A 56,243-nucleotide genomic window follows, 5' to 3' on the forward strand; every position below is an offset into this window, starting at 1 on the left:
TCGATCTGGTGGCGCGCCGGCGCAATCTGGTCGTCTTCGTCGAGGTCAAGGCGCGCGCCAGCCTCGATGACGCCGCCTATGCGGTGACGCCGCGCCAGCAGCAGCGCATCATCAATGCCGCGCAGGCCTGGCTGATGGCGCATCCCGAACATGCGGAATTTGATCTCAGATTCGATGCCGTGCTGATTGCGCCGAAGAGCCTGCCGCGCCATCTGTTAGCGGCATTCGACGCAAGCCCTTAGTACTTCAGATCTCAAAACGACCTCCAGACCTCGCGGGACACGCCTCATGAAACTGAAAATCGCCGTCCAGATGGACCCGATCGCGCGCATCAACATCCGCGGCGATTCCACCTTTGCGCTGCTGCTCGAGGCGCAGAAGCGCGGCCACGGCATTTCCTATTACACGCCCGACAAGCTGTCGCTGGTCGGCGAGGATCTGGTGGCGCCGGTGCAGCTGCTGACCGTGCGCGACGAGCCCGGAAATCACTTCACCTTGGGCGAGCCGAAGCGCGAGGCGCTCAACGGCTATGACGTCGTGCTGCTACGGCAGGACCCGCCGTTCGACCTCGCCTACATCACCTCGACCCATTTCCTCGAGCGCATCCATCCGAAGACGCTGGTGGTGAACAATCCGGCCAGCGTGCGCAACGCGCCGGAAAAGCTGTTCGTGATGAACTTCCCGCATCTGATGCCGCCGACGCTCATCTCACGCGACCTCGACGAGATCAACGCGTTCCGCGATCAGCACGGCGCCGTCGTCATGAAGCCGCTGCACGGCCATGGCGGCGCCGCGGTGTTCCGCGTGATGCCGCAGGACATGAATTTCGGCTCGCTGTTCGACATGTTCTCGGTCACCTTCAAGGAGCCGTGGGTGATCCAGCGCTTCCTCCCCGAGGTCAAGCACGGCGACAAGCGCATCATCCTGGTCGACGGTGAATTCGCCGGCGCGGTCAACCGCGTGCCGGCCGCGGACGATTTGCGCTCCAACATGGTGCGCGGCGGCGCCGCCGCGGCGACCGAGCTGTCGGAGCGCGAGCGTGAAATCTGCGCCACGGTCGGCCCTGCGCTGCGCGAGCGCGGCCTGTTGTTCGTCGGCATCGACGTGATCGACGGCAACCTCACCGAGATCAACGTGACGTCGCCGACCGGCATCCGCGCGATCCAGCGACTCAACGGCCCCGATGTCGCGGCGAAGGTCTGGGATGTGATCGAGGCGAAGCGCGCCGCGAAATAGCCTCTGGTTGCGGCGCATATAGCGGTTGCATCCTAGATAGATTTCAATCTGCTGCGTTCTTCTTATTCTTCTTGCCAGCTTGCGCGGGCGAGCGCAGCATTCCGTTGCCTGCGTCAGGCCAAGCGGCGGGCTGCCGGAGGCAACACGAAAAATCTCATAAAGAAAGTGGAGGAAGACGTATGACGCTCAATGTCTCACGACGATCCCTGCTCGCACTCGGTGCCGGTCTCGGCGCCAGCACCGTGCTCGGCGGCACCGCCGTGGCCCGCGCTCCAAAGCTCGGCACGCAGACGCCCTACTGGCACCGCTTCATGCTCGGCACCGCCGAGGTCACCGTGGTGTCCGATGGCCCGCTGCCGCTCGGCGATCCCTCCGGGACCTTCACCGGCGTGCCGAAGGAGGAGGTCAAGAAGATGCTGGCCGACAACTTCCTCAACCCGGACAATGTCGTGCTCGAGCAGAACTCGCCGATCGTCAACACCGGCGACAAGCTGATCCTGTTCGACACCGGCATGGGCACCTCGCAGGCGTTCGGCCCGACCACCGGCCGGCAGCAGAAGAGCATGCAGGAAGCCGGCATCAAGCCGGAGGACATCGACGCGGTGGTGCTGTCGCACGCCCATATCGACCACATCGGCGGCATCGTCGATAACAACAACAAGCCGCTGTTCCCCAACGCGCAGTACTACATCGCGCAAAGCGACTTCGAGTTCTGGACCGACGAAGGCAAGATGGGCAGCCCGCTGAAGGACTTCATCGTGCACGCCCGCAAGAACCTGCTGCCGGTGCGCGACCGGCTGGTGTTCTTCAAGGACGGCCAGGAATTCCTGCCCGGCGTGCAGGCGATCGCGGCGCCCGGCCACACCGTCGGCCACACCATCTTCATGGTGAGCTCGGGTGGAAAATCCTTCGCTTTCCTCGGCGACCTCTCGCATCACGCGGTGCTGCTGCTCGAGCGTCCCCGAATGGAATTCTCCTACGACACCGATCCGAAGCAGGCGGCGGCGTCGCGGGTGAAGCTGCTGGAGATGCTGGCGGCCAACAAGACGGCGGTGATGTCCTATCACTTCGCCTGGCCCGGCTACGGCCACGTCGCCAAGGCCGGCGAGGGCTTCCACTATTATCCCGAGCCGATGCAGATGACGCTGTAAGGCGGATCCCTTTCGAGAGCGGCGCAGGTCGCTCTCGAATGTTCCTGTAATGTTCTTGCGCAGAGCGCCCCGTTCCGCTACCTTGGGTGGCGGAAGACAGGGGTAGCATGGTTCAGCGGGTTTCCACCGTCGCTTTCGAGGGGATCGAGGCCCGCGCGGTTGACGTGCAAGTGCAGGTCGCGCCGGGCCTGCCGGCCTTTGCCATCGTCGGCCTGCCGGACAAGGCGGTGTCCGAGGCGCGCGAGCGGGTGCGCTCGGCGCTGATCGCTTCCGGACTGGCGCTGCCGGCGCGCCGCATCACGGTCAATCTCGCGCCTGCCGACCTGCCCAAGGAGGGCAGCCATTACGACCTGCCGATCGCGCTCGGCCTGATGGCGGCGATCGGGGCGATCCCGCCGGATGCCCTCAATGGTTTCACCGTGCTCGGCGAGCTCGGGCTCGACGGCTCGATCGCGCCGGTGGCCGGCGTCCTGCCCGCCGCGATCGGCGCCAATTCGCGCGAGGAGGGACTGATCTGCCCGGCGGCCTGCGGCTCCGAGGCGGCGTGGGCCAGCCCGGACATCCAGATCATCGCCGCGAACTCGCTGATCCAGATCGCCAACCACTTCAAGGGGACGCAGGTGCTCTCGCGGCCGCAGCCGAAGGTGCACGAGGGCGAGCGCGCGGACGCGCTGCTCGATCTGCGCGACATCAAGGGCCAGGAGAGCGCCAAACGCGCGCTCGAGATCGCGGCCGCCGGCGGCCATCACCTCTTGATGATCGGCTCGCCCGGCGCCGGCAAATCGATGCTGGCGGCGCGGCTGCCCTCGATCCTGCCGCCGCTGTCGCCGTCGGAACTGCTGGAAGTCTCGATGATCGCTTCCGTCGCCGGCGAGATCCGCGACGGCGCGCTGACGGCGCGGCGCCCGTTCCGCAGCCCGCATCATTCCGCCAGCATGGCGGCGCTGACCGGCGGCGGCATGCGGGCCAAGCCCGGCGAGATCTCGCTCGCGCATCAGGGCGTGCTGTTCCTCGACGAGCTGCCCGAGTTCGATCCGCGTGTGCTGGATTCGCTGCGCCAGCCGCTGGAGAACGGCGAAGTCTCGGTGTCGCGCGCCAACCATCGCGTCACCTATCCGGCGCGCTTCATGCTGGTCGCGGCGATGAACCCGTGTCGCTGCGGCCATGCCTACGAGCCCGGCTATTCCTGCAAGCGCGGCCGGCTCGACCGCTGCACGTCGGACTACCAGATGCGGATCTCCGGTCCACTGATGGATCGCATTGACCTGCGGATCGAAGTGCCGGCCGTGACCGCGGCGGATCTGATCCTGCCGCCGCCGGCGGAGGGATCGGCCGAGGTCGCTGCCCGCGTCGCCGCGGCGCGCGACATCCAGCTTGCGCGCTATGCGGCCGCCGGCATGCCGCATGTCCGCACCAATGCCGAAGCGCCGAGCGCGCTGCTCGAAACCATCGCGCAGCCTGACGCACAAGGGCAGAAGCTGCTGCGCGAGGCCGCCGACAACATGCGCCTCACCGCGCGCGGCTATCACCGCGTGCTGCGGGTGGCGCGCACGCTGGCCGATCTCGACGGCGCCGAGACGATCGGCCGACTGCATCTCGCGGAAGCGCTGTCCTATCGTGCATTGGCCGACGATCTGCGCCGCGCTGCCTGATACAACGTGTTTTGGCGGTGCGAGCCCGCGCTCGCTGCGGAATTATTTCCGCGTCAACGCGACGGTAACCACTCTCATTTACGCTCCGCAAACCATAAGCCACGCGATCCGCGCAGGCTTGGGTGAGCGAGTGGTGTCATGTTGCGTTTCAAGATTCTGGCCTCGGTGGTCCCGCTCGCCGTGGCAGCCGTGTTTGCCCGCGTCGAATTCCTGCCCGGCGCCCGGCCCTGCATCGAGGTCGGCGGCGCCGCGCTGCAGATCGCGTCGATCCCCTGGTTCGCGCAGCTGCATGTCAGCTTCACCGACGATCCGCGCCTCGCCACGGTCCGGGTCCAGATCGCCGACAGCGTCGAAGCCGCCGACTTCACCGTGATCGACGACGTCGACGATGCCGAGGCCGGCGCCTGCGAGAGCAACACCGTGCCGCAGCTGATCGCGATCTCCAGCGACCGGTCGGCCAGTGACCCCGTGATCTACCTCTCGCATGACGGCCCGTCCGACTATCGCGTCTTCGTGCAGTCCAAGACCTTCTCGATCCGCGATGCCGCGGCCCTGATCGTCAGCGCCCGCGGTGGCCATCGCCGCGTCGAGGCCGCGTCGCTCTAGATCGAGCATGATCTTGTTCGGAAAACCACTTCGCACTTTTCCGGATCATCATGCTCCGCGATTAACCTTTCGCTAACCCTGTTCGCAAGGCAGCGCAAAAACGCCGCCTGCCTCAAGCACTTTGCAAGGTGGCCGACGCATCGTCAGCATCGGATCAGGCTATCTCGGGGTCACGATTGATGGGGCGTTTCTTCCGGATCAAGTTGCGCCTGCGCCGGTTCATGCGGCGCCATTCCTGGATCGCGACGATCATCCGTTCCTTCATGATCCTGTCCGCCACCTTCGGCGGCGCGTTCGGCTTCATCACGGCCGCGCTCTCGGACAAGAGCGGCTACAACCCCAACACATTCGCGATCGGGGTCAGCTTCCTGTTCGCGCTCGCCTGCCTCTGGATCGTGACGCTCGGCATCCGGATGCGGCTGCTGCGTCGCAAGCTGCGCACCATCGCCACCCACAATGAAGCGATGGCCGACCGCAACTGGGAACTGCAGGAAGCCCAGCAGCGCGCCAGCAGCCTGTTCGAGGCACAGGGCGATCTGATCGTGCTGCGCGACGAGAGCGGCCGCATCACCTACGCCAACGACGCCTATTGCGAGCTGGCGCAAACGCCACGCAGCGAGCTGGTCGGCAGCGCCGTCACGCTGCGGGTGCTCGAACAGGGCGCCGTTGCGCTCGAAGCCAACGGCACCCGCGTCTACGACCAGAAGATCGACGGGCCGCTCGGCCCGCGCTGGATCGCCTGGCGCGAGGGCCTGGTGCGCAACGACGCCGTCGAGGCGGCCGAGGTGCAATGCGTCGGCCGCGACGTCACCGATCGCACCGAGAGCGAGCGGGCGCTGACCGACGCACGCGATCAGGCCGACGCCGCCAACCGTGCCAAATCACGCTTCCTCGCGATGGCCAGCCACGAGATCCGCACGCCGCTGAACGGCATCATCGGCATGAGCGGGCTGTTGATGGACACCCAGCTGACGCCGGAGCAGACCACCTATGTCAAGGCGGTCAAGACCTCGGGCGATGCGCTGCTGGCGCTGATCGAGGAGCTGCTCGACTATTCCAAGATCGAAGCCGGCAAGATCGACCTCGAGCATCGCGCCTTCGCGCTGTCGGGCCTGGTCGAGGACATCACCGAACTGCTGGCGCCGCGCGCCCAGGCCAAGGGCATCGAGATCGCCGCCTATATCGACGAACAGCTGCCGATGCAGGTGATCGGCGACGCCGCGCGGCTGCGCCAGGTGCTGCTCAATCTCGCCGGCAACGCCATCAAGTTCACCACGACCGGTGGCGTCGCCCTGATCGTCGAGCCCGGCATCTGGCCCAACGAGATCAGCTTCCTGGTCCGCGACACCGGCATCGGCATCGCGCCGGAAGCGCAGCAGCGGATCTTCCGCGAGTTCGAGCAGGCCGACGAGCGGATCGCCCGCAACTATGGCGGCACCGGCCTCGGCCTTTCGATCAGCGACCGCATCGTCAAGCGAATGGGCGGCCGCATCGCGCTGGCGAGCACGCCGGGCGCCGGCTCAACCTTCGAAGTGTCGATCCCGCTGGCTGCGGCCGACACCGGCGAGGCCAACGGCTTCGCGGCACCCGATTTGTCCGAGCAATCGATCATGCTGGCCGCGCCGCACAGCATCGAGGTCTCGCTGATCGCGCGGCGGCTGCAGCGCTGGGGCGCGCAGACCAGCATCGTGTCCGATGCCGAGGTCGCCGCGGCACTGCTGCCGGAGCGCGGCTGGCACGCGGTGCTGATCGACCACGCGCTCGGCACCGCTGCGATGGAGACGCTTGCCGACGCCGCCCGCACCCATGCGGTTCATCGCATCGTGATGTTCACGCCGGCGACGCGGCAGGAGTTGCTGGCCTCCGTGAACTCCGGCTTCACCGGCTACCTGGTCAAGCCGCTGCGCGCGATCTCGCTTGCCGCGCGGCTGATCGCCTCACCCGAAGTCGCCGCGCCGAGCCTTGCCATCGACGCGATCGGCGAGCCCGCGCCCGCCGCGGCGTCGGCCGTCGCGGCGCCGGACAAGGGGCTCTCGATTCTGGTCGCCGAAGACAACGAGATCAACGCGCTGTTGATGCGCTCGCTGCTCAGTCGGCTCGGCCACAACGCGGTGGTCACCACCGACGGCGAGCAGGCGATGGAATCCTGGCTGTCGGCGCGATCGGCCGGCACGCCCTACGATCTCGTGCTGATGGACATCCAGATGCCGCGCCTCAACGGCATCGAGACCACCAAGCGCATCCGCGGCCACGAAGCCGGCCAGCCCGGCCGCCGCACCCCGATCCTGGCGCTGACCGCCAACACGCTGGTCGAGGACCGCTACGCCTGCTTCGAAGCCGGCATGGACGGCTTCCTGATCAAGCCGCTCGACCGCGAAAAGCTGGAAGAGGCGCTGACGGGCCTTGCCGCGGCAAGGCATATCGCGGCGTAGCGCGGCAGTTTCGCTATCGTCCCGGCGAAGGCCGGACCTCTCACCGAAGCTGCGCCGCACCCACAACTGTCATCGCCCGGCTCGACCGGGCGATCCAGTACGCCGCGGCTCATCGGCTCAAGCACTGCCGCCTCTGGAATACTGGATCACCCGGTCAAGCCGGGTGATGACACCGCGTTGTGTGGCGGGCGATGTGCCACACACGCGGGGACGACACCTGTTATGGGGTCCGTCGAGCGGTCCGGCTACAGCCGCCGCAGCGCCACCGACTGGACGACGTGGTCGGGGCCCTTCTTCAGGATCAGCGTCGCGCGCGGCCGGGTCGGCAGGATGTTGTCTTCGAGATTGGCGAGGTTGGTGCGCTCCCAGATCGCGATCGCGGTTGCGGTGGCTTCCTCGTCGGACAGCGGCGCGTAGCGGTGGAAGTAGGATCTCGGATCGGTGAACGCGGTGTCGCGCAATGTCAGGAAGCGCTTGATGTACCACTGCCGCAGCACGGCCTCATCGGCGTCGATATAGACCGAGAAGTCGAAGAAGTCGGAGACGAACGGCACCGCCTTGCCGTCGCGCGGCAACCGGCCGGCCTGCAGCACGTTGACGCCCTCGACGATCAGGATGTCGGGCTGGTCGATCTCGACCCATTTGTTGGGCACGATGTCGTAGGTCAGATGCGAGTAGACCGGCGCGCGCACGTGACGCCGTCCCGCCTTGATGTCGCTGAGGAACGACAGCAGCGTCGGCAGGTCGTAGCTTTCCGGAAAGCCCTTCTTCTGCATGATGCCCTGCCGCTCGAGCACGGCATTCGGAAACAGGAATCCGTCCGTCGTGATCAGGTCGACCTTGGGACGCGGCGACCAGCGCGCCAGCATCGCCTGCAGCACGCGTGCCGTGGTCGACTTGCCGACTGCGACCGAACCCGCGACGCCGACGATGTAGGGCATCTTGCGGTCGCGGATGTTGAGAAACTGGCGCTGCGAATAATACAGCCGCTGCGTCGCATCGACATAGATCGAGAGCAGGCGCGACAACGGGAGATAGATGTCCTCGACCTCCTGCAAATCGAGGCGGTCGTGCATCGAGCGCAGGCGGTCGAACTCGCCCGGCTCCAGCGTCATCGGCGTGTCGTCGCGCAGATGCGCCCATTGCTGGCGCGTGTAGATGCGGTACGGATTGTATTGCTGATCTGGTGCCCGGATATCCATGCGACGCCCCTTGATCAATCGCGCTTGCGCGACGCCTTCTCTTCCAGTCCGGACATCACGGTGCGCTTCTCCAGCGCCGCCTCGACATCCTCCAGCTTCACACCACGTGACTTCAGAAGAACCAGCAGGTGAAAAACGAGATCGGCGCTCTCTGCGATGAGGTGCTCGCGATCATTCTCGACCGCGGCGATCACCGTCTCGACCGCTTCCTCGCCCAGCTTCTTGGCGCAATGCTCCGCGCCCTTGTCGAGCAGCTTGCGGGTGTAGGACGTCTCACCGCCCGATGCGGCGCGAGCATCGATGGTGGCGGCCAGATCGTGGACCGTGAAACGCGACATCAACTCAACTCATACACGAACGCCGGCACCCGTCCCGGTGCCGCCCCAAGGGGGGAATTTAGCATTTCTGTCACAAGGAGTCCCATATCTCTGATTGCGCATGATTTCTCCCGAAGACCGGTCCCGCCCCGCGCCAACGCGGTCGTCCCGGTCGGATCATGCGCTACGGATCGATACGCATCGGCAGCCCGGCGCGCACCATGTGATCCTTGGCCTGGCGGATGGTGAATTCCCCGAAGTGGAAGATCGAGGCGGCCAGCACGCCGGTGGCATGACCCTCGCGGACGCCATCGACCAGATGGTCGAGATTGCCGACGCCGCCGGAGGCGATGACCGGTACGGGAACACTGTCCGCGATCGCCCGGGTCAGCGGCAGGTCGAAGCCCTGCCTGGTGCCGTCGCGGTCCATCGAGGTCAGCAGGATCTCGCCGGCGCCGAGCGCGACGACCTCCTGGGCGTATTCGATGGCGTCGATCCCGGTGGCATTACGTCCGCCATGGGTGAAGATCTCCCAGCGGTCCGAGCCGCCCGGACGCTTGACCCGCTTGGCGTCGATCGCCACAACGATGCATTGCTCGCCGAATTTCTCGGCCGCTTCCTTCACGAACTCGCGACGGCTGACGGCGGCGGAGTTGATCGAGACCTTGTCGGCGCCGGAGCGCAGCAGCGTCTTGATGTCGTCGACGGTGCGGACACCGCCGCCGACGGTCAGCGGCATGAAGCAGGCCTCCGCGGTCCGCCGCACCACGTCAAGGATGATGCCGCGGTTCTCATGGGTGGCGGTGATGTCGAGGAAAGTGAGCTCGTCGGCGCCGGCCGCGTCATAGGCGATCGCGGCCTCGACCGGATCGCCGGCATCGCGCAGGTCGACGAAGTTGACACCCTTGACCACGCGCCCGTCCTTGACGTCGAGACAGGGAATCACGCGAACCTTGAACATGTCCCCTCCCTAGGCCGCCGTACGGATCAGCTTGAGCGCCGCGGCCGGATCGAGCCGTCCGTCATAGAGCGCGCGGCCGACGATGGCGCCGGCAAGCTTCCTGGCACGCGGCTCCAGCAGCGCCTTGACGTCGTCGATCGAGGCGAAGCCGCCGGAGGCGATCACCGGGATCGAGATGCGGTCGGCGAGCGCGATGGTGGCATCGAGGTTGAGGCCCTTGAGCAGGCCGTCGCGGGCGATGTCGGTGAAGATGATCGCGGCAACGCCGGCATCCTCGAAGCGCTGGGCGATCTCGAGCGCGGTGACGTGCGAGGTCTCGGCCCAGCCCTCGACCGCGACATTGCCGTCGCGCGCATCTAATCCGACCGCGACGCGGCCGGGGAATTTCTTAGCCGCACCCTTCACGAGGTCAGGATCGCGCACCGCCGCGGTGCCGATGATCACGCGGGTGATGCCCTTGTCGAGCCAGGCCTCGATGGTCTTGAGATCGCGGATGCCGCCGCCGAGCTGCACCGGCATCTTGACGGCCTGCAGCATCGCCTCGACCGCCTGCGCGTTCATCGGCTTGCCGGCGAACGCGCCGTCGAGATCGACGACATGGAGATATTCGAAACCCTGCGCGGCGAAGGCGCGGGCCTGCGCCGCCGGATCGAGATTGAACACGGTGGCGCGCGCCATGTCGCCCTGCTCCAGGCGCACGCACTGGCCGTTCTTCAGATCAACCGCTGGAAAGAGAATCACGGCTTCCACTTCAAGAAATTCGAGATCAAAGCGAGGCCGAAGCGCTGGCTCTTCTCGGGGTGAAACTGGGTGCCAACAGCGGTGTCCTTGCCGACGATCGCGGTCACCGGCCCGCCATAGTCGGCGCGCGCCAGCACGTCCGCCTCGTTGGCGGCATTGAGGTGATAGGAGTGCACGAAATAGGCGTGACGGCCCTTCGGCCCGAGCGGCAGCCGCTCCAGCACCGGATGCTCGCGGATCGGATCCAGCGTGTTCCAGCCCATGTGCGGGACCTTCAGGTTCTCGTCACGCGGCACGATCTTCTCGACATCGCCGGCGATCCAGTCGAAGCCCTCGGTCGTGACATGTTCCTTGCCGCGCGTCGCCATCAGCTGCATGCCGACGCAGATGCCGAAGAACGGCCGCGCCTTGACGCGCACCGCCTCGGTGAGCGCCTCCAGCATGCCGTCCACCGCGTCGACGCCGCGGCGGCAATCGGCGAAGGCGCCGACACCGGGGAGCACGATGCGATCGGCGCGGTACACCGCGTCGGGATCGCGCGTCACCTTGATGGCTTGCGGATCCTCCATGCTGCGCGCAGCGCGCTCGAAAGCCTTGGCCGCCGAATGCAGATTGCCGGAGCCGTAATCGATGATTGCAACACTCATCGCGATCCTCCTGGCTCTGGAAACAATCCGATAATGCCGCCTTGCGGCAGCGGCGGGGCCTTTGAGAACGGCTGGCCCTGAACGTTCCGGGTCGGCGGCGGCGCGCCGCGATCGACCGATCCCTGATTATTGACGACGCCGCGATGCCGCGCCGTCCAGCGATCGAAGAAGCGGCGCTCGGCGGCCTCCTCGTCGTCGGCCACGACGATATCGAGCTGGCGCCATTTGCGCCGCGAAAGCGTCCAGCGCTGCAGGCTCGCCGCCTCGAAGCCGAGCAGCAGCATCAGCACCAGGTCGACCAGCAGGATCGCGCCGCGGGCGACGCCGAGCTTGGCGAGGGCGAAATCAATTACAAAGGTGAGGACGAGCCAGCCGATCAGCGCCAGCCAGAGCCGGTTCCAGGCGAGCCAGATCACGCCCGCGAGCGCGGCCCAGAAATGGAAGCCGTCGCGCACGAAGGTGAACTTGTCGGTCGCCGCAAGATCGGCACCGTTCCCCGTCGGGGCATGCACTGTGTAGATCGGCATCGAACTCTCCGCCGCGGATAGGTAAGGTCAACCGCCGAGCTGACCCTTGGTCGAGGGCACCTCGCCCTGGGCGCGCGGATCGATCGCGACAGCCGTCCGGAGCGCCCTTGCCAGACCCTTGAAACAGGATTCGGCGATATGATGGCTATTCTCGCCATATAGGGTCTCGACGTGGAGAGTCACGCCGGCGTTCATCGCAAAGGCGTTGAACCACTCGCGCACCAGCTCGGTGTCGAACTCGCCGATCTTGTCGCGCGGGAAGTCGGCCTTGAACACCAGCACCGGGCGGCCGGAAATGTCGATCACGATGCGGGTCAGCGTCTCGTCCATCGGCATGTGGATCGAGGCATAGCGGGTGATGCCGGCCATGTTGCCGAGCGCCTGCTTGACGGCCTGGCCGAGCGCAATGCCGACGTCCTCGGTGGTGTGGTGGTAATCGACATGGAGGTCGCCGTCGGCCTTCACCGCGATGTCGATGCGGGAATGCCGGGCCAGGAGATCGAGCATATGATCGAAGAAGCCGATCCCGGTCGAAACCGTGGATACGCCTGCCCCGTCGAGGTTGACCGTCACCTCGATGTCGGTCTCCTTGGTCTTGCGCTTGATGGTTGCGGTGCGCATGAAAATTGAGCTTTCTCGTGCCGAAACGCCGGTCTTTTAACAGGCGGATGTCACCTTCGCTACTGCGGGATGACGCCGAAAAGCCCGAACTTGTCGCCATGGTGACCAAAATGGCCCGATTGTAACCCCCTGCCGGACCGCCTAAATCTGCCCGGAAGAGAGGTAACCTATGCAAGCATCCCCAAATGAGCTGCCGGTCTGGCATGGCACCACGATCTGCACCGTCCGCAAGGGCGGCAAGGTGGTGATCGGCGGCGACGGGCAGGTCTCGATCGGCCAGACCGTGATCAAGGCCAATGCCAAGAAGGTCCGCCGGATCGGCAAGGGCGACGTGATCGGCGGCTTTGCCGGCGCCACCGCCGACGCCTTCACCCTGTTCGAGCGGCTGGAGAGCAAGCTGGAGCAATATCCGGGGCAATTGACCCGGGCGGCCGTCGAGCTCGCCAAGGACTGGCGCACCGACCGCTATCTGCGCCGGCTGGAGGCGATGATGATCGTCGCCGACAAGGACGTCTCCCTGGTGCTGACCGGCACCGGCGACGTGCTGGAGCCCGAATCCGGGGTGATGGCGATCGGCTCCGGCGGCAATTATGCGTTGGCCGCGGCGCGAGCGCTGGTCGACACCGACAAGGATGCCGAGACCATCGTGCGCCGGGCGCTCGATATCGCCGCCGATATCTGCGTCTACACCAACCGGAACGTGACGATCGAATCGATCGGCGGCTGAGCATGGCCGGCCCCTACCGCTTCCGCACGATGACGACAGCCGACCTGCCGGAGATCAAGCGCTGGTTGGCGCTGCCGCATGTCCGGGAATGGTGGGGCGATCCGGACGAGCAGTATGCCCTCGTCAGCGGCGATCTCGACGAGCCGGCGATGGACCAGTTCATCATCGAATTCGCCGGCAGGGATGTGGGCTACATCCAGTGCTACAGCCTGACGGCGTGGAATTCCGGCTTCGGCGAGCAGCCTGCGGGAACCCGCGGCATCGATCTCTTCATCGGCGAACCCGGCATGATCGAAGGCGGCCACGGCTCGGCCCTGATCCGGGCCTTTGCCGATGCACGGCTGGCCGAGGGCGCACCGCGTGTCGTCACCGATCCCGATCCGGCCAATCCGCGCGCGATCCGGGCTTACGAGAAGGCCGGCTTCGAACGCGCGCGCCTGGTCGAAACGCCTGACGGGACGGCACTGCTGATGGTGCGCGACGCATGACGCTGCTGCATGGCGAGGGCAAGGGCATTTCGGCGTGGCACTGGTTCGCGATCGCGGCCGCGCTGCTCGCGCTGCAGGCCTCGCTGCTCTACATGATGGGCCGCCTGCCGATCTGCGCCTGCGGCTATGTCAAGCTCTGGCATGGCAGCGTGCAGAGCTCGGAGAATTCGCAGCACATCGCCGACTGGTACACGTTCTCGCATGTGCTGCACGGCATGCTGTTCTACGGCCTGACGTTCCTCGCCCTGCCGCGGCTCGCCTGGCCCGGACGGCTGATCGCGGCGATGCTGATCGAGGGCGCCTGGGAGTTGGTCGAGAACTCCAATTTCATCATCGAGCGCTACCGCGCCGGCACCATCTCGCTGGATTATTACGGCGACACCATCGTCAACTCGTTGTCGGACACGCTGGCGATGGTGCTGGGCTTCCTGCTGGCGCGCAAGTTGCCGGTCGCGGCAACGGTCGCGCTCGGCGTCCTGTTCGAAATTATGCTGTTGCTCCACATCCGCGACAATCTGACCCTGAACATCATCATGCTGATCCACCCGTTCGAGGCGATCAAACAATGGCAGGCCGGGCCGCCTATTCTCTAGGCGCCAGGATGCCGCTTGCCGAGACCCGATTATCAACCTAGCTAGAGCCGATGACCGACTTCTCCCCCCGTGAAATTGTTTCCGAACTCGACCGCTTCATCGTCGGCCAGTCCGACGCCAAGCGCGCCGTGTCGATCGCGCTGCGCAACCGCTGGCGGCGGCTGCAGCTCTCAGGTTCCCTGCGCGAGGAAGTGCTGCCGAAGAACATCCTGATGATCGGCCCGACCGGCGTCGGCAAGACCGAGATCGCGCGGCGGCTCGCCAAGCTTGCCGGCGCGCCGTTCCTCAAGGTCGAGGCGACGAAGTTCACCGAGGTCGGCTATGTCGGCCGCGACGTCGAGCAGATCATCCGCGATCTCGTCGAGGTCGCGATCGCGCAGACCCGCGAGCGCAAGCGCAAGGACGTCCAGGCGCGCGCCCAGCTCGCCGCCGAGGAGCGCGTGCTCGACGCGCTGGTCGGCCCCGGATCGAGCCCGGCAACGCGCGAGTCGTTTCGCAAGAAGCTGCGCGCCGGCGAGCTCAACGACAAGGAAATCGAGATCGAGACGCAGTCGGGCGGCGGCGGCATGCCGATGTTCGAAATCCCCGGCATGCCCGGCGCCCAGATGGGCGCGATCTCGCTCGGCGACATCTTCGGCAAGATGGGCGGCCGCAGCAAGACGCGCCGCCTGACGGTGGAAGGCTCGCACGAGATCCTCGTCAACGAGGAATCCGACAAGCTGCTCGACACCGATCAGCTGGTGCAGGAGGCGATCAGCGCGGTCGAGAACAACGGCATCGTGTTTCTGGATGAAATCGACAAGATCTGCGTGCGCGAGAACCGTGCCGGCGGCGACGTCTCGCGCGAGGGCGTGCAGCGCGATCTGCTGCCGCTGATCGAGGGCACGACGGTGTCGACCAAGCACGGCGCCGTCAAAACCGACCACGTCCTGTTCATCGCCTCGGGCGCCTTCCACATCGCAAAGCCGTCGGACCTGTTGCCCGAGCTGCAGGGCCGTCTGCCGATCCGCGTCGAGCTGCAGGCGCTGACCCGCGACGACATGCGCAGGATCCTGACCGAGCCGGAAGCCTCACTGATCAAGCAGTATGTCGCGCTGATGCAGACCGAGGGCGTCACCCTCGACATCACCGATGGCGCCATCGACGCGCTGGCCGACATCGCAGTCGCCGTCAATTCGACGGTCGAGAACATCGGCGCCCGGCGGCTGCAGACCGTGATGGAGCGGGTGCTGGACGACATCTCCTTCACCGCCCCCGACCGCCACGGCGAGACCATCCAGGTCGATGCCGACTATGTGACGAAGCATGTCGGCGATCTCGCCAAGAACGCCGATCTCAGCCGGTTTATTTTGTAGCCACAGCAGCTAAAATCGTCGTCCCTGCGAAAGCAGGGACCCATAACCACCGGCGGCAATCGTTGAAGAGAATGGCAGCCCCAGCCTTCGCCAAACGCAGGCCTGTGGTTATGGGTCCCGGCTCGCGTGGAGTTTATCATCGGGCGGCGCTTCGCGCCGACCCGATGGCTTGGCCGGGACGACGATGAAGTTGAATTTGGGACAGTGGCAAAACCCCTGGCGCTCGATGCTGGCCATCAATGCCGCCGTGCTGGTCGGGGTGTTCCTGCACAAGATCGCGCTGCCGCCCTACGTCCCCTACATCCATCTCCTTGTCGACTATCACTACGGCTTCACCAAGCGCGCGCTGATCGGCGCGATCGTGTCGCTGTTCACCGACAAGGTGCCGGTTTGGCTGGTGTTCGCGCTCGCCGGCACGATCTGGCTGGTGACGCTCGGCCTGTTCATCAAGCTGTTCCGCCGCACCTTCGGCTTCGGCGAGGCGCAGCTCCCGCTGTTCGTGTTCATCGCGGGCTCGCCGTTCTTCCTGAAGAACTTCATGCACACGCTCGGCCATTTCGACATCTATGGCTGCGCGCTGACCATCGTGCTGCTGCTGATCCCGGCGCGCTCGATCGCCTATGTGCTGTTGGCTGCGCTGTTCTCGATCGTGCTGATCCTGATCCACCATATCTTCGTTTTGATGTACGTGCCGGCGATCGCCGCCATCGTGGTGCTGCGCTTCTATCTGGTGCAGGGTGTGACGCGGCAGAACGCTGCGATCGGGATCGCCTCGCTCGCTGCCGTCGGCTTCCTGTTCCTAACCGCGCAGTTCGCCGGCACCATCCCGGTGCCCTATGACGAATTCATCCGTCATCTGCAAAGCAGGATGGTCGATCCGTCGCGTACCGACCTGCTGCAGTTCGGCTACATCTGGTACCAGCCGCTGTCGAAGGAGATTGCCGACACCTGGGGCCGCATGCCCTCGAACATCCTCGGCATCCCGGTGTTCGCGCTGCTGATCTGGCTGCACACGCCGCTCTGGCAGTATTTCGCGCGGCTGATCGGCGCGCTGGCGAGCGAGTTGCATCGCCGTATCGTGATCGCTTCGCTCATCATGATCAGCGCCGGTTATCTCATCATGTTCGCGATCGTGTTCGACTATTCGCGCTGGATCTCGAACTGGGCGGTCTGCATGTTCCTGATGCTGCACGCCGTGAAGATGCTGCCGGCGTCGAAGGACGTGTCTCTGATCGCGCCGGACGATCGCAAGACGAACATCTTCGGATGGATCATCACGGTGATCCCGCGCGTCGGCATAGTCCGGCCGTTCTAGCGCGCCCGCCGCACCCGCACATAGAGCGCGCCCTCGCCGCCGTGGCCGATATGGGCTTCCTCGAAGCCGACCACCAGCGCGCGGAATTCCGGCAGGCTGAGCCATTCCGGCACCTGCCGCCGCAACACGCCGCGCTCGGCATCCTGGCCGCCGACCTTGCCCTTGCCGGTGATCACGAGCACGAAGGTGAGCCCGTCGTGATGCGCGCGCTGCAGGAAGCCGAACAGCACGCGATGCGCGCGCATCCGGGTCATGCCGTGCAGATCGAGCCGCGCATCGATCTCCTGCCTGCCGCGCGACAATTTCGAGCGCTCGCGCCGGCCGATCGGCGCCAGCGGCGGCATGGGTGGACGCGGTGCCGGCGCAGCCTTCACGGGCGCCGCCGGCTTGACCGGAATCGGCTTTGCCGCGACCGGATGGGTCGCTGGATCAGACACCACCGCATGGGCCTTCGCGGCAGCCGCCTTCTTGCGCAGCGGCTTGACGTGCCTCGCCACGCTCTCCCACAGCGCGCGCTCCTCCTCGCTCAGCGCACGCTTGCGCCGCGAGGGAGCGGAGAGATCGGGGATCGGCGCGGGACGTTTCATCGCTAATAGTGACGGTGGCGTCGGTAGCGTCGCTTCTTGGCTGGCTGCGGAATGTCGGGCCGGGCGGCCGGCAACGGCACCGGTTCTGCCACAGGCGCGGCCTGCGCGACAGGGGTCGTCGCTGCCGGCGCCGGCGGCGAAGCGGGCGCGGCATCCTTCGCATCGGCCTGCCCCTTGGCCGCAGGAGTGGCGGTGCTCTTGGCCGGAGCCTTGGTGCTGTCCTTGGTACTTTCCTTGGCACTTTCCTTGGCGCCGTCCTTGACCACGTCCTTCGCCGTGCTCCTGGCGACCGTACCGACGGGCACATCGGCCGGAGCGGCCGCCGGCGTGTCCTTCGGCGGCGGGGTCGTCTGCGGAAACTCCTTCGCGATCCTGGCCGAGGGCCGCGCGTCGGGGACCGGCAGCCTGCGGCCGCGGGCAACGGGATCGAGGCCCTTCGGCACCAGCATGACGAACTGCATGTTGTGCCGCAGCCGGCCCGACACCTTCCCGGCATCCGCCCCGGCACCGAAATAGAGATCGGCGCGCGCCGGGCCGACGATCGCCGACCCGGTGTCCTGCGCGATCATCAGCCGGTGGAACGGCGTCTTCGATACTTCGGATTCGATCGGCAAGTCGCCGGAGATGAAGAACGGCGTGCCGTAGACATGCAGTGCCTTGTCGACGGCGATCGAGCGGCCCGCCGTCAGCGGCACGCCCTGGGCGCCGACCGCCTCGTCCTTGTCCGACAGCGACACCGCGCGGAAGAAAACGTAGGCGCGGTTCTGCCGCCGCAACTCGTTGGCGCCGTCGGGGTTGTGCTCCATCCACTCCCTGATCTTCTGCATCGACATCTGATCCCTCGGGATGATGCCGCGGTCGATCAGGATGCGTCCGACCGCCGTGTAGGGGTAACCATTATGCGCGTCGTAATTGATGCGCAGCGTGGTGCCGTCGTCGAACTTGATCCGGGCCGAGCCTTGGATCTGCGCGAACAAAAGATCGGTCTGGCTCTTCAGCCACGCGAGCTCCAGCCCGCGCCCGGCGATAGCGCCGTCCTCGATCTGGGCACGGTCGTAATAGGGCACCAGCTTGCGGCGGCCGATCTTGCGGTACACCGGCCCGCTGTTGGGCAGGCCGACCGAGCTCTGGGTCTTGCCGCGCACGAACAGGTTCGACGGGCGGCGATAGACCGGGACGTTGTAGACGTCGGTCCGCGTTCGCGAGCCGTCGAGCACCGGCTCGTAATAGCCGGTGACGAAGCCGGCATCCTCGCCGAGCCGCGAGATCCGCAACGGCACGAAATTCTGCTCGAAGAAATCCTTCGCTTTGCCGGCATTGGCGAGATCGAGCCCCTTGGCGATCCGGCAGGGATCGCGCAGCGAGCCTCCGAGCGCCTTCGCGTCCGGCGGCAGGCCGCGCTGGGCCGCGATCGGCTTGCAGCTGGTGCGGAAAGCCTTGTAGGCCGCGAGCTGGTCGTCGTCGTTCCAGCCGGGCACATTGGGCCAGCTCAGCGGCTCATACTGGCTGCCGCTGACCTGCAGCGGCAATTCCAGGTTGGGATAGGGGATCGGGTGGGAATGTTCGTGCCGCGGCGGGGGATGCCGGCTGGTCCGGTAGCGTGCGGCAATCGCGGCCGTGGAACACAGAACGGCGAGCGCGCAACACGCGACTGCGAGGCGCCCGTAGCTGAGATGTTTAGTGAGCGCTTCCAGTGCCAACCAGCTTCCAGTTCGGATCGCGGGAAGTCGCATCGCGGGCGAAGGTCCAGACGTCGGTGATGTCGGCAACCTTGTCCGGGCTGCCGTCGACAATCGTGCCCGCCTTGTCGCGGGTCACCGAGATCATCTGCGACACGAAGCGGACGGTGAGTTGCGCCGTCCGGTCGCGCGTCTCCGCACTCACGATCTCGGCCTTGTCGATCGACACGAACCGGGTCTCGGTCTTCTGCTCGTGCTTCTCGCGATCCTTGATTGCGGCCTCGAAGCTTTCATAGACGTCGGACGACAACAGATCCTTAAGCGCGCGGCGGTCGCCATTGGCGAAGGCCAGCACGATCATCTCGTAGGCCGAACGGGCGCCCGACAGGAAATGCCGCGGATCGAACGAGGAATCCTGCGCCACGATCGCGTCGAGCCCCTGGGCCAGCGGCGTGCCGGACTCGGCGATGCCCTTCCAGCGGTCGGTCGGCTCGGCCGGCTCGGCGCTCGGCGGCATCGGGGGCTGGTCGATCACGGACCCCGGCATCGGGACGACGTTGTTGTCCTGGCCACGCTGCACGACGTTGGGGGCGGCGCGATCATAGGGCGGCCGCTCGCTTCCCGTGCGCTGTCCGAGCACGCTGCGCAGCCGCAGGAAGATGAACACGGCCAGCGCCAGGAAGATGATGGTATAGATATCCACGTCGATTTCGCTTTCTGGTCTCTGCCGGCAACGGGCCGGCCGTCCAAGCGTTCCCCGGTCGGGAACGGCAGAGATTACATCACCGATTGAGTCCGCAGCATGTAGGCACGAAACTAAGCCCGGCCAATGGCGCTTTTTGGCACGGGCAAGTGTAGCGCGTTTTACCGGCGGGGGGAAACCGTTCCTTTTCGGGAAATCGCGCATCTTCAATCATTTAGGGCGCCGTTAACGGATCGGGCAGCGCGCTTTTGCGGCCCCCGCGAGCAACAATCGGGCGGACCTGCCGCCGCATCGGCCGGCTCGTCGTCCTTGTCGACCGCGCCGGGCCTATGATAGCCACTCGCGCGGCATCGGGATTTTCAACTCACTCAACGCGTGCCGTCGGACATCGTGTCCATCGAGCGCCGCTTCAGGAGACATTTCATGACCAACGGCAACGGCGCACCTGTCGAACAGGCCCCTCCCCAGCTCAACGTGCTGGCGCAGTACACCAAGGACCTGTCGTTCGAGAACCCGAACGCTCCGGCCTCGCTCGGCCCCCAGCAGCAGCAGCCGGCGATCAACATCCAGATCAACGTCTCGGCCAACAACCTGTCGGAGCACGAGTACGAGGTGATCCTGTCGATCGAGGGCAAGGCCGAGGGCGCCGGCAAGGTGATGTTCAGCTTCGACCTGGCCTATGCCGGCGTGTTCCGGGTAGTGAATGTTCCGAAGGAGAACCTGCACCCGCTGGTCATGATCGAATGCCCGCGCCTGCTGTTCCCGTTCGCGCGTGAAATTGTCGCAACCGCGGTGCGCGACGGCGGCTTCCCGCCCTTGATGCTCGATCCGGTCGATTTCGTCGGCCTCTACCGCCAGAACATGGAACGGCAGGCCGCCGCCCAGGCCGCTTCGGGCGTCAAGCCGAGCTGATTGTCTCAACGCGTCGTCCCGGCGAAGGCCGGGACCCATACCCACCGAAGGTTATGGTTGCGTGACGCTGGGGCCACAGCGTTCTTCAACAATCGACCCCTGTGGTTATGGGTCCCGGCCTTCGCCGGGACGACACCGAATGTTTGGTGCTTAGCTAGCAATACACAGGATATCAGGTCGGTCCTGAATCAAGCCGCCGGCGCTGCGGCCGGGGCGGGCGGCGGCAGATAATCGTTCCAGAGCGGCTTGTCGCCCAGGGTAGCGACGAAGGCCCGGTGGGTCTCGCGATCGGCCTCGCTGACGCGCGGCAGCAGCGCTATCTCTCGCTGGCGCCGCGGCGTGTCGCCATAGCTGCCGGAGCGGGCGTCCGATGCCTCCGACGCCAGGATGAGCTGCGACTGCCGGGCGCCGATCAGGTCGATATAGACCTCGGCCAACAGCTCGGCGTCGAGCAGCGCGCCGTGCTTGGTGCGGCGGGAATTGTCGATCGCATAGCGCGAGCAGAGATCGTCGAGCCGGTTCGAGACGCCGGGATGCTTGCGGCGTGCCAGCAGCAGCGTGTCGACCAGGCGGTCCTTCGGGATCGCCCGCCGCTTGATGCGGTCGAGCTCGGCATTGATGAAGCTGATGTCGAACGAGGCGTTGTGGATCACCAGCGGCGTATCGCCGATGAACGCGAGGAAATCGTCGACCACCTCGGTGAACAGCGGCTTGCTGGCCAGGAACTCGGTCGACAGCCCGTGCACGGCGAACGCCTCCGCCGGCATGTCGCGTTCGGGATTGATGTAGACGTGGTAGGTCTGCCCGGTCGGCATGCGGTTGAAGATCTCGACGCAGCCGATCTCGACCAGCCGGTCGCCGCGCAGCGGATCGAGGCCAGTGGTTTCGGTATCGAGAACGATTTCACGCATGAGGCTGAGGCAATCCGAATAGCGGAGCGAATCAGGCGCGCCGCTTCGGCATCTTAACAACCTCGGCCAGAATGTCGCGGATGCGTGCCCGCACCGGATCAAGTCCGTGCGAGGTATCCACTATGAAATCCGCGCGCTTGCGCTTCTCGGCATCCGGCATCTGCTTGGCGATGATGGCGTCGAGCTTGGCGGCATCCATGGTGCCGCGGGCCAGCACGCGCTCACGCTGCAGTTCCGGCGAGGTGGTGACGACGACGACCGCATCGACGCGCTTCTCGCCGCCGGTCTCGAACAGCAGCGGAATATCGAGCACGACGACCGGCGCGCCGGCCGCCTCCGCATCTGCAAAGAATTTCTGGCGCGACGCACCGAGCATCGGATGCACGATTCCCTCGAGCTGCTTCATCGCCGCGGCGTCCTGCACCACGCGCGCCGACAGCCTTGCGCGATCGACCTTGCCGCGGACCGTCGTGCCGGGAAACGCGGCCTCGATCGCCGGCGCCGCTTCGCCTTCGTACAGGCGATGCACTTCGGCATCGGCGTCGTAGAGCGGCACGCCCGCTTCCACGAACAGCTTTGCGGTGGTGGATTTCCCCATCCCGATCGAGCCGGTCAGTCCAAGGATCAACATCGGGTCAGCATCTCTCCGTCGCATGTTTTTTGTTGAGCATGATCTTTTCGGAAAACCGCTTCGCACTTGTCCGGATCATGCTCGGCCTCACACCACGAGCAAATTCTCGCGGCGCAGGAACGCGAGCAGCGACAATAGCGGCAGGCCGAGAATGGTGAAATGGTCGCCTTCGATGCGCTCGAACAGATGCACGCCGAGGCCTTCGAGCTGATAGGCGCCGACGCTGGTCGTCACCGCCGTACCGGCCTGGTCGAGATAGGCCGCGATCTCGCCGTCACCGAGCCGCCGCATCGTCATGCGCGCGATGCTCACATCGGAGAACAGCACCTGCCCGTCGCGCGCGACCGACACGGCCGAATGCAGTTCGTGGGTCTGGCCGGCGAGCAGCCGAAGTTGCTCGGCGGCCTGGGCGCGCCCGGCCGGCTTGCTGAACATCCGCTGGCCCAGTGCCAGCGTCTGGTCGGCGCCGATGATATATTGGGCCGGTCGCTGGCCGGACACGAACAGCGCTTTCTCGCGCGCCAGCAGCGCTGCAATGTCGCCGGGCGTCGACAGGCCGGAATCCCGCTGGACGGCGCGTTCGTCGATATCGGCCGGCAACGCCTCGAATGCCAGGCCGGCATTCTCCAGCAGCATTTTCCGCGCACGGCTTTGCGACGCCAGGATCAGCCGCAGGTCGCCGCGCCAGATGCTCATCGCCTACAGCTCTTCCGACGGCCGCGCACGCTGGCGGTCGTTGTAGAGCTTCATCACCGCGGCCGCCGTCTCCTCGATTGAACGCCGTGTCACGTCGAGCAGCGCCCAGTTGAATTTCGCGCTGAGGCGGCGGGCAAAGGCGACCTCGTCGGCCACCGCCTGCTTGTCGATGTAAGTTTCATTGTCGCGGTCACCCATGGTGAGCAACCGGTTTTGCCGAACCTGGATCAGCCGCTCCGGCGTCGCATGCAGGCTCACGACCAGCGGCTTCTTCAGGGTCTCGAGCTGGTGCGGCAGCGGAATGCCCGGCACCAGCGGCACGTTCGCGGTGCGGATGCCGCGATTGGCGAGATAGATCGAGGTCGGCGTCTTCGACGTCCGCGACACGCCGACCAGCACGACATCGGCCTCCTCGAGACCATCCACGTGCTGGCCGTCGTCATGCATCATGGTGAAGTTCAGCGCATCGATGCGGGCGAAATATTCCGCGTTGAGCACGTGCTGCGCGCCGACGCGGCCGGTGGTGGCGGCACCCAGATACGCTTCGAATAGTTGCATCACCGGGCCGATGATCGACAGGCTCGGAACGTTGATCTCGCGGCACTTGGCTTCAAGCCGGCCGACGAGATCCTTCTCGAGCAGCGTGAACAGCACGATGCCAGGCGATTCCTCGATCTCGTCGAGCACGCGATCGAGCTGCTTCTGGCTGCGCACCAACGGATAGACGTGCTCGACCGCGGTGACGTTGGCGTATTGCGCGGCGACCGCGCGCGCCACGGTGATCAGCGTCTCGCCGGTCGAGTCCGACACCAGATGCAGATGGAAATAATTGGAGGTCGTCGGCACCAGAACCCCTGTCTATCCTGTGAATCCCTGTGGAGGTCGAGGACGAAAATCCGGGGCCGCCGGCCGGCCGCTGGATATCTCATCCCTTTCTTCACAGCACCTCGCAAAAGGATAAGTCGAGGTCATGGCCCCGATGATAGTGGGTCACTGTGGATTTGTCTCTTCATAAGCTGGCCACAGAGCCGTGCAAGCAATTGAGCCGGACAACGGATTCCCGATGCCTATGCCAGCGCGGCGATATGTTGAGGGATGTGAACAAGCTTGCGAGAACGGCTGGATCGCCTTGCATGAGTCAAATCCACCGCCATTCAGACTCAAACCTTAGAATCTAAAATTAATAGGTTTAGGAAAACCGAGCTTGCGGATATGTATCGGTCCCTCGCTTGCAAAGCTCAGCTCGCAACGCTGAGACCCCGCCGAGCTGTTCCCTGGAAGGCCCCCCGCGATGTATGAGTGGATCAAGGCGCTGCACATCATTGCCGTCATCTCCTGGATGGCGGGCATGCTCTATCTGCCGCGGCTGTTCGTCTACCATTGCGAGGCCGAGGTCGGCTCGAAGCAGTCCGAGACCTTCAAGGTCATGGAGCGGCGGCTGCTGAAGGCGATCATCAATCCTGCGATGATCGTGACCTGGCTCGCCGGGCTCTATCTGGCCTGGGCCGGACACTGGTACCTGTCGGGCTGGTTTCACGCCAAATTTACGCTGGTGCTGATCATGTCGGGTATCCACGGCTTTTTGTCCCGCTGCGTGAGGGATTTCGCCGCAGACAAGAATCAGCGAAGCCAGAAATTCTACCGTATTATCAACGAGATACCTACGTTATTGATGGTCCTGATCGTGCTCCTGGTGGTGATCAAGCCGTTCTAGACATCGCGATGACTTGCAAGCATGCTTCAGTCCTTCTTGCGAAGGCTGGAACGATTTTCTATATAGACATTATCCCACCCCACGCAGGCGGATGTGGTCGCGTTCCGGTTCTTTTCGGGCCGGCGCCGCATCAGGTTCGAAAGCCCCAACGGCACTTTCCTGGCTGAGACCTGCGGACCTTCCTTTGGCGTCCGCTTTTTCCAAAGCCACTTCGCATCCCTTCCCTACTTACTTCCTCACAGGACTACCCCAATGCGGGAAATCAAACTCCAGGACCTCAAATCAAAAACGCCGGCCGAGCTTGTCTCGTTTGCGGAAGAAAATGGGGTCGAAAACGCCAGCACCATGCGTAAGCAGGAGCTGATGTTCGCTATCCTCAAGCAGCTCGCGATTGCCGAGACCGACATTATCGGTGAGGGCGTCGTCGAGGTGCTGTCCGACGGCTTCGGCTTTCTCCGTTCGCCCGACGCGAACTATTTGCCCGGCCCCGACGACATCTACGTCTCGCCCTCGCAGATCCGCCGCTTCGGCCTGCGCACCGGCGATACCATCGAAGGCCACATCCGCAGCCCGAAGGAAGGCGAACGCTATTTCGCGCTGCTCAAGGTCAACACGCTCAATTTTGAGGATCCGGAAAAGGCCAAGCACAAGGTCAATTTCGACAACCTCACGCCGCTGTTTCCCAATCAGCGCTTCCGCATGGAGCTCGAAGACTCCACCAAGAAAGATCTTTCCGCGCGTGTCATCGACATCGTCGCGCCGATCGGCAAGGGCCAGCGCGCGCTGATCGTGGCGCCGCCGCGCACCGGCAAGACCGTGCTGATGCAGAACATCGCGCACTCCATCACCGCGAATCATCCTGACTGCTATCTGATCGTGCTGCTGATCGACGAACGTCCGGAAGAAGTCACGGACATGCAGCGCTCGGTGAAGGGCGAGGTGGTGTCGTCGACCTTCGACGAGCCCGCCGTGCGCCACGTCCAGGTCGCCGAGATGGTGATCGAGAAGGCCAAGCGGCTGGTCGAACACGGCCGCGACGTCGTGATCCTGCTCGATTCGATCACGCGCCTCGGCCGCGCCTACAACACCGTGGTGCCGTCATCCGGCAAGGTGCTGACCGGCGGTGTCGACGCCAACGCGTTGCAGCGCCCGAAGCGCTTCTTCGGTGCCGCGCGCAACATCGAGGAGGGCGGTTCGCTGACCATCATCGCGACCGCGCTGGTCGATACCGGCAGCCGCATGGACGAAGTGATCTTCGAAGAGTTCAAGGGTACCGGTAACTCGGAACTGATCCTCGACCGCAAGGTCTCGGACAAGCGGACCTTTCCGGCGATCGACATCGCCCGATCCGGCACCCGCAAGGAAGAGCTGATCACCGATCCGCAGGTGCTGAAGAAGATGTACGTGCTGCGCCGCATCCTCAATCCGATGGGCACCATGGATGCGATCGACTTCCTGCTCGACAAGCTGCGCAACACCAAGAGCAATTCGGAGTTCTTCGACTCCATGAACACCTGAGGCGAGACGCCTCGGTCGAGGAGGGCGCTCCGTTCAGGCGGGGCGCCCTTTTTTTATGCTGCGGGATTTGCTGCGAGAGAGTGCAGCATGACACCGGAGCTTATTAATCGAGCATTTACTATATAACCCATTGATAAATATTAGCTATCGTATGAAGCCGGTCCGGACCGTGTCGCCATACCGTGCGTGCTGCAACAAATTTGCTGCGGGAATGCTGCGGGCCTGGAGAGCCGATATTGCATCGCAATAAATGCCGGGTGCCCGGCTCATAGAAACGACGTTGCGTTTGCGAAGGCGCAAGACCTAATAGGCGATGCATTCCCGCGACCAAACCATCTTTGCGCTGTCTTCCGGCCGGCCGCCGAGCGCGATCGCCATTGTCAGGCTGTCTGGCCCAATGGCTGGCTCGGTCATTGAGCGACTGGCCGGCAAGGTGCCGCCCCCGCGAATGGCGACCCGCGCACTGTTGCGGGATTCGAACCATCAACCGATCGATGATGCGGTGGTCCTATGGTTTCCGGGTCCGGCCAGCGCGACCGGTGAGGACGTCGCCGAGTTTCATGTCCATGGCGGGCGCGCCGTGCTCGCGGCGATGTTTGACGCACTAAGCAGGTTCGACAATGTCCGCGCCGCCGAGCCCGGCGAGTTTACGCGGCGCGGCTTCGAGAACGGCAAGCTCGACCTGACTGAGGCCGAGGGTCTTGACGATCTCATCCACGCCGACACCGACCGCCAGCGGCGCCAGGCGCTGCGACAGTTGAAGGGTTTGCTCGGCGACCGCGCCCGGGATTGGCGCGAGCGGATCATCGCGGCATCGGCGCTGATCGAGGCGGGCATCGATTTCTCCGACGAGGGCGACGTGCCCGCCGAACTGATCGCGCCGGCACTGGAACGGATCAGGGCGCTCCGCGACGAGATTCAAACTGTCCTTGCGGCACAAGGACATGGCGAACGGCTGCGTGATGGCTTGGTGGTCGCGATCGCGGGCCCGCCGAATGTCGGCAAGTCGACCCTGATCAACCAGATGGCCCGCCGCGAGGTCGCGATCGTCTCGCCGCATGCCGGCACCACCCGTGACGTCATTGAGGTGCAGCTCGATCTCGACGGCTATCCCTTGACGGTGATCGACACCGCCGGCATCCGCGAGACCGAGGATCCTGTGGAGCAGGAGGGTGTCCGGAGGGCTCGCGCCCGGGCCTCGGAGGCTGACCTGGTGCTGTGGCTAGCCGATAGCGCCGATGGCGGGGCTGAGCATGAAGGTTCGACACCTGTTTGGATGGTGCGGAACAAGATCGACCTCGAAAGTCGGCCATTGGCGGAGCCGGGCGAAGGAACTCGCGAGTTCCGAATTTCAGCCTCCCGGGGCGACGGGCTGCCCGAGCTGATCGCAGGCTTGGTCGGGTTTGCGCACGATTACTTCCAGGCCGGCGAGGGCGGGTTGATCACGCGGGTGCGGCAACGCGATTTGCTGCAGCAGACGGCTGATGCGCTGACCCGCAGCATCGACATCGTCGGACAAGGTGAGGAACTCGCCGCGGAGGAACTCCGAGCAGCAGCACTCTCACTTGGTCGTCTGCTCGGGCGGGTAGATGTTGAGGACATCCTCGACGTTATCTTCCGGGAGTTCTGCGTCGGGAAGTAGGGCTACTTTGCACGGGTTGTTCTGCGGAAAATGGAGGCCGACGGGGATCGGCGCATTCCTGTTTCACGTGAAACAACGCTCCGCGGGATCGAACCCTGTTTTCACGTGAAACGAAGTTCGGCGCGTGTGGTGTTTGTTTCACGTGAAACGGGCACCCCATATTGGGACCCGGCGCGTGGTGCCCTCAACTTCGTTCTTTCGGCAATCATCACTCCGCGATAGAAGTCCGCCATGAACTCCCGGGCAGACACATTTGACGTCATCGTCATCGGCGGCGGCCATGCCGGCTGTGAGGCCGCGAGCGCGGCTGCCCGGATGGGCGCGAAGACGGCGCTGGTGACCCATCGTTTTGCGACCATCGGTGCAATGTCCTGCAATCCCGCCATCGGTGGTCTGGGCAAGGGCCATCTGGTGCGCGAGGTCGATGCCCTCGATGGTCTGATGGGCCGGGTCGCCGACGCCGGCGGCATCCAGTTCCGGATGCTCAACCGCCGGAAGGGTCCGGCAGTCCGCGGTCCGCGGGCCCAGGCTGACCGCAAGCTCTATGCCGCGGCGATGCAGGCCGCGATCACCGAGACCGAGAACCTGAGTGTGGTCGAAGGCGAGGCGGACGAGCTCATCGTCGATGACGGCCAGGTGACCGGCATTCGCTTGGGTGATGGCCGTGCTTTCTCCGCCGGGGCCGTCGTCATCACCACCGGCACCTTTCTGCGCGGCCTGATTCACCTCGGTGAGAGGAACTGGCCGGCTGGCCGGGTCGGCGAGGCTCCCGCGATGGGGCTTTCCGCCTCCTTCGAGCGGGCGGGCTTTACGCTGGGTCGGCTGAAGACCGGTACGCCGCCGCGCCTGGACGGCACCACGATCGACTGGTCCGCGGTTGAAATGCAGCCCGGAGACGATCCACCGGAGCCGTTTTCGGTGATGACCGACCGGATCACGACCCCGCAGATCCAGTGCGGCATCACGCGGACCACGCCGGCGACCCATGAGGTGATCCGGGCCAATGTACATCGCTCGCCGATGTATTCCGGCCAGATCAAGAGCACCGGCCCGCGTTATTGCCCGTCGATCGAGGACAAGATCGTCCGCTTCGGCGACCGCGACGGCCACCAGATATTCCTTGAGCCTGAAGGGCTCGACGACACCACGGTCTATCCCAACGGCATCTCGACCTCGCTGCCGGAGGAGGTCCAGCTCGCGATCCTCGCCAGCATCCCAGGTTTGGAGCGGGTGAAGATGGTCCGGCCGGGCTACGCGATCGAATATGACCACGTCGATCCGCGGGAGCTGGATCCGACCCTGCAGACCAAGCGCCTGCGCGGCCTTTTCCTGGCCGGACAGATCAATGGCACCACAGGCTACGAGGAGGCGGCGGGGCAGGGTATTGTGGCCGGGCTCAATGCGGCGCTCGCCGCCGGCAACGCGGATCCGATCGTATTCGACCGCGCCGACGGCTATCTCGGCGTAATGATCGACGATCTCGTGACCCGCGGGATCACCGAACCCTATCGGATGTTCACTTCGCGCGCCGAATACCGGCTGACGCTGCGCGCCGACAATGCCGATCAGCGGTTGACCGATAAGGGCATCGCGCTCGGATGCGTCGGTGCAGCCCGCGCGGACCGCCACCAGGCCAAGATGGCGGCGCTGGACGCGGCACGGGCGCTCGCAAAGTCGCTGTCGATCACCCCGAATGAAGCCGCCAGGCACGGCCTGTCGCTCAATCGCGACGGCCACCGCCGCTCGGCCTTCGAGCTGCTGGCCTATCCGGACATCGAGTGGCCGGCCGTCCAGGCGATCTGGCCGGAGCTGTCGGCCATTGACCCCGCGATCGCCGTGCATCTCGAAATCGACGCCAAGTACGACGTCTACCTGAAGCGCCAGACCGCCGACGTCGACGCGTTCCGCCGCGACGAAAGCCTGGTGCTGGCCGATGTCGACTATGCCGACGTTCCCGGGCTCTCCAACGAGGCGCGCGCCAAGCTACAGAAGGCACAGCCACGAACAGTCGGGCAGGCGGGTCGGATCGACGGAATGACGCCCGCGGCGTTGGGAATCCTGGCCGCCTACCTGCGGCGCGAGGCACGACGGAAGACGGCGAAGGCCACAGCCTGACGTTTCACGTGAAACGGCGTAGGATTGGTTGGATTCGCCGCGTGCGACGGAAGCAACGAAGCAATCCACTATTTCCGCACCGAGCCGCGTTGGATTGCTGTGTGCCACAACCACAGCGATAGCCACCAATCTGCGTCCGAGAACATGACTCCAGCCCCGCAATCCGCCCAGCTCAGCGTCAGCGCCCACGACAGGGCGGAGGGACTCGCCCTCACCCCCGTTTCACATGAAACGGAAGCGCGCCTCGATCGCTACGTTGCACTCCTGCTGGCGTGGCAGGCCAAGACCAATCTCGTGGCGCCATCGACGCTGCCGACACTCTGGACCCGACACATCTCCGATTCGCTCCAGCTTCTGAGCCTGGCGCCGTTAGCGAAGTCGTGGGTCGATCTCGGCAGCGGCGGCGGCTTTCCCGGCGTCGTGCTGGCCTGCGCGCTCGCCGAGACGCCGGAGGCGCAGGTCCATCTGGTCGAGCGCATCGCAAAGAAGGCCGCATTCCTGCGCGAAGCGATTCGGGTGACGGGCTCGCCGGGGACAGTGCATCTCGCTGACATCGGGGATACTGTGGATAGAATCGCGGGCCCGATCGATTGCGTCACCGCGCGGGCGCTGGCTCCGTTACATCAACTCATCGGCTTCGCGGAGCCGTGGGTCAAAAAGGGCGCCAAGGCGCTGTTTTTAAAGGGTCAAGATGTAGAGGCCGAATTGACCGAGGCCACTAAATATTGGAAAATCGAGCCGAAGCTACATTCCAGCCGAACCGGCGGACATGGCTGGATCGTCGAACTCGGGTCAATCGAGCGGCGCTAGGGGACTCCGCAGCAGCAAATGGTATTTTGGTATGACTGTGATGGACGAGGTTTATCAAGAGGATAGGGCGCCTTCGGCGCCGGGCCATCCGCGCATCCTGTCGCTCGCCAACCAGAAGGGTGGTGTCGGCAAGACCACCACAGCGATCAATCTTGGCACCGCACTCGCCGCGATTGGGGAGCGGGTCCTGATCGTCGACCTCGATCCCCAGGGCAACGCCTCGACCGGCCTCGGCATCGACCGCCGCAACCGCAGCTGCTCGACCTATGACGTCCTGATCGGCGAGGCGCCGCTGCGCGATGCGGTCGTTGCGACCGCCGTGCCACGGCTGCACATCGCGGCTTCGACCATGGATCTCTCCGGCCTCGAGCTCGAGCTCGGCACCACGCCCGGCCGCGCGTTCAAATTGCGCGATGCGATCGCCGGGCTGAACAACAACGTCTCGCCCGACAACGACTACACCTATGTGCTGATCGACTGCCCGCCTTCGCTCAACCTGCTGACCGTGAATGCGATGGCGGCGTCGGATGCGATCCTGGTGCCGCTGCAATGCGAGTTCTTCGCGCTCGAAGGTCTGTCGCAACTGTTGCAGACCGTGGAGCAGGTGCGTTCGACGCTCAATCCGAGCCTGTCGATCCACGGCATCGTGCTGACCATGTTCGATTCGCGCAACAACCTCTCCAACCAGGTCGTCGCCGACGTGCGCCAGTTCATGGGCGACAAGGTCTACGACACCATGATCCCGCGCAACGTGCGCATCTCGGAGGCGCCGTCCTACGGCAAGCCGGTGCTGGTCTACGATCTCAAATGCGCCGGCAGCGAAGCCTATCTGAAGCTCGCCACCGAAGTGATCCAGCGTGAGCGCGAGCTGCGCACGCATTGACGATGCGTAGGATGGGTGCAGCGCTGCGATACCCATCCCGGCATCTCGCAAAGAGAGCGATGGGTTTCGCTGCGCTCTACCCATCCTACAATCTTGAAATTCAAGTCCGGAGTACTGCGCGTGAATCCAAGGGAGCTCGCAACAATGGCCGATGAAGCGCGTTCGCGACTGGGGCGCGGGCTGGCAAGCCTGATCGGAGATGTCGGCGGCGAGGCCGCGCATGTCGAACGCCCGCGCAACCAGCGCAAGGTGCCGATCGAATTCCTCAAGGCCAATCCACGCAATCCGCGGCGCACCTTTGCCGATGCCGAACTCGGCGAACTCGCCGACTCGATCAAGCAGCGCGGCGTGATCCAGCCGATCGTGGTCCGCGCCATCAAGGGCGTGCAGGACCGCTACGAGATCATCGCCGGCGAGCGGCGCTGGCGCGCCTCGCAGCTCGCCGGCCTGCATGAAGTGCCGATCGTGCCGGTCGAGGTCAGCGATTCCGACGCGCTCGAGATCATGATCATCGAGAACGTCCAGCGCGAAGACCTCAACGCGATGGAGGAGGCGCAGGGCTATCACGCGCTCGCCGACGAGTTCAAACGCAGCCAGGAAGAGATTGCCAAGATCGTCGGCAAGAGCCGCAGCCATGTCGCCAACATGATGCGGCTGACCAGGCTGCCGAACGAGGTGCAGGCGCTGATCGCCAAGGGCGATCTCTCCGCCGGCCACGCCCGCGCGCTGATCGGCGTGCCCGATCCGCTCACCGCGGCGAAGCGCATCGTCGCCGAAGGCCTCAACGTCCGCCAGGCCGAGGCGCTGGCACATGAGGAGGGCGTGCCGGAGCGCAAGCCGCAGAAGCCGCGCGCGAGTGCCGCGGCCAAGGTCGCCAAGGATGCCGACACGCTGGCGCTGGAGAAGCGCGTCAGCGATGCGCTCGGCCTTGCCGTCACCGTCAGCCATCGCGACCCCGGCGGCAGCGTCCAGATCAGCTACCGCAACCTCGAGCAGCTCGACGAGGTGATGCGGCGGCTGGAAGGCGGTTAGTCCTCCCAGTCTTTCCCCTCGTCATTGCGAGCGAACCTATCCCCGCCGCTTGGCGTTCGCCGCGATCGAGAGCAGCGCGCGCTGCCCGATCACTGCCGCCAGCGAGGCCTGCTTGCGCATGTCGAGCGCTGCGGTCGCGAGCTGTTCGATGATCGCCACCAGCCGCGGCGGGCTGAAATTGCGCAGCGCGATTTCGACGGCGGGTTTGCGCGAGAAGTGCAGCCGCGGGAAGCCGCCCTCGAGCACGGCCGAGGCCGGCGTGCCTTCCGCGATCGCGAGTGCAGATTTGTGCAGCCATGCCGCCTGGCGCTGCGCGGCGGAGATGATCACGCCGGGATAGGTGCCGGCGACCATCGCCTTGGAAAACTCGCTCTCCACCAGCGCGGCATTGCCGGCAAAGGCGCCGTCGACGATCGGATCGAGCTTCAGCTCGGATGCGTCGGAGACCACGGTCATCACATCGTCGAGCGTGATCTCGCCCTTGCCGTGCGCGAACAGCGCGAGCTTGCGCAGTTCGTTGCGCGAGGCCTGGCGGTCGCCGCCGAGCAGTGACATCAGCACCGCGCGCGCATCCTGCGCCAGCCGCAGGTTGGAGATGCGCAGCTCGTCCTCGATCAGTTTTGTCAGATCGCGCTCGGTGTCCGGATAGCAGGCGATCGCCACCGCATTCTTCGCGCGCTCGCAGACCTTGCGCAGCGGCGACTCGGCGCGCAGCTCGCCGGCCTCGATCACGATGCGGCAATCCTTCAGCGCCGTCTCGGCCAGCGTCTCGACGCCGCTGGAGAAATTGCGCGAGCCGGCGCGGACGCGAATGGCGCGGCGGCCGCCGAACAGCGGCACCGTCATCGCTTCGTCGACCAGGCGCGAGGGTTCGGCGGCGAGCTCGTCGCCGTCGAGGCGCACCAGCGAGAACGGATCGTTGGGATCGTCGACCGCCGAAGCCATCAGCGCATCGGCGCGCTCGCGCACGAGGCCGGCGTCCGGGCCGTAGAGCAGGATGATCGGGCGGCCGGCGTCGGGCCGGGCAAGGAAGCTATCGATCTCTTTTCCGCGAAGCGCGACCAATGCGGTGATCAGGTCCCGGTGGCGAAGAACGAGGCCAGCCGGGTCTGGATGTTGTCGGCAATCTCCTGCGCGGCGCGGTCCTCGGCGTCGCGGAAGGCGCGGGTGCGGGCGAAGCGCTGGTAGGAGCCCGGCATGTCGTAGGACACGCGCGAGAAGGTGGTGCCGGTCATCACCGACTTGTTGGAGGCGATCTCGATCAGGTTGAACTGCGCGTCGATCGAGTAGTTTTCGCTGGTCGGCAGTGCGGTGTTCGGGTCGATCATCAGCGAGGAACGGCCAGAGTTGAACCGCAGCACCAGCTTGTGGGTCGGCGGCATGCCGGTGGCGGTGCCGTAAAGCTTGAAGGCGAGCGCGTTGCGGATCTCGACGCCGACGCGGGCCTCGCGCGAGGCGTTCGGCTTGTCGACCGGCGGGAGCTCGACACCCATCAGCTTTTCGCGCAGGGCAGGCGTGCCGTCGGTGCGCTCGGCATACATCGGCTGGAAGCAGCCGGCCGTCAGCGCAGCCAAGGCGGCGACGGCTACGAGCCGGGCAGCGATCCTGATCCTAGCCAACGACATTGACGATCCTCATGGGCACTACGATCACTTTGCGGACAGGTTTGCCGCCAAGGGCGACTTTTACCGCATCGAGCGCCAAAACGGCAGCCTCTATATCCGCATTTTGGGCGGTGCGTGGCACGGTAACATCACCTCGTTTTTTACCGTTCACCTGGACCACCAGGGTCACGCTGTCTTCGACCAGCAAATCGCGTTCGATTTGCGGCCAATCGGCCTCCGAAACCAGCCCGTTCTGGGCCAAAACCGCCCAGCACTCCTCGGCCAGATGCGGCATCATCGGCGAAAACAGTTGAACCAGGATGACGGCGGCTTCCTTGACCGCCCAAGCGGTATCCACCGCCGGCTTGTCCCCCTTTTCAGATCCCTTGGCGAGCACCTCGGCCAGCGCGTTGGCGAACTCGCGGATATGGGCGAGACACACGTTGAAATGCAGCCGCTCGATGCCGCCGGACACCTTGTCCAGCGCGCCATGGGCGGCCTTGCGCAGCGCCAGCGCTTCGGCGCCGAACGCGGCCGGCCGGGCCGCCGGCGCCGCCTTGGCGATCTCGGCCGATTCATTCACCAGCCGCCACAGCCGCTGCACGAAGCGGGAGGCGCCCTGCACCCGCTCGTCGCTCCAGATCACGTCGCGATCCGGCGGCGAGTCCGACAGCATGAACCAGCGGGCGACGTCGGCGCCGTAGCTGGCGATGATGTCGTCGGGGTCGACGGTGTTCTTCTTCGACTTCGACATCTTCTCGATCGGGCCGATCGTGACCGCCTCGCCACCCTCGAGCATCGTCGCGCGCCGTTCGGTGCCGACCACCTCGACCTTTACCTCGGCCGGGGTGACCCAGCTGCCGTCGGCCTTCTGGTAGGTCTCGTGCACCACCATGCCCTGGGTGAACATGCCGGCGAACGGCTCGGCCATGTCGATATGGCCGGTCGCCTTCATCGCGCGGGTGAAGAAGCGGCTGTAGAGCAGATGCAGGATCGCGTGCTCGACGCCGCCGATATACTGGTCGACCGGCATCATCCGGTTGGCCACCGCAAGCGTGGTCGGCGCGGTCTCGTTCCAGGGATCGGTGAAGCGCACGAAGTACCAGGACGAGTCGACGAAGGTGTCCATCGTGTCGGTCTCGCGCACCGCCTTGCCGCCGCATTGCGGGCAGCTGACGTGCTTCCAGGTCGGGTGATGGTCGAGCGCGTTGCCCGGCTTGTCGAAGCTGACGTCCTCGGGCAGCACCACCGGCAACTGGTCGTCCGGCACCGGCACCACGTCGCATTTCGGGCAGTGGATCACCGGGATCGGGCAGCCCCAATAGCGCTGGCGCGAGATGCCCCAGTCGCGCAGGCGGAAGTTCACCTGCCGCTCGCCGACCGACGCGTTACCACGCAGCTCGCTCTCCAGCCGCTTGGCAACCTCTTCCTTGGCCTGATCGATGGTCATCCCGTCGAGGAAGCGCGAATTGATCATGCGGCCGTCGCCGTCATAGGCGACGTCGGTGATGACGAACGTCTTCGGGTCCTGGCCTTCGGGGCAGACCACCGGCACGTTGCCGAGATCGTATTTGTTGACGAAGTCGAGGTCGCGCTGGTCGTGCGCCGGGCAGCCGAAGATCGCGCCGGTGCCGTATTCCATCAGCACGAAGTTCGCCACGTACACCGGCAGCTTCCAGCTCGGGTCGAACGGATGCACCGCCTTGATGCCGGTATCGAAGCCCTGCTTCTCGGCGGTGTCGATGATCTCCTGCGCGGTGCCGATCTTCTTGATGTCGGCGATGAACTCCGCGAGCTTGGGATTCTTCGCGGCCGCCGCCTGCGCCAGCGGATGATCCGCCGAGATCGCCATGAACTTGGCGCCGAACAGCGTGTCCGGCCGCGTGGTGAAGATCTTCAGCTCGCTCTCGCCGGCCGGCGTCGTCGCGGTATCAAGCGCGAAGCGGATCAGGAGGCCTTCCGAGCGGCCGATCCAGTTGCGCTGCATCAGCCGCACCTTGTCGGGCCAGCGGTCCAGCCCGTCGAGCGCGTCCAGCAGCTCCTGCGAGTACTTCGTGATCTTGAAGACCCACTGGCTCATCTCGCGCTGTTCGACGATGGCGCCCGAACGCCAGCCGCGGCCGTCGATCACCTGCTCGTTGGCGAGCACGGTCATGTCGACCGGGTCCCAGTTCAGCTTGCGCTTCTCGCGTTCGGCGAGGCCGGCGCGCAGCATGTCCAGGAACATCTTCTGCTGATGCTTGTAGTAGCTGGGGTCGCAGGTCGCGAATTCGCGTGACCAGTCCAGCGACAGTCCGATCGACCGCAGCTGCTTCTTCATCGCAGCGATGTTGTCGTAGGTCCAGGCCTTCGGCGCCACCTTGCGCTCGATCGCGGCGTTCTCCGCCGGCAGGCCGAACGCGTCCCAGCCCATCGGGTGCAGCACGTTGAACCCCTTGGCCCGCATGAAGCGCGCCAGCACGTCGCCCAGCGTGTAATTGCGGACATGCCCGATATGGATGCGCCCCGAGGGATAGGGAAACATCTCGAGCACGTAGTATTTCGGCCGCGTGTCGTCGTTCTTGGAGGCGAAGATCGCCTTCTCGTCCCACAGGCGTTGCCAGCGGGGCTCGGATTCACGGGCGTTGTAGCGTTCAGAGGTCATGAAATCGCAGGGATTCTGGGTGGCTTTGGGTGGTTTCCGGGTCCCATCAAAGGACGGCGGACTAGGCCATAGAAACGCCCATTGGGTCAACGGTTTGGGGCCGCCAAACGCCCTATCCGCGGGCGTAGCGGCCCTGCCGCTGCCGCAGGTCCCGGCCGACACGGCTTCATATGGATGATTGGGGCCGCTGGCGGAACCCTTTGTTGCGGATCGCTCGCCACACGACAAGGCGTCATCGCCCGGCTTGACGGGGTGATCCGGTATTCCAGAGGCAGTCATCGTTGAGCCGATGGGCCGCGGCGTACTGGATCGCCCTGTCAAAGCGGGCGATGACAGCGGAGGATGGGCGATGCCCTCAGCTCGCCAGCGCCATGCCGGCTTCGTCGAGCGTTTGCAGGAAGCCGTGCTCGATCACGGCATTGCGGCCGCGGCGCTTGGCAGCGTAGAGCGCGGCATCCGCCGCTTCGATCAGATCGCCCGGGCGCAGGATCTCGTTCGGCCTGGTGGTGGCGACGCCGACGCTGACGGTGACGATGCCGTGGCTCGAGGTGGCGTGCGGCACGGCGAGGCCGAGCACGGCGGTGCGTACGGTCTCGCCGATCGCGAGCGCATGCATCGCGTCGGTGTTCGGCAGCAGCAGGCAGAATTCCTCGCCGCCATAGCGGCCGGCGAAGCCCATCGTGTCGGCGGCGATTCCGGCCAGCGTCTCGCCGATCCGCGTCAGGCAGGCGTCGCCTTCGGGATGGCCGTAGGTGTCGTTGTAGAGCTTGAAGTGATCGACATCGATCATCATCAGCGACAGCTCGCAATCATATTGCTGCGCCCGCATCCACTCGAAATCGAGCCGGCTCTGGAAGCCGCGGCGGTTGGCAAGGCCCGACAGCGCATCGATCGAGGCCATCACGGTGAGGCGGTCGTTGGAGGCGACGAGCTCGCGCTCGCGCTGGCTGAGCTGCGCGGCCATGGCGTTGAAGGCACGCGCCAGCGGCACGAACTCCGCGGGCAATTTGTTCTTGGCAACGCGCGCCGACCAGTCGCCCTCGCCGAACCGCCGAGCCATGCCGGTCATCAGCTCGATCGGATGGATGACCAGCCGCTCCGCGCCAACGAGGGCGCCGAGCAGGACGAACAGGCAGACGAAGCCGAGCTGCAGATAGGCGGTGCGGATCTCGCGGTTGATCGCCGCCGTGACCCTCGCTTCATCCATGCTGACGATCAGCCGGGCCTGCGTTCCGGGAATGCGGGCAAAGCTCAGCGTGCGCTGCGCGCCGTCGGCCGCGGTGAATGACACCGAGCCGGACGGCTCGTCATAGCTCAGCGCCTTCTCTGCGATCGCCGACATCAGCGGCACGGTGTCGAGCGAGCGTCCGACCATGCTGGCATGATCCGCCGGCGCGGCGATCACGACGCCGGCGCTGTCGACCAGCGCCGCCGACATCCCCGGCTGGCCGCCGAGATTGGCCATGATCTGCGACAGCCAGTCGATATTGATGCCGGCGACGACGACGGCATCCTGCTCCGGATTGATGGCGGATACCGGATAGGCGGCCATCATCATCGGCCGGCCGTTGGTCTTGCCGAACAGATAGTCGCTGAACACGAAGCCGCGCGATTCCTGCGCCTTCTTGAAATACTCACGGTCGCCGAGGTTGAGCCCGACCTGGGTGTTGAGGGTGGAACACTGCACCAGCCCGTCCCGCGAGACGAACATGATGCTGCGGATCCACGGCAGCACGGTCGGCAGGCTGGCGCGCAGCAGCTCGCAGCTCCGCGCGATGCCGCCGGACGCCCTGATATAGGCAGCCGATTTCAGCATGGTCTCGACCGAGGACACCACCTCGCGCTGGGTCTCGGCAGCTCGGCTGGTCAGATTGGCGTAGCCTTCCGCGGCCTGTGCCACTTGCTTGGCGCGGGAATCCTCCAGGGTGCGGACGCGGTCCAGCATCAAGGGCGCGACCAGCATCAACGCAAGCAAGGCCAACCGGGCACGAATTCCCAGAACCTTCTTGAGTTTGACGCGGTTGCGGTTGAAAGTCAGGCCCGACATCGAGTCCCTTGCCCCTTGCGCCAAGGGTAGGATGAAGGGCTTCAAAAAGCCTTTCCCGAATTTGGTAAAATTCGGAGAAAACCCCCGCAGCCTGTCAGAGAACGGCACAAACATGATGCAGAGCCGAACCACGCCGTTAGCAGCGGATTCACCAAGCGGCCTTGCCGCCGTGGAGCAGGAGATCGTGCGCGCCTGCAAGGAAGCGCGGCGTGATCGCGCGTCGGTGACGCTGATCGCGGTGTCGAAAACATTCGCGGCCGATGCAATTTCCCCGATAATCGACGCCGGACAGCGCGTATTCGGCGAAAATCGCGTGCAGGAGGCCAAGGGCAAGTGGCCGGCCTTGATGCAATCCCATCCCGGCCTCGTGCTGCATTTGATCGGGCCGCTGCAGTCGAACAAGGCCAAGGAGGCGGTCGCGCTGTTCGACGCGATCCATTCGGTGGACCGCACCAGCATTTGCGAAGCGTTAGCCAAGGAAATCAAAAATCAGGGCAAGCAGCCGGAACTGTTCGTCCAGATCAATACCGGCGAGGAGCCGCAGAAGGCCGGGGTCGCGCCGCCGGACGCCGACGCCTTCATCGCAGCGTGCCGTGATACCTACGGCCTGTCGATCTCGGGCCTGATGTGCATCCCGCCGGTCGACCAGGCGCCGGCACCGCATTTCGCCCTCTGCGCCAAGATCGCCGCGCGAAACCGACTGACCGGTCTGTCGATGGGCATGAGCGCGGACTTCGCGACCGCGATCCAGATGGGCGCGACCCATGTGCGCGTGGGCTCGGCGATCTTCGGGACGCGGACGGCGCCGCATCCCTGACGCGTGTCGGTTTATGCGCCCCACCAGTCCCGTCACCCTGAGGAGCGCGGAGCGCGTCTCGAAGGGGCGACGGCCGCCAGTCGGGCCGATCCATCCTTCGAGGCTCGCTCCGCTCGCGCCTCAGGATGACGGTGTTGGTTTGGTCGCCTGCCCCAGGGACGACAGTGAGTGTGTGGCGCGAGGGCGCCTCACGCAAACTTCACCGACGCCTTTCCCAGTACGCCGAAATCCACCGCGAACAGATCGCCGGCGGTGATCGGCAGCGGCGGGTGGCAGGTGCCTGTCGTGACCACCTCCCCTGCCCGCAATGTGATCCCGAGCGTGCGCAGCTCGTTGGCGCACCAGGCGAGCGCGACGCGGGGATCGCCGAGCACGTTCTTGCCGTGGCCGATATAGCGCTCGCCGCGCAGCGTGATGGTCGGACGCTGCTCGATCAGATCCATCGCGCGCCAGTCGGCGGCGGTCGCTTCGCCCAGCACGAACAGATGCGCGCAGGCGTTGTCGGCGATCAACTGCGCCTCGCCGGCGGAGGCGAAATCGGCGAAGCGCGAGTCCGGAATCTCGATCGCCGGATGCAGCGTGCCGACCGCGTCGAGCACGTCCCGCACGCTGTAGGGCGCAGCGCGCGGCGGCAGGTCGCGCGCCATGCGGAAGCAGAACTCCGGCTCGCCGACGCGCATCTCGTTGCCCTTCATCGATGCGGTGCCGCCATCGGCGATCACGGTCTCGGCGAGAATGCGTCCGGCCAGCGGCCCCGCGACATTGATGTGCTTCTGCCCGGCGGCGCTGGTCGCTGCGATCTTCCAGCCGAACAGTTTTTCGCGCGAGGTTTTTTCGAGTGCAGCCTGCACTGCGTAGCCGTCGCTGCGATCGCGCGGGCGAATCGTATCGTCGAGCGCACCGAGCTTGGTGCCGCCCTGCCAGTGGTCGTTGAGAACTTTCGACGCCGCTGCGATCGCGTTGTTGTCGAGCATGAGTGTGTCCTGGTTGTATTGCGCTTTGGTAGATGGCTCCGTCATTGCTTCGCTTCGCTCGCAATGACGCGGATAGAGCGCTACGTTCTCTTCTGTCATTTCCGCGACGCTTCGCACACCTACCCGATAACGATCTTCGTCCCCTGCCCCATCCTTCGCAACAGCCGCAGCATCGATTGCTTCGTCATCGACACGCAGCCGGCGGTCGGCGAGAAGTTCGGCCGCGCCAGGTGCAGGAACACGGCGCTGCCGCGGCCGGCGATGCGCGGCGCGGCGTTGTGGTCGATCTCGACGATGAAATCGTAGAGATGATCCGCGCGCGTCAGGCGGTCGCCATTGTGCTCGCGGCCGAGGCGGACCGGCTGGTTGTAGTGACGGTCGGCGGGGTCCTCGCACCAGCCGTCCTCGGGACGGATCGGCCGCGTCGGCAGGAAGGTCCGTGGCCGCTGGAAGCGGTCGGCGCGCCACCACAACCTCCGCGGATGGTAGACGCCGCGCGGTGTGCCGCCGTCGCCCTCGCGCTTGTTGGCGAGGATGCCGCCGCGGCCGAGCGCCACCGGCACCACCCAGCCATCCGCCGTCAGCCAGCCCCGGCGCGGATCGCCGGCAGCGCGGCGAACATGAACGGATGCCAGCGGGCGATCACGCACATCTGTCATATAAGTGATTGAAATGGCTGGCCTTCCTTTCAGAATCATTCCAAACCAAACTTGCCTTCAAAGCGGCGATCGGCCTATCTGACGGGGATTACAGGACATTCACGCCTCGCCTGCCGATTTTGAGGTAAACTGCATCGCCTTGTGAATCGGTAACAATCGCCTACCTGAAGTCATATCTACCGGAGAGCGCCCACAAGCGCCTGTTCCGCTTCCGGCTGCCCCGCCTGCCCTCGAAGGATTCTATCTATGGCCAATGCCCGCAAGATCTTGATCGTGGATGACGATACCGATCTGCGCGATACGCTGGTCGAGCAATTGTCGCTGCACGAGGAGTTCGAAGCCTCCGCAGTCGACACCGGCGCCAAGGGCGCCAGCGCCGCCAAAGCCAATTCTCCCGATCTGGTCCTGATGGATGTCGGCCTGCCCGATACCGACGGCCGCGAAGTGGTCCGCTCCCTGCGCAAGGGCGGCTTCAAGGCCCCGATCATCATGCTGACCGGTCATGACACCGATTCCGACACGATCCTGGGCCTCGAATCCGGCGCCAACGACTATGTCGCCAAGCCGTTCCGCTTCGCGGTGCTGCTGGCCCGGATCCGGGCGCAGCTGCGCCAGCACGAGGCCAGCGAGGACGCGGTGTTCTCGGTCGGCCCCTACTCGTTCCGGCCCGGCTCCAAGATGCTGACCGCGGCCAATGCCCGCAAGGTGCGGCTGACCGAGAAGGAAACCGCGATCCTGCGCTTCCTCTACCGCGCCGGCCAGATGCCGGTGTCGCGCGAGACCCTGCTCCAGGAAGTCTGGGGCTATAACTCCGGTGTCACCACCCACACGCTGGAAACCCACATCTACCGCCTCCGCCAGAAGATCGAGAAGGACGCCGCCAATCCGGAGATCCTGGTCACGGAAGCCGGTGGCTACAAGCTGGTGCCGTGATACGCTTCGCGCTCAACGATTCGTGAAATCGAGGCGCGTTTCCGGTCACCGGCCCTGAATGTCGATCGATGATGATGTAGCCCTGCTCGATCAGGTCCCGACGATGCGTCTGTTGGGCGACAGCTCCTTGCGCATGCTGGCGATCGGCTCCGAGCAGCGCGATTTCAATTCCGGCGATGTGCTGTTCAAGGCCGGCGACGATGCCGATGCCGGCTATGTCGTGCAGCGCGGTTCGTTCCGCGTCGAGGAGGGCGGCGCCGAGATCGTCGCCGGCCCTGGCGCATTGATCGGCGAGCTCGCACTGATCGTCGCGATGAAGCGGCCCTCGACCGCAACCGCGCTGGAACGCGCCTCCGTGATCCGCGTCGCGCGCAGCCTGTTCCAGCGCGTGCTGGAAAGCGACCCCGCCGCCGCGGGACGGCTGCGCGATGAAATGGCGATGCGCACCAGCCAGCTTGCCAGCGACATATTGATGGCGGGCGCCAAGCTCAGCACGTGATGCCTCTGCTCAACGATCCGTCATCCTGAGGAGGCCGCAACGCGGCCGTCTCGAAGGGTGAACGGCCCGGCTGGTGGCCGTCGACCCTTCGAGACGCGCTACGCGCTCCTCAGGGTGACGGGTCTTGATCTGGCCTCAAACTTCCAGCACCGCGGTCACCGGCACGTGGTCGGACGGGCGCTCCCAGCTGCGGGCGTCGCGGGTGATGGTGAAGTCGTTGACGGAATCCTTCAGCGCGCGCGACACCCAGATGTGGTCGAGCCGTCGGCCGCGGTCGCCGACGGTCCAGTCGGCGGCGCGGTAGCTCCACCAAGTGTAGACTTTCTCCGACATCGGAATCCGCTCGCGCGCGATGTCGAACCATTCGCCGTGGGCCTGCGCGGCGAGCAGCTTCTCGGTCTCGACCGGCGTGTGCGAGACCACCTTGAGCAGCTGCTTGTGCGACCAGACGTCGTTCTCATGCGGCGCGACGTTGAGATCGCCGACCAGGATGTGGCGATCGTCGCCGCGCGGATGCAGCGGCTCGCACGACTTCATCTCGTCGAGGAATTGCAGCTTGTGCTCGAACTTCGGATTGAGCGCGGGATCGGGAATGTCGCCGCCCGCCGGCACGTAGAAATTATGCAGCACCAGCGGCTTTGCCAGCTGCGCTTTTTCACCGAAGGAAACAGAGATGTGCCGCGAGTCGATCTTGTCGCAGAACGTCCTGATGTCGGTGCTCTCGAACGGCAGCTTCGAGATGATGGCGACGCCGTGATAGCCCTTCTGCCCGTTCAGCGCGACGTGCTCATAGCCGAGCCGCTTGAAGCGCTTCAGCGGAAACGCATCGTCGATGCATTTGGTTTCCTGCAGGCACAGCACATCCGGCCGCGTCGCCTTGATGAATTTGGCGACGATGTCGATGCGCAGGCGCACCGAATTGATGTTCCAGGTGGTGACGGAGAACCGCATGAGATGCGCGTCTTAGCACGGTTCGCGGTGTGGCCGACGCCTTGTCCACAGGCGGGATGCCACCTCGCCCCGCTTGCGGGGAGAGGTCGGATCGCATCGGAGATGCGATCCGGGTGAGGGGGATTCACCACGCACTCACGTCTATCGAATTTGCGGAGGCAGCCCCTCACCCCGACCCTCTCCCCGCAAGAGCGGGGCGAGGGAGAGGAGACCGTCAGCCCGGCGAGGCGCCGGGGTAGGTGGTGAAGTCGATCTTGAACAGGCCCGGGTCGGGCTTCTGCGTCGCGTCGAGATTGTAGACCGCGACCGTCGTGTCGTAGCCCTGCGGATCGGTGACGGTCCACTGCTTGAGCTTGCCGTCCTTGGCGCCGACCATCAGCATCAGGCGCGAGGTGCCGACCAGCGCCTGCTTTTCCTCGATGGTGACGCTGACGAACACGTCATCGGCGGTGACGCTGACGACGTTGGTGTCCTTCATCAGGTCGATGCGGTCGGACAGCAGATAGCGCAGCGGCGTCTGCGACAGCGGATAGATGTCCTGCGTCGCGAGCCTGCGGTCGCGCACCGCGACCGAGGAGCCGTCGGCGACGATCTCGATCGGGCTCGGATCGTCATATTCGAAGCGCACCTTGCCGGGCTTCTGGATGTAGAAATCGCCCTTGGTCTTGGTGCCGTCGGGGCCGACCTGCACGAAGTTGCCGACCAGCGTCTGCAGCGAGGACAGATAGGCCGAGACCTTGGCGGCCTGCGCCTTCTGGTTGGCGTCGAAGGTCTGGAAGATGTTGGCGGGCACGTTGCGGCGAGGATCGGGAATGACCGGGTTCGGTGGCGTCTGGGTGGCGCCGGTGGTGGCCGGGCCCTTGTCCTGCGCGCTGGACTGCGGCGCCCCGTCGCGACCTTTGGGCGCAGCCTTCGGCGTCGGCACGTTCTGTGCGGCAGCCGCGCCGGCGAGCGCGGCGGAGACGAGGAATGCCAGCGCATGGCGCGAGCCGCGGAGAGTGAAGTGTTTTGCCATCAGATGTGTCAGGTCTCTGTTCGAGGCTCGTCCCGCTGGGTTGCGACTTTACCGTGCCTGTTCCGAGGCGGATATGGCTTTTCCGTGGAGTTTGGTCAGAACTGGCCCTCTTCCTCGCCGACCAGGATTTCACGTTTTCCGGCGTGATTCGCCGGACCGACGATGCCTTCGAGTTCCATGCGTTCCATCAGCGAAGCGGCGCGGTTATAGCCGATTTGCAGCCGCCGCTGAATGTAGGAGGTCGACGCCTTGCGGTCGCGCTTGACGATCGCAACCGCCTGCGTGAACAGGTCGCCGCCACCGTCGCCGCCCATGCCGGTGGCATCGAACACCGCGCCGTCCTCGCCCTCGGCAGGCTCTTCCGCGGTGACCGCTTCGAGATATTCCGGCGCGCCTTGCGTCTTGAGGTGACGCACCACCTTCTCGACTTCTTCGTCCGAGGCGAACGGGCCGTGCACGCGGCTGATGCGGCCGCCGCCGGCCATATAGAGCATGTCGCCCTGGCCGAGCAGCTGCTCGGCGCCCATCTCGCCGAGGATGGTGCGGCTGTCGATCTTCGACGTCACCTGGAAGGCGATGCGGGTCGGGAAGTTGGCCTTGATCGTGCCGGTGATGACGTCGACCGACGGGCGCTGGGTAGCGAGGATCACGTGCAGGCCGGCGGCGCGCGCCATCTGGGCGAGGCGCTGCACCGCGCCTTCGATGTCCTTGCCGGCGACCATCATCAGGTCGGCCATCTCGTCGACGATGATGACGATGTAGGGCAGCGGCTCGAGGTCGAGCTTCTCTTCCTCGTAGATCGCCTTGCCGGTCTCCTTGTCGAAGCCGGTGTGTACGGTGCGGGTCAGCTCCTCGCCCTTGCCCTTGGCTTCGACGAGACGCTGGTTGTAGCCGTCGATGTTGCGGACGCCGAGCTTGGCCATGCGCTTGTAGCGCTCTTCCATCTCGCGCACGGCCCATTTCAGCGCCACCACCGCCTTCTTCGGATCAGTGACGACGGGCGTCAGCAGATGCGGGATGCCGTCATAGACCGACAGTTCGAGCATCTTCGGGTCGACCATGATCAGGCGGCACTGATCCGGACGCAGCCGGTAGACCAGCGAGAGGATCATGGTGTTGATCGCGACCGATTTACCGGAGCCGGTGGTGCCGGCGATCAGCATGTGCGGCGTGCGGGCGAGATCGATGATGACGGGATCGCCGCCGATGGTCTTGCCGAGGCACAGCGGCAGCTTCGCCACCGACTCGGTGCTCTCCTTGGCGACCAGCAGCTCGCGCAGATAAACCTTCTCGCGATGCGCGTTGGGCAGCTCGATGCCGATCGCGTTGCGGCCGGCGACGACGGCGACGCGGGCCGACAGCGCGCTCATCGAGCGTGCGATGTCGTCGGACAAGCCGATCACGCGCGACGACTTGATGCCGGGCGCCGGCTCGAGCTCGTACAGCGTGACGACGGGGCCCGGATTGGCCTTGACGATCTCGCCGCGCACGCCGAAGTCCTGCAGCACGCCTTCCAGCGAGCGCGAGTTGGCTTCGAGTTCGGCCTTGCTCAACGGCTGGCGGTCGCTCGCCTTCGGCGCGCTGAGGACAGAGACCGAAGGCAGCTCGAATTTGTCCGAGTTCTTCTTCTTCGGCTTCGGCTCGGCCTTCTTGCGCGGGGCACGGGCGACCGGAGCTTCGTCTTCCTCGTCCTCTTCTTTCTCATCATCGCCGCCATGGTCGAAGTGCTCGGCGTCGTCCTCGTCCTCATCATGCTCGGCGGGGGCGATCGAAGGCGCGGCGCGGCCGCTGCCGATATTGGGCTCCTGCCGCTCGAACGCTGCAGCGCGGCCTTGCGAGGCGCTCGACACCAGCGATTTGTAGGCGGTGGTGAACAGCCAGCCGAGCCGTGCCTTGGCGCTCATCAGCGCGTGGAACAGCCAGCCCAGCGAGACCGAGCTGCGGTCGCCCTCGTCCTCCTCGACGAAAGGCTCGTCGTCATCCGTGATCGGCGTCAGCTCGTCGTCCTGCTCCTTGGCGCCCCAGCCGCAGGCGAACAGGAAGCTCGCGGCCATCGCGACGAACAGCACGAGGCCGAGCACCACGCGATAGATGAAGCCGGGCGGGCCGAACACGACGGCCGGCGTCCGCAGCAGCGCATCGCCGACCACGCCGCCGAGCCCGGTCGGCAGCGGCCAGGCGGTGTTGTGCGGCCAGCAGCTGGCAAAGCCCGCCGCGAGCGCGGTGCAGAGGATCCAGTAGCCGAGCCGCAGCGCCTCGCGGTCGAACGGCCGATGCGTCAGCATCCGCCAGCCCCACACCGCGACGGGCAGGATCAGCATGATCGCGCCGAGCCCGAGGATCTGCATCAGCAGATCGGCGCCGATTGCGCCGGGATAACCGACCACGTTGCGGATCGCGCGCGAGGTGGCGTGGCTCAGCGAGGGATCCTGCACCGACCACGTCATCATTGCCGCGGCGATGAGGCCTGACAGCGCAATGAGTCCGAGGCCGGTCAGTTCGCGCAGCCGCCGCGCCAGCGCCTCGCGCAGCGAGAGCGGCAGATGGCCGACCAGGGGGATGACACGTTCGATCGCAGGCATACTCAATCTTCGCGCTTCGCGATTAACCCAGGGTTTCGACCAGCCGATGCAATGCTTCGGCCGTGGAGTCACTGTCGGAGACCAGCGCAAGGCGGATGTAGCCCGCGCCGGGATTGGAACCGTCGCTCTGTTCGCGCGCCAGGTAGCTGCCGGGAATCACCCGCACGCCGGCGTCGCGATAGAGCTGCACCGTCACGGCCTCGTCGCTGCGGCGGTCGGAGACGTCGAGCCAGACGCAGAAGCCGCCGGCTGGCCGCTTGTAGCCGTAACGGCTGCCGAGGATCTGGTCGGCAAGATCGAACTTGATGCGATAGAGCCGGCGATTTTCCTCGACATGCGCCTCGTCGCCATAGGCGGCGACCGCCACATGCTGCAACGGTACCGGCACCTGCGGTGCAGCGACGTTGCGCAGCTCGAGGAAGGCGGTCAGAAACTTTCTGTCGCCGGCGGCGAAGCCGACCCGCATGCCCGGCAGGTTCGAGCGCTTCGACAGCGACTGGAAGGCGACCACATTGCTGAAGTCGGGTCCAGCGCATTCCAGCATGCTGCCCGGCGCTTCGCGGGTATAGATCTCCGAATAGCACTCGTCGGACAGGATCATGAAGCCGAACCGGTCGGCGAGCTCCTTCAGCCGCGTGAAGTAGCCACGCGAGGCGACCGAGCCTTGCGGATTGGCCGGCGAGGCGATGAAGAACGCCACGGTGCGCGCCCAGGTCGCGTCGTCGATCGCATCGAGGTCGGGCAGGAAGCCGTTGGCGAGCGTGGTCGGCAGATGGATCTGCTCGCAGCCGGCGGCGCGGGCGCCGGCACCATAGGCCGGATAGAACGGATTCGGCATCAGGATCGCCGGCCGGCCTTTTCGCGGGGCGACATGGCGTGCGGCGGTGATCGCGGCAAAGAACAGCCCCTCGCGGCTGCCGTTGAGCACCAGCACCTCGCTCTCCGGATCGACCGGACGCGGCAACTGGAACCGGCTTCCGAGCCAGGTCGCGGCGGCGCGGCGGAACGGCTCGATGCCCTTGGCCAGCGGGTAGCGGCCGAAATCGGCAATGTGCTTTGCCAGCACCGGTCCGACGAAGTCGGGCACGGGATGCTGCGGCTCGCCGACTGACAGCGTGATCAAAGGCTTAGCCGGCTGGTAGGGGGCCAGCAGCTCGGTGGTCCGCACGAAGGGGGAGCGCTCGGCCTGGCCGGCGGATGCGACGTTGCCGGCGCCCTGCGCCACGCCGGATGAGGCGGTCATTGCCATGTTTGAAGCGCCAGCACTTTCACTGCGATCGGGGTGAGGGGGGCCGACCGTAAACCGATCAAGTCACCATAGATAGGGCGAGGTTAAGACGCGATTAACCATCGGCGGCAGGGGCCGTTCGCCGAGTTTGTCGCGCGATTGCCTGCCAACAACGCGGTGTCATCACCCGGCTTGACCGGTTGATCCAGTATTCCAGAGGCAGCAGTGCTTGGGCCGAGAGGCCGCGGCGTACTGGATCGCCGGGTCAAGCCGGGCGATGACAGTTGTGGGGAAGGAGGCGACTTCGCTCCGTGGTTAGGGAGCCTCAGCTTTTAGTCGAACTACAACATAGGTTATTTCGTCGCGTCCGCTGATCGGCACATTGCTGCGACATGGATTATTCAATCGCTGCAACGAGCTATGGGACCGACCGATAAGAATTGCCCGAAATGCGGGCGCGAAATGGAATTGGCATTGCCACCGGGCGGCAATGGCGGGCGCATCTATCAGTGCTTCCATTGCGATCGTCCGGACCCGCTCAAGGATCACACCGCGGATGGATTTTTGCGCGGCTTGAAGCCGCCCGAAGGCTAGGTCCCGACGTCTCGGCAGGCCGCAGTCTGAATTTTTCGGGCGGGTTGACCTGTATCAACCCGCGCACGGTCGCGAGGCTCACCTTGCCGGGCATGACACGGGACTGGATCGCCATCGCGGGCTACGCCTCAATTGCGCTTGTCGCGATGCTTCTGTTCGTCGTCTTCGTTACCTAGAGACGCACTGGCACAAACTGCACTATCCGCCCCCGCCACCCCGGCTTAACATATGTTAAGTGCTCTTTGTGCGGGGTGCGCTGTGTCAGAGTTCATGCTTCGAGCGGGCATCATTCTGTTGGGACTTTGTCCCATCGCCATCGCCGCGTTCGCCTTGTTCATTTGAAACCAGGGCCGCCCTGACCGGCGGCCGACAGATCCCGCAGCCCGGATGCAGCGAAGCGTGGGGCCGGCCTCTCCCGTGGCGACCCCGCTCCCGGATTACGCTTCGCCCCATCGGGGCTGCGCACCTACGTCCTGGATATGCCGCGCCTACCGTGCCGGCAGCTTCTCGAACGACGGCTTGCCGTCGGGCACGTGATGGAAGGTCTGCTTGTCGCAGGTGTAGATCGTCATCTGCGGAGTGAACACCGACGGGTCGTCGAAGGTGCCGACCTTCAGGATCGTGGCGGGCAGGCCGGGCACCTTGGTCACCAGATGCGTGCCGCATTCGGCGCAGAACTCGCGCGTCACCGCACGTTCGAGGTCGGTGCGGGTGAACTGCTTGGGTTGGCTCGCGGTGTATTTGAAGCCGGTGGTCGGCATCGCCATGAACATGTTCGGCCCGCCGCCGGTGATGTACTGGCATTCGCGGCACAGGCACTGCGCCGCCATCATCGGCTCGCCCTCGGCCTCATAGCGCACCTTGCCGCAATAGCATCCGCCCGCAAGCTTCATGACGTCCTCCCAGGTTGTTGTCGGCCCGCCGCTTTGTTCGACGGTGGCACGTTATCCTGACAATTTTTTCTCAAGCGCGGGCAAAAAGAAAGGGGCTCCAACTTGCGCTGGAGCCCCTCAACGGTCCGGGCATTGCCGGGTATGTGCCCGAACCGTAGTTCTGGGAACGACCGCTTGGGGAGGTCGCGCCCGGGGAGAACCCAAATTAACCGCCCTTCGGAGCCGTTAATTTTACATGTTGTAGGCGCGCTCCGTGTGCTCGGTGATGTCGAGGCCTTCACGCTCGGTCTCGACGTTGGCGCGCAGGCCGACGATCACGTCGACGATCTTGTAGAGGATCGCCGAACCGATGCCCGACCACACCAGCGTGGTGCCGACACCCCAGGCCTGCGAGGTCATCTGCGCGATGAAGTCGTAGTCGGCGACCTTCGGCGGGATCGCGGTGTAGTCGATGATTCCCGCGCCGCCGAGCGCCGGGTTGACCAGGATGCCGGTGCCGAGCGCGCCGACGATGCCGCCGACGCAGTGGACGCCGAACACGTCGAGCGAGTCGTCATAGCCGAGCGCGTTCTTCACGACGGTGCAGAAGAACAGGCAGACCACGCCGACCACGAGGCCGAGCACGATGGCGCCCATCGGACCGGAGTAACCGGCCGCCGGCGTCACCGCGACGAGGCCCGCAACCGCGCCCGAGAGCGCGCCGAGCAGCGAGGGATGGCCCTTGATGATCCATTCGGCGAACATCCAGGACAGCGCCGCCGCGGCCGTGGCCACGAAGGAGTTGGTCATGGCGAGCGCGGCGCCGCCATTGGCTTCGAGGTTGGAGCCGGCGTTGAAGCCGAACCAGCCGACCCAGAGTAGCGAGGCGCCGATCATGGTCATGGTCAGCGAGTGCGGAGCCATCAGCTCCTTGCCGTAGCCGACGCGCTTGCCGATGAGGAGCGCACCGACGAGGCCGGCGATCCCTGCGTTGATGTGCACCACGGTGCCGCCGGCGAAGTCGATCGCGCCCTTCTTGAAGATCCAGCCCGCGTCGGCGTTGATCTCGTCGAGCTTGGCCTGCGCCGCGGTCTTGGCCGCACCGTCAGCCGCAGCGGCGAGCGCCTTGGCGGCATCCTGGATCGCGTCCGGGCCCGGCCAGTACCAGACCATGTGCGCGATCGGGAAGTAGATCAGCGTCACCCAGAGCGGGATGAACAGCGCGATCGCCGCGAACTTCATGCGCTCGGCGAAGGCGCCGACGATGAGGGCCGGCGTGATCGCCGCGAAGGTCATCTGGAAGCAGAAGTAGACCAGCTCCGAGATGTTGGCGTCGACCGAGAAGGTCGCGACCTTCGAGTCGGTGGTGATCCCCATCATGAAGGCCTTGGAGAAGCCGCCGATGAAGTCGGAGCCGCCGGTGAAGGCGAGGCTGTAGCCGTAGAGGGCCCAGAGCACGGTGACGAGGCACACGGTGTAGAACACCTGCGCCAGCACCGAGAGCATGTTCTTGGAACGGACCAGGCCGCCGTAGAACAGCGCGAGGCCCGGGATGGTCATCAGCAGCACCAGCACCGTCGAGGTCAGCATCCAGGCGTTGTCGCCCTTGTTGACGGTTGGCTCTGCGTAGGCGGCGGTCGCGGCAAACAGGCCGACTGCAAGGGCCGCCAGTCCCGCGCCGTAGGGACGCTTGAACGTCATGTCATTTCACTCCTGAGGTCTTCTAAGGTTTGAGCGCGAAATCAGAGGGCCGCGGCATCGGCCTCGCCGGTGCGGATGCGCACGGCGTGTTCGAGGCTGATGACGAAGATCTTGCCGTCGCCGATCTGGCCGGTCTTGGCGGCCGAGGTGATGGCGTCGATGGTCTTGTCGACCTGATCGGAGGCCACTGCGACCTCGATCTTGATCTTGGGCAGGAAGCTCACGGCATATTCGGCGCCGCGATAGATTTCCGTGTGGCCCTTCTGCCGGCCGTACCCTTTGACTTCCGTCACCGTGAGACCGTGAACGCCAATGGCGGTCAGGGCGTCACGGACCTCTTCCAGCTTGAATGGCTTAATGATCGCCATAACAATTTTCATGAGTCCTATCCCCGCTTGGGCCCGGCGCGAACGAACGCCGGGAGATTGCGACTGAGGTTCACCACGGGGAGGGCATCCACGACGCGGGCACAGCCGGGACCCCTAGAATCAAATGCCGTGCCAGACGGCGGTCGTTCGCTAACGGATTATGAATCCGGAGCTTTTCCCGCTTTGCGGGAGGGGGTGCCCCCTGCGCCATTCCGCCGCGCCTAAAAACTCATCAGGCATGGTCAAAACGCAGGCATGGCCAACTCCGGACATAATCATGCCCAGAGCAGCGGCAGGTTTGCGGTATCGAGATAGTTCGAGCAAAGGGACCAAAGCCGGGTCCAACCGTCATTGCGAGGAGCGAAAGCGACGAAGCAATCCATCCATCCGCGTTTGCTGGCAGATGGATTGCTTCGCTCCGCTCGCAATGACGACGGAGGGAGTGCGAGAAGTTACTGCAGCGCCTCGCCGTGCTGCGAGATGTCGAGGCCTTCCAGCTCCTGCTGCAGCGAGACGCGCAGCGGCACGAAGAGGCTGACCAGCTTGAGCAGCACGAAGGTGACGCCGCCGCACCAGATCAGCGTGACGGCGACGCCGTAGATCTGGAACAGCAACTGCTGCGGATTGCCTTCGAGCAGGCCGGCGGTGCCGCCGATCGCCGAGCTCGCGAAGATGCCGGCGAGTAGCGTGCCGGTCATGCCGCCGATGCCGTGCACGCCGAACACGTCGAGCGAGTCGTCGTATTTGAAGCGATGCTTCAGCCAGGTACAGGCCCAGTAGCAGATGAGGCCGGCGATGATGCCGATGATCACGCCGTGCCAGGGCGCGACGAAGCCGGAGGCCGGGGTGATGGTGCCGAGGCCGGCGACCGCGCCCGAGATCATGCCGAGCACCGACGGCTTGCGGCGCGTCGCCCATTCGATCGCGGCCCAGGTCAGCGCGCCGGCGCAGGCGGCGAGGTGCGTCGCGGTGATCGCCATCACCGCGCGCGAATTGGCTGCCAGCGCCGAGCCGCCGTTGAAGCCGAACCAGCCGACCCAGAGCAGGCCGGTGCCCATCACCGCGAGCGACAGATCGAACGGGGAGAGGTTGTCGTTGCCGTAGCCGTGGCGGTTGCCCATCACCTTGGCCGCGACCAGGCCGCTGACGCCGGCGGAGAGATGCACGACGAGGCCGCCGGCGAAGTCGACGGTGCCCGTCGTGGCGAGGAAGCCGCCGCCCCACACCCAATGCGCCAGCGGCACATAGACGAAGATGAACCAGCCGATCGAGAACAACAGGTAAGCGGAAAACCGCATGCGGTCGGCGACCGAGCCCGCCACCAGCGCCACCGTGATGATCGCGAACGTCATCTGGTACAGCATGAACAGCGCTTCCGGGATAGTCTTCGCCGCCGGGTTGACGCTGTCCATCGTCATTCCGGCGAGGAACCAGCGGTCGAGCCCGCCGAGCCACGGGCCGTCGCCGACGAAGGCCAGGGAGTAGCCGAAGGTGACCCAGAGGATCGAGACGATCGCGACCGCCGACAGGCTCTGCGCCATCGTCGCCAGCACGTTCTTCTTGCGCACCATGCCGGAGTAGAACAGCGCCAGCCCCGGGATCGTCATCATCAGCACCAGCGCGGTGGCGACGATCATCCAGGCGGTGTCGGCGGGAGAGATGCCGGAGCCGGCGGTGTCTTGCGCGAAGGCCGGCGTGCCCAGCGCGAGCAGGATTGCAGCATTGATCGGCGCAGCTGAAAGCGCTGCGCGAAGAGCCCGTGCCCCCATCATCATTCCCCGGCGTGTGGTCGTTTCTTGACGGTGTCTCGCCGACGTCATTGCCGGCGCTGATCTAGGTCGAAAATTACAGTGCGTCGCGATCGGTCTCGCCGGTTCGGATGCGCAGGGCGTGGTCGATCGGCGTGACGAAGATCTTACCGTCGCCGATCTGGCCGGTGCGCGCATGCTGGGTGATGACGGCGACCGCCTTTTCGGCGAGGTCGGTATCGACGGCGATCTCGATCCGCAGCTTGGGCAGGAAGTTCACGACATATTCGGCGCCGCGATAGATCTCGGTGTGCCCCTTCTGGCGGCCATAGCCCTTGACCTCGGTCACGGTCATGCCGTGGACGCCGATCGCAGTCAGCGCCTGGCGCACCTCGTCCAGCTTGAACGGTTTGATGATCGCGACGACGAGTTTCATGGTTCAGGCCTTCATTCCCTCGAGGGTTTTCGCTCGCGCCCGGGGCCCCGGGGGGCGGCAAACTGCCGCTGCGGAGGCGGCTTTTGCGCCCACCGAATTTGGCAGCTTTCTGGGCAAATGGCACAAAAAACTTGCAGGTAGAAGCGGAAAACATGCGCAGGCGGTGAGCTCGCTCACTATACGGAACGAAAACCCTCGGCCAGAATGTGGCTTTCCCGCCCGGCCAGCGATCAAGTTGGCCTGTTTGCCCCTAAAGCGTGTCCACGCACGCCCCGAGGAAACAAGAAATGTCGAACCGAAACTGGTTTTATGCAGCCGATGGCCAGCAGAAGGGTCCCCTGCCGGAGGCTCAGCTCCGCGACCTGATCGCCCGCGGCATGGTGCGGGCCGACACGCTGGTGTGGACCGACGGCATGGCGGGCTGGCAGAAGGCCGGCGAAATTCCCGGCCTGGTTCCGGGCAGCGTGGCGGCGCCGGTGTATCCGCAGGCCGGCGGGCCGCCGCCGGTGGTGGCGTCGGCGAGCTATAGCGGCGGGGCGCTGTCGGCCGATTTTCCGATCTGGGGTCTGTTCGGCCGCACTTTGCTGATGGTGATCGGCCAGTTTCTCGTCATCCCCGCGCCGTGGACGGCGACTGGTCTCTATCGCTGGGTCACTCCCAACATCCAGGTGCCGGGCCGGCCCAATCTCGGCTTCACCGGACAGCCGCTCGACATCTGGTACGTCTTCATCGTGCTCGGCCTGATGGCCTATGCCGGGCTGGCCGACAGCACGATCGTCTCGTTGCTCTCGCTGGTGCTGCAGGCATTCCTGCAATGGATGCTCGTGCGCTGGTTCGTCAGCCGGATCAGCTCGAACGGCCAGGACCTCCCGATCTCGTTCGCGGGCAGCCCTGCCGTCTATATCGGCTGGTACCTGGCGATGGTGATCTCGGCCATCACGATCATCGGCTGGGCCTGGGTGCTGACGGCCTGGATGCGCTGGATCTGCCGCAACATCGAGGGCACGCGCCGCGAGGTCACCTTCAACGCGTCGGGGCTCGACGTGTTGTGGCGAACCATCGTGTTCACGATCGCCTGCGCGTTCCTGATCCCGATCCCCTGGGTGCTGCGCTGGTACGGCAACTGGTTCGTTGCGCAATTCGCTGTCGTCGAGCGTACCGGCTTCGTCAGCGTGTGAGCTGTTTCCGGATCATGCGCTAGCGTCGCTCGCGCACCGAGCCTTCCTGCGCGACGGACGCTACCAGCGTGCCGTCGGGCTTGAAGATCAGGCCGCGGGTCAGACCTCGGCCGGCCTGCGCGCTCGGCGAATCCTGCGCGTAGAGCAGCCATTCGTCGGCGCGGAACGGGCGGTGAAACCACATCGCATGGTCGAGGCTCGCCGGCATCATGCGCCGGTCGAACAGCGTGCGGCCATAGCGCGCCATCACGGCATCGAGCAGCGAGAAGTCCGACGCATAGGCCAGCGCGCACAGATGCAGCGCCGGATCGTCCGGCAGTTTCGCGGCGGTGCGGATCCAGACATGGATGCGGCCGTCGTCGATCTTCTGGCCGAAATAGCGGCCGAGCTCGACCGGGCGCAGCTCGATCGGCCGGTCGCTCTCGTAGTAGCGGCGGATGAACTCCGGCATCTCCTTGAACATCGGCTGCTTGGAGACTTCCTCCGCGGTCAGCTTCTCCGGCGGCGGCACGTCCGGCATCTTCTCCTGGTGATTGAAGTTGCTCTCTTCATCGGCATGGAACGAGACCATGATGGAGAAGATCGCGTTGCCGTGCTGGATCGCGGTGACGCGGCGCGTGGTGTAGCTCTTGCCGTCGCGCAGGCGCTCGACCTGGTAGATGATCGGGATCTGCGGATCGCCGGGCAGGATGAAATAGCAATGGATCGAGTGCGGCAGCCGGCCCTCGACGGTCCGGCACGCCGCCACCATCGCCTGGCCGATCACCTGGCCGCCGAACACCCGCTGCCAGCTGGTCTTCGGGCTGTTGCCGCGGAACAGGTTCACCTCGAGCTGCTCGAGATCGAGGATGGACAATAGGTCGATCAGGCTCTTGGACATGGATGACTTTCGTTAGTTGAACCCGTCATTCCGGGGTAGCGAGAAGCCGGAAGCTCGAGATTCCGGGTTCGATGCTGTCGCATCGCCCCGGAATGACGGCGTCTCGGGC

The 56,243-nt window shown here is 65.3% G+C and carries 53 protein-coding genes (1 of these 53 only partly in view); 23 read left to right on the plus strand and 30 right to left on the minus strand.

Going from position 1 to position 56,243, the window contains the following annotated elements; translation table 11 throughout:
* The 6 genes from JQ633_RS14975 to JQ633_RS15000 all read left to right on the plus strand — a co-directional run.
* Positions 1 to 242: the 3' portion of a YraN family protein gene (locus JQ633_RS14975; RefSeq protein WP_433995653.1), read on the plus strand. It extends 184 nt beyond the left edge of the window; only the last 242 of its 426 coding nucleotides appear in the window; its start codon lies off the left edge, out of view; its stop codon occupies positions 240 to 242.
* A gap of 46 nt (positions 243 to 288) precedes the next feature.
* Positions 289 to 1,236 carry a glutathione synthase gene (gshB, locus tag JQ633_RS14980; RefSeq protein WP_211985804.1) on the plus strand — a complete coding sequence of 316 codons (948 nt, stop codon included), beginning with the start codon at positions 289 to 291 and terminating at the stop codon, positions 1,234 to 1,236.
* A gap of 179 nt (positions 1,237 to 1,415) precedes the next feature.
* Positions 1,416 to 2,387, plus strand: a complete 972-nt coding sequence (locus tag JQ633_RS14985) for an MBL fold metallo-hydrolase (protein WP_211985805.1) — start codon at positions 1,416 to 1,418, stop codon at positions 2,385 to 2,387.
* Positions 2,388 to 2,494: 107 nt separating this feature from the next.
* Positions 2,495 to 4,039, plus strand: coding sequence for a YifB family Mg chelatase-like AAA ATPase (locus JQ633_RS14990; RefSeq protein ID WP_211985806.1), 1,545 nt, complete (start codon positions 2,495 to 2,497; stop codon positions 4,037 to 4,039).
* A 138-nt stretch (positions 4,040 to 4,177) separates the two neighbouring features.
* The gene (locus JQ633_RS14995) at positions 4,178 to 4,645 is read left to right on the plus strand and encodes a hypothetical protein (protein WP_211985807.1); all 468 of its coding nucleotides are present in this window, start codon (positions 4,178 to 4,180) and stop codon (positions 4,643 to 4,645) included.
* Between the two features lie 179 nt (positions 4,646 to 4,824).
* The gene (locus JQ633_RS15000; RefSeq protein ID WP_211985808.1) at positions 4,825 to 7,077 is read left to right on the plus strand and encodes a response regulator; all 2,253 of its coding nucleotides are present in this window, start codon (positions 4,825 to 4,827) and stop codon (positions 7,075 to 7,077) included.
* Between the two features lie 245 nt (positions 7,078 to 7,322).
* Here the strand turns inward: JQ633_RS15000 and coaA are convergent, their stop codons facing one another.
* From coaA to hisB, 7 genes are all read right to left on the minus strand, one after another.
* Entirely contained in the window at positions 7,323 to 8,279 is a 957-nt protein-coding gene (coaA, locus tag JQ633_RS15005; RefSeq protein ID WP_211985809.1) for a type I pantothenate kinase, read from the minus strand.
* A 14-nt stretch (positions 8,280 to 8,293) separates the two neighbouring features.
* Complete coding sequence (locus tag JQ633_RS15010; protein WP_211985810.1) at positions 8,294 to 8,617, minus strand: phosphoribosyl-ATP diphosphatase; 324 nt, start codon at positions 8,615 to 8,617, stop codon at positions 8,294 to 8,296.
* Positions 8,618 to 8,780: 163 nt separating this feature from the next.
* A complete protein-coding gene (gene hisF / locus JQ633_RS15015; protein WP_211985811.1) occupies positions 8,781 to 9,557 on the minus strand; it encodes an imidazole glycerol phosphate synthase subunit HisF in 777 nt (258 codons plus the stop codon).
* Positions 9,558 to 9,566: 9 nt separating this feature from the next.
* Positions 9,567 to 10,298: a 1-(5-phosphoribosyl)-5-[(5-phosphoribosylamino)methylideneamino]imidazole-4-carboxamide isomerase gene (hisA, locus tag JQ633_RS15020; protein ID WP_211985812.1), complete on the minus strand. Its 732-nt coding sequence runs from the start codon at positions 10,296 to 10,298 to the stop codon at positions 9,567 to 9,569.
* Positions 10,295 to 10,945, minus strand: a complete 651-nt coding sequence (gene hisH / locus JQ633_RS15025) for an imidazole glycerol phosphate synthase subunit HisH (protein ID WP_211985813.1) — start codon at positions 10,943 to 10,945, stop codon at positions 10,295 to 10,297. Before hisH ends, hisA begins: the two co-directional genes overlap by 4 nt.
* Positions 10,942 to 11,472, minus strand: a complete 531-nt coding sequence (locus JQ633_RS15030; RefSeq protein WP_211985814.1) for a DUF2628 domain-containing protein — start codon at positions 11,470 to 11,472, stop codon at positions 10,942 to 10,944. The genes hisH and JQ633_RS15030 overlap by 4 nt, the downstream gene beginning before the upstream one ends.
* Before the next feature lie 27 nt (positions 11,473 to 11,499).
* On the minus strand, positions 11,500 to 12,093 hold the full coding sequence (hisB, locus tag JQ633_RS15035; protein WP_211985815.1) for an imidazoleglycerol-phosphate dehydratase HisB: 594 nt from the start codon (positions 12,091 to 12,093) through the stop codon (positions 11,500 to 11,502).
* Between the two features lie 169 nt (positions 12,094 to 12,262).
* On the opposite strand from hisB, the gene hslV reads away from it, so the two are divergent.
* From hslV to JQ633_RS15060, 5 genes are all read left to right on the plus strand, one after another.
* Positions 12,263 to 12,820, plus strand: a complete 558-nt coding sequence (hslV, locus tag JQ633_RS15040; protein WP_211985816.1) for an ATP-dependent protease subunit HslV — start codon at positions 12,263 to 12,265, stop codon at positions 12,818 to 12,820.
* Positions 12,821 to 12,822: 2 nt separating this feature from the next.
* Positions 12,823 to 13,308, plus strand: coding sequence for a GNAT family N-acetyltransferase (locus JQ633_RS15045; RefSeq protein ID WP_211985817.1), 486 nt, complete (start codon positions 12,823 to 12,825; stop codon positions 13,306 to 13,308).
* Positions 13,305 to 13,901 carry a DUF2585 domain-containing protein gene (locus JQ633_RS15050; protein WP_211985818.1) on the plus strand — a complete coding sequence of 199 codons (597 nt, stop codon included), beginning with the start codon at positions 13,305 to 13,307 and terminating at the stop codon, positions 13,899 to 13,901. The genes JQ633_RS15045 and JQ633_RS15050 overlap by 4 nt, the downstream gene beginning before the upstream one ends.
* A gap of 50 nt (positions 13,902 to 13,951) precedes the next feature.
* Positions 13,952 to 15,256, plus strand: a complete 1,305-nt coding sequence (gene hslU, locus JQ633_RS15055; RefSeq protein ID WP_211985819.1) for an ATP-dependent protease ATPase subunit HslU — start codon at positions 13,952 to 13,954, stop codon at positions 15,254 to 15,256.
* 184 nt (positions 15,257 to 15,440) lie between these two features.
* A complete protein-coding gene (locus JQ633_RS15060; RefSeq protein WP_211985820.1) occupies positions 15,441 to 16,571 on the plus strand; it encodes a hypothetical protein in 1,131 nt (376 codons plus the stop codon).
* On the opposite strand, the gene JQ633_RS15065 is transcribed toward JQ633_RS15060, so the two are convergent.
* The 3 genes from JQ633_RS15065 to JQ633_RS15075 are packed head-to-tail and all read right to left on the minus strand — an operon-like array spanning position 16,568 to position 19,540.
* The gene (locus JQ633_RS15065; RefSeq protein WP_211985821.1) at positions 16,568 to 17,158 is read right to left on the minus strand and encodes a Smr/MutS family protein; all 591 of its coding nucleotides are present in this window, start codon (positions 17,156 to 17,158) and stop codon (positions 16,568 to 16,570) included. The two genes, JQ633_RS15060 and JQ633_RS15065, sit on opposite strands and share 4 nt — an antisense overlap.
* 2 nt (positions 17,159 to 17,160) lie before the next feature.
* On the minus strand, positions 17,161 to 18,891 hold the full coding sequence (locus JQ633_RS15070) for an MltA domain-containing protein (RefSeq protein WP_433995654.1): 1,731 nt from the start codon (positions 18,889 to 18,891) through the stop codon (positions 17,161 to 17,163).
* Entirely contained in the window at positions 18,836 to 19,540 is a 705-nt protein-coding gene (locus tag JQ633_RS15075) for a Tim44/TimA family putative adaptor protein (protein ID WP_211985822.1), read from the minus strand. Before JQ633_RS15075 ends, JQ633_RS15070 begins: the two co-directional genes overlap by 56 nt.
* Before the next feature lie 423 nt (positions 19,541 to 19,963).
* Here JQ633_RS15075 and secB point away from each other — a divergent pair, with 423 nt between their 5' ends.
* Positions 19,964 to 20,452 carry a protein-export chaperone SecB gene (gene secB / locus JQ633_RS15080; protein WP_211985823.1) on the plus strand — a complete coding sequence of 163 codons (489 nt, stop codon included), beginning with the start codon at positions 19,964 to 19,966 and terminating at the stop codon, positions 20,450 to 20,452.
* 188 nt (positions 20,453 to 20,640) lie between these two features.
* Here secB and dnaQ read toward each other — a convergent pair whose 3' ends face one another.
* From dnaQ to JQ633_RS15100, 4 genes are all read right to left on the minus strand, one after another.
* Positions 20,641 to 21,363 carry a DNA polymerase III subunit epsilon gene (gene dnaQ, locus JQ633_RS15085; RefSeq protein WP_211985824.1) on the minus strand — a complete coding sequence of 241 codons (723 nt, stop codon included), beginning with the start codon at positions 21,361 to 21,363 and terminating at the stop codon, positions 20,641 to 20,643.
* A 31-nt stretch (positions 21,364 to 21,394) separates the two neighbouring features.
* Positions 21,395 to 21,994 (minus strand): dephospho-CoA kinase, encoded by a 600-nt coding sequence (coaE, locus tag JQ633_RS15090; protein ID WP_211985825.1) that lies wholly within the window; start codon positions 21,992 to 21,994, stop codon positions 21,395 to 21,397.
* A gap of 87 nt (positions 21,995 to 22,081) precedes the next feature.
* Positions 22,082 to 22,690 carry a Maf family protein gene (locus tag JQ633_RS15095; RefSeq protein ID WP_211985826.1) on the minus strand — a complete coding sequence of 203 codons (609 nt, stop codon included), beginning with the start codon at positions 22,688 to 22,690 and terminating at the stop codon, positions 22,082 to 22,084.
* 3 nt (positions 22,691 to 22,693) lie between these two features.
* Entirely contained in the window at positions 22,694 to 23,536 is an 843-nt protein-coding gene (locus JQ633_RS15100; RefSeq protein ID WP_211985827.1) for a pyruvate, water dikinase regulatory protein, read from the minus strand.
* Between the two features lie 445 nt (positions 23,537 to 23,981).
* On the opposite strand from JQ633_RS15100, the gene hemJ reads away from it, so the two are divergent.
* The 7 genes from hemJ (at position 23,982) to JQ633_RS15135 (ending at position 32,404) form a co-directional block, all read left to right on the plus strand.
* Positions 23,982 to 24,404, plus strand: a complete 423-nt coding sequence (gene hemJ, locus JQ633_RS15105) for a protoporphyrinogen oxidase HemJ (RefSeq protein ID WP_211985828.1) — start codon at positions 23,982 to 23,984, stop codon at positions 24,402 to 24,404.
* Between the two features lie 252 nt (positions 24,405 to 24,656).
* Positions 24,657 to 25,922 carry a transcription termination factor Rho gene (rho, locus tag JQ633_RS15110; RefSeq protein WP_211985829.1) on the plus strand — a complete coding sequence of 422 codons (1,266 nt, stop codon included), beginning with the start codon at positions 24,657 to 24,659 and terminating at the stop codon, positions 25,920 to 25,922.
* Between the two features lie 313 nt (positions 25,923 to 26,235).
* Positions 26,236 to 27,564 (plus strand): tRNA uridine-5-carboxymethylaminomethyl(34) synthesis GTPase MnmE, encoded by a 1,329-nt coding sequence (gene mnmE / locus JQ633_RS15115; RefSeq protein ID WP_211985830.1) that lies wholly within the window; start codon positions 26,236 to 26,238, stop codon positions 27,562 to 27,564.
* A gap of 231 nt (positions 27,565 to 27,795) precedes the next feature.
* Entirely contained in the window at positions 27,796 to 29,679 is a 1,884-nt protein-coding gene (gene mnmG / locus JQ633_RS15120) for a tRNA uridine-5-carboxymethylaminomethyl(34) synthesis enzyme MnmG (RefSeq protein ID WP_211985831.1), read from the plus strand.
* A gap of 144 nt (positions 29,680 to 29,823) precedes the next feature.
* Positions 29,824 to 30,489: a 16S rRNA (guanine(527)-N(7))-methyltransferase RsmG gene (rsmG, locus tag JQ633_RS15125; RefSeq protein ID WP_211985832.1), complete on the plus strand. Its 666-nt coding sequence runs from the start codon at positions 29,824 to 29,826 to the stop codon at positions 30,487 to 30,489.
* A gap of 31 nt (positions 30,490 to 30,520) precedes the next feature.
* Complete coding sequence (locus tag JQ633_RS15130; protein WP_211985833.1) at positions 30,521 to 31,372, plus strand: ParA family protein; 852 nt, start codon at positions 30,521 to 30,523, stop codon at positions 31,370 to 31,372.
* A gap of 144 nt (positions 31,373 to 31,516) precedes the next feature.
* The gene (locus JQ633_RS15135) at positions 31,517 to 32,404 is read left to right on the plus strand and encodes a ParB/RepB/Spo0J family partition protein (RefSeq protein ID WP_211985834.1); all 888 of its coding nucleotides are present in this window, start codon (positions 31,517 to 31,519) and stop codon (positions 32,402 to 32,404) included.
* A gap of 36 nt (positions 32,405 to 32,440) precedes the next feature.
* Here the strand turns inward: JQ633_RS15135 and holA are convergent, their stop codons facing one another.
* The 4 genes from holA to JQ633_RS15155 all read right to left on the minus strand — a co-directional run bounded on the left by holA (position 32,441) and on the right by JQ633_RS15155 (position 38,699).
* Entirely contained in the window at positions 32,441 to 33,469 is a 1,029-nt protein-coding gene (gene holA, locus JQ633_RS15140; protein ID WP_211985835.1) for a DNA polymerase III subunit delta, read from the minus strand.
* Positions 33,470 to 33,477: 8 nt separating this feature from the next.
* A complete protein-coding gene (gene lptE / locus JQ633_RS15145) occupies positions 33,478 to 34,029 on the minus strand; it encodes an LPS assembly lipoprotein LptE (protein WP_211985836.1) in 552 nt (183 codons plus the stop codon).
* Entirely contained in the window at positions 34,016 to 36,652 is a 2,637-nt protein-coding gene (gene leuS, locus JQ633_RS15150) for a leucine--tRNA ligase (RefSeq protein WP_211985837.1), read from the minus strand. Before leuS ends, lptE begins: the two co-directional genes overlap by 14 nt.
* 355 nt (positions 36,653 to 37,007) lie before the next feature.
* Positions 37,008 to 38,699 carry a sensor domain-containing diguanylate cyclase gene (locus JQ633_RS15155; protein ID WP_211985838.1) on the minus strand — a complete coding sequence of 564 codons (1,692 nt, stop codon included), beginning with the start codon at positions 38,697 to 38,699 and terminating at the stop codon, positions 37,008 to 37,010.
* Positions 38,700 to 38,811: 112 nt separating this feature from the next.
* Between JQ633_RS15155 and JQ633_RS15160 the strand changes: the two genes are divergently transcribed.
* The gene (locus JQ633_RS15160) at positions 38,812 to 39,516 is read left to right on the plus strand and encodes a YggS family pyridoxal phosphate-dependent enzyme (RefSeq protein WP_211985839.1); all 705 of its coding nucleotides are present in this window, start codon (positions 38,812 to 38,814) and stop codon (positions 39,514 to 39,516) included.
* 188 nt (positions 39,517 to 39,704) lie between these two features.
* Here the strand turns inward: JQ633_RS15160 and JQ633_RS15165 are convergent, their stop codons facing one another.
* Positions 39,705 to 40,490, minus strand: a complete 786-nt coding sequence (locus JQ633_RS15165; RefSeq protein WP_211985840.1) for a 2-keto-4-pentenoate hydratase — start codon at positions 40,488 to 40,490, stop codon at positions 39,705 to 39,707.
* 119 nt (positions 40,491 to 40,609) lie between these two features.
* Complete coding sequence (locus JQ633_RS15170; RefSeq protein ID WP_211985841.1) at positions 40,610 to 41,149, minus strand: L,D-transpeptidase family protein; 540 nt, start codon at positions 41,147 to 41,149, stop codon at positions 40,610 to 40,612.
* 246 nt (positions 41,150 to 41,395) lie between these two features.
* Between JQ633_RS15170 and JQ633_RS15175 the strand changes: the two genes are divergently transcribed.
* Positions 41,396 to 42,082 (plus strand): response regulator transcription factor, encoded by a 687-nt coding sequence (locus JQ633_RS15175; RefSeq protein WP_008142830.1) that lies wholly within the window; start codon positions 41,396 to 41,398, stop codon positions 42,080 to 42,082.
* Between the two features lie 58 nt (positions 42,083 to 42,140).
* Positions 42,141 to 42,581 carry a Crp/Fnr family transcriptional regulator gene (locus JQ633_RS15180; RefSeq protein ID WP_211985842.1) on the plus strand — a complete coding sequence of 147 codons (441 nt, stop codon included), beginning with the start codon at positions 42,141 to 42,143 and terminating at the stop codon, positions 42,579 to 42,581.
* Positions 42,582 to 42,716: 135 nt separating this feature from the next.
* Here the strand turns inward: JQ633_RS15180 and JQ633_RS15185 are convergent, their stop codons facing one another.
* From JQ633_RS15185 to JQ633_RS15225, 9 genes are all read right to left on the minus strand, one after another.
* Complete coding sequence (locus JQ633_RS15185; RefSeq protein WP_211985843.1) at positions 42,717 to 43,532, minus strand: exodeoxyribonuclease III; 816 nt, start codon at positions 43,530 to 43,532, stop codon at positions 42,717 to 42,719.
* 214 nt (positions 43,533 to 43,746) lie between these two features.
* On the minus strand, positions 43,747 to 44,547 hold the full coding sequence (locus JQ633_RS15190) for an outer membrane lipoprotein carrier protein LolA (protein ID WP_211985844.1): 801 nt from the start codon (positions 44,545 to 44,547) through the stop codon (positions 43,747 to 43,749).
* Between the two features lie 95 nt (positions 44,548 to 44,642).
* On the minus strand, positions 44,643 to 47,135 hold the full coding sequence (locus JQ633_RS15195; RefSeq protein WP_211985845.1) for a DNA translocase FtsK: 2,493 nt from the start codon (positions 47,133 to 47,135) through the stop codon (positions 44,643 to 44,645).
* A 16-nt stretch (positions 47,136 to 47,151) separates the two neighbouring features.
* Complete coding sequence (locus JQ633_RS15200; RefSeq protein WP_211985846.1) at positions 47,152 to 48,378, minus strand: aminotransferase class I/II-fold pyridoxal phosphate-dependent enzyme; 1,227 nt, start codon at positions 48,376 to 48,378, stop codon at positions 47,152 to 47,154.
* A gap of 1,061 nt (positions 48,379 to 49,439) precedes the next feature.
* Entirely contained in the window at positions 49,440 to 49,844 is a 405-nt protein-coding gene (locus tag JQ633_RS15205; RefSeq protein ID WP_211985847.1) for a GFA family protein, read from the minus strand.
* Between the two features lie 231 nt (positions 49,845 to 50,075).
* Positions 50,076 to 51,524, minus strand: a complete 1,449-nt coding sequence (locus tag JQ633_RS15210; RefSeq protein ID WP_211985848.1) for an ammonium transporter — start codon at positions 51,522 to 51,524, stop codon at positions 50,076 to 50,078.
* Between the two features lie 41 nt (positions 51,525 to 51,565).
* A complete protein-coding gene (locus tag JQ633_RS15215) occupies positions 51,566 to 51,904 on the minus strand; it encodes a P-II family nitrogen regulator (RefSeq protein WP_029080945.1) in 339 nt (112 codons plus the stop codon).
* A gap of 440 nt (positions 51,905 to 52,344) precedes the next feature.
* On the minus strand, positions 52,345 to 53,661 hold the full coding sequence (locus tag JQ633_RS15220; protein ID WP_211985849.1) for an ammonium transporter: 1,317 nt from the start codon (positions 53,659 to 53,661) through the stop codon (positions 52,345 to 52,347).
* Between the two features lie 76 nt (positions 53,662 to 53,737).
* Entirely contained in the window at positions 53,738 to 54,076 is a 339-nt protein-coding gene (locus JQ633_RS15225) for a P-II family nitrogen regulator (protein ID WP_139479558.1), read from the minus strand.
* Between the two features lie 287 nt (positions 54,077 to 54,363).
* Here JQ633_RS15225 and JQ633_RS15230 point away from each other — a divergent pair, with 287 nt between their 5' ends.
* A complete protein-coding gene (locus JQ633_RS15230; protein ID WP_211985850.1) occupies positions 54,364 to 55,254 on the plus strand; it encodes a DUF4339 domain-containing protein in 891 nt (296 codons plus the stop codon).
* A gap of 19 nt (positions 55,255 to 55,273) precedes the next feature.
* Here the strand turns inward: JQ633_RS15230 and tesB are convergent, their stop codons facing one another.
* Positions 55,274 to 56,134, minus strand: coding sequence for an acyl-CoA thioesterase II (gene tesB / locus JQ633_RS15235; RefSeq protein WP_211985851.1), 861 nt, complete (start codon positions 56,132 to 56,134; stop codon positions 55,274 to 55,276).
* Positions 56,135 to 56,243 lie beyond the last annotated feature (109 nt).

The organism is Bradyrhizobium tropiciagri (genome assembly GCF_018130505.1).
Taxonomy (GTDB): Bacteria; Pseudomonadota; Alphaproteobacteria; order Rhizobiales; family Xanthobacteraceae; genus Bradyrhizobium; species Bradyrhizobium tropiciagri_B.

Excerpts from the sequence above, each read along its gene's own strand:
- gshB (WP_211985804.1), top strand. The coding sequence starts at position 289 with ATGAAACTGAAAATCGCCGTCCAGATGGACCCGATCGCGCGCATCAAC.
- JQ633_RS14985 (WP_211985805.1), top strand. The coding sequence starts at position 1,416 with ATGACGCTCAATGTCTCACGACGATCCCTGCTCGCACTCGGTGCCGGT.
- JQ633_RS14990 (WP_211985806.1), top strand. The coding sequence starts at position 2,495 with ATGGTTCAGCGGGTTTCCACCGTCGCTTTCGAGGGGATCGAGGCCCGC.
- JQ633_RS14995 (WP_211985807.1), top strand. The coding sequence starts at position 4,178 with ATGTTGCGTTTCAAGATTCTGGCCTCGGTGGTCCCGCTCGCCGTGGCA.
- JQ633_RS15000 (WP_211985808.1), top strand. The coding sequence starts at position 4,825 with ATGGGGCGTTTCTTCCGGATCAAGTTGCGCCTGCGCCGGTTCATGCGG.
- coaA (WP_211985809.1), bottom strand. The coding sequence starts at position 8,279 with ATGGATATCCGGGCACCAGATCAGCAATACAATCCGTACCGCATCTAC.
- JQ633_RS15010 (WP_211985810.1), bottom strand. The coding sequence starts at position 8,617 with ATGTCGCGTTTCACGGTCCACGATCTGGCCGCCACCATCGATGCTCGC.
- hisF (WP_211985811.1), bottom strand. The coding sequence starts at position 9,557 with ATGTTCAAGGTTCGCGTGATTCCCTGTCTCGACGTCAAGGACGGGCGC.
- hisH (WP_211985813.1), bottom strand. The coding sequence starts at position 10,945 with ATGAGTGTTGCAATCATCGATTACGGCTCCGGCAATCTGCATTCGGCG.
- JQ633_RS15030 (WP_211985814.1), bottom strand. The coding sequence starts at position 11,472 with ATGCCGATCTACACAGTGCATGCCCCGACGGGGAACGGTGCCGATCTT.
- hisB (WP_211985815.1), bottom strand. The coding sequence starts at position 12,093 with ATGCGCACCGCAACCATCAAGCGCAAGACCAAGGAGACCGACATCGAG.
- hslV (WP_211985816.1), top strand. The coding sequence starts at position 12,263 with ATGCAAGCATCCCCAAATGAGCTGCCGGTCTGGCATGGCACCACGATC.
- JQ633_RS15045 (WP_211985817.1), top strand. The coding sequence starts at position 12,823 with ATGGCCGGCCCCTACCGCTTCCGCACGATGACGACAGCCGACCTGCCG.
- JQ633_RS15050 (WP_211985818.1), top strand. The coding sequence starts at position 13,305 with ATGACGCTGCTGCATGGCGAGGGCAAGGGCATTTCGGCGTGGCACTGG.
- hslU (WP_211985819.1), top strand. The coding sequence starts at position 13,952 with ATGACCGACTTCTCCCCCCGTGAAATTGTTTCCGAACTCGACCGCTTC.
- JQ633_RS15060 (WP_211985820.1), top strand. The coding sequence starts at position 15,441 with ATGAAGTTGAATTTGGGACAGTGGCAAAACCCCTGGCGCTCGATGCTG.
- JQ633_RS15065 (WP_211985821.1), bottom strand. The coding sequence starts at position 17,158 with ATGAAACGTCCCGCGCCGATCCCCGATCTCTCCGCTCCCTCGCGGCGC.
- JQ633_RS15070 (WP_433995654.1), bottom strand. The coding sequence starts at position 18,891 with ATGCGACTTCCCGCGATCCGAACTGGAAGCTGGTTGGCACTGGAAGCG.
- secB (WP_211985823.1), top strand. The coding sequence starts at position 19,964 with ATGACCAACGGCAACGGCGCACCTGTCGAACAGGCCCCTCCCCAGCTC.
- dnaQ (WP_211985824.1), bottom strand. The coding sequence starts at position 21,363 with ATGCGTGAAATCGTTCTCGATACCGAAACCACTGGCCTCGATCCGCTG.
- coaE (WP_211985825.1), bottom strand. The coding sequence starts at position 21,994 with ATGTTGATCCTTGGACTGACCGGCTCGATCGGGATGGGGAAATCCACC.
- JQ633_RS15095 (WP_211985826.1), bottom strand. The coding sequence starts at position 22,690 with ATGAGCATCTGGCGCGGCGACCTGCGGCTGATCCTGGCGTCGCAAAGC.
- hemJ (WP_211985828.1), top strand. The coding sequence starts at position 23,982 with ATGTATGAGTGGATCAAGGCGCTGCACATCATTGCCGTCATCTCCTGG.
- rho (WP_211985829.1), top strand. The coding sequence starts at position 24,657 with ATGCGGGAAATCAAACTCCAGGACCTCAAATCAAAAACGCCGGCCGAG.
- mnmE (WP_211985830.1), top strand. The coding sequence starts at position 26,236 with ATGCATTCCCGCGACCAAACCATCTTTGCGCTGTCTTCCGGCCGGCCG.
- mnmG (WP_211985831.1), top strand. The coding sequence starts at position 27,796 with ATGAACTCCCGGGCAGACACATTTGACGTCATCGTCATCGGCGGCGGC.
- rsmG (WP_211985832.1), top strand. The coding sequence starts at position 29,824 with ATGACTCCAGCCCCGCAATCCGCCCAGCTCAGCGTCAGCGCCCACGAC.
- JQ633_RS15130 (WP_211985833.1), top strand. The coding sequence starts at position 30,521 with ATGACTGTGATGGACGAGGTTTATCAAGAGGATAGGGCGCCTTCGGCG.
- JQ633_RS15135 (WP_211985834.1), top strand. The coding sequence starts at position 31,517 with ATGGCCGATGAAGCGCGTTCGCGACTGGGGCGCGGGCTGGCAAGCCTG.
- lptE (WP_211985836.1), bottom strand. The coding sequence starts at position 34,029 with ATGTCGTTGGCTAGGATCAGGATCGCTGCCCGGCTCGTAGCCGTCGCC.
- leuS (WP_211985837.1), bottom strand. The coding sequence starts at position 36,652 with ATGACCTCTGAACGCTACAACGCCCGTGAATCCGAGCCCCGCTGGCAA.
- JQ633_RS15155 (WP_211985838.1), bottom strand. The coding sequence starts at position 38,699 with ATGTCGGGCCTGACTTTCAACCGCAACCGCGTCAAACTCAAGAAGGTT.
- JQ633_RS15160 (WP_211985839.1), top strand. The coding sequence starts at position 38,812 with ATGATGCAGAGCCGAACCACGCCGTTAGCAGCGGATTCACCAAGCGGC.
- JQ633_RS15165 (WP_211985840.1), bottom strand. The coding sequence starts at position 40,490 with ATGCTCGACAACAACGCGATCGCAGCGGCGTCGAAAGTTCTCAACGAC.
- JQ633_RS15170 (WP_211985841.1), bottom strand. The coding sequence starts at position 41,149 with ATGACAGATGTGCGTGATCGCCCGCTGGCATCCGTTCATGTTCGCCGC.
- JQ633_RS15175 (WP_008142830.1), top strand. The coding sequence starts at position 41,396 with ATGGCCAATGCCCGCAAGATCTTGATCGTGGATGACGATACCGATCTG.
- JQ633_RS15180 (WP_211985842.1), top strand. The coding sequence starts at position 42,141 with ATGTCGATCGATGATGATGTAGCCCTGCTCGATCAGGTCCCGACGATG.
- JQ633_RS15185 (WP_211985843.1), bottom strand. The coding sequence starts at position 43,532 with ATGCGGTTCTCCGTCACCACCTGGAACATCAATTCGGTGCGCCTGCGC.
- JQ633_RS15190 (WP_211985844.1), bottom strand. The coding sequence starts at position 44,547 with ATGGCAAAACACTTCACTCTCCGCGGCTCGCGCCATGCGCTGGCATTC.
- JQ633_RS15200 (WP_211985846.1), bottom strand. The coding sequence starts at position 48,378 with ATGGCAATGACCGCCTCATCCGGCGTGGCGCAGGGCGCCGGCAACGTC.
- JQ633_RS15205 (WP_211985847.1), bottom strand. The coding sequence starts at position 49,844 with ATGAAGCTTGCGGGCGGATGCTATTGCGGCAAGGTGCGCTATGAGGCC.
- JQ633_RS15210 (WP_211985848.1), bottom strand. The coding sequence starts at position 51,524 with ATGACGTTCAAGCGTCCCTACGGCGCGGGACTGGCGGCCCTTGCAGTC.
- JQ633_RS15215 (WP_029080945.1), bottom strand. The coding sequence starts at position 51,904 with ATGAAAATTGTTATGGCGATCATTAAGCCATTCAAGCTGGAAGAGGTC.
- JQ633_RS15220 (WP_211985849.1), bottom strand. The coding sequence starts at position 53,661 with ATGGGGGCACGGGCTCTTCGCGCAGCGCTTTCAGCTGCGCCGATCAAT.
- JQ633_RS15225 (WP_139479558.1), bottom strand. The coding sequence starts at position 54,076 with ATGAAACTCGTCGTCGCGATCATCAAACCGTTCAAGCTGGACGAGGTG.
- JQ633_RS15230 (WP_211985850.1), top strand. The coding sequence starts at position 54,364 with ATGTCGAACCGAAACTGGTTTTATGCAGCCGATGGCCAGCAGAAGGGT.
- tesB (WP_211985851.1), bottom strand. The coding sequence starts at position 56,134 with ATGTCCAAGAGCCTGATCGACCTATTGTCCATCCTCGATCTCGAGCAG.